Annotated in this window: 39 protein-coding genes, 1 other RNA gene, 1 pseudogene and 1 other annotated feature; of the genes and pseudogenes, 21 read left to right on the top strand and 20 right to left on the bottom strand. The window is 56.1% G+C overall.

Features of this window, described 5'->3' with window-relative positions:
• The first annotated feature begins 768 nt into the window (after positions 1–768).
• Positions 769–2,508 (top strand): carbon starvation CstA family protein, encoded by a 1,740-nt coding sequence (locus PG062_RS15095; protein WP_270752903.1) that lies wholly within the window; start codon positions 769–771, stop codon positions 2,506–2,508.
• Positions 2,509–3,117: 609 nt separating this feature from the next.
• On the opposite strand, the gene PG062_RS15090 is transcribed toward PG062_RS15095, so the two are convergent.
• The 7 genes from PG062_RS15090 to PG062_RS15060 all read right to left on the bottom strand — a co-directional run bounded on the left by PG062_RS15090 (position 3,118) and on the right by PG062_RS15060 (position 14,180).
• Positions 3,118–3,657: a DUF5662 family protein gene (locus PG062_RS15090; protein WP_270752902.1), complete on the bottom strand. Its 540-nt coding sequence runs from the start codon at positions 3,655–3,657 to the stop codon at positions 3,118–3,120.
• A gap of 97 nt (positions 3,658–3,754) precedes the next feature.
• On the bottom strand, positions 3,755–5,035 hold the full coding sequence (locus tag PG062_RS15085; protein ID WP_270752901.1) for a hypothetical protein: 1,281 nt from the start codon (positions 5,033–5,035) through the stop codon (positions 3,755–3,757).
• 104 nt (positions 5,036–5,139) lie between these two features.
• Complete coding sequence (locus PG062_RS15080) at positions 5,140–6,750, bottom strand: MBL fold metallo-hydrolase RNA specificity domain-containing protein (RefSeq protein ID WP_270752900.1); 1,611 nt, start codon at positions 6,748–6,750, stop codon at positions 5,140–5,142.
• Positions 6,751–6,757: 7 nt separating this feature from the next.
• A complete protein-coding gene (locus PG062_RS15075) occupies positions 6,758–9,415 on the bottom strand; it encodes a GH25 family lysozyme (protein WP_270752899.1) in 2,658 nt (885 codons plus the stop codon).
• A 259-nt stretch (positions 9,416–9,674) separates the two neighbouring features.
• Complete coding sequence (locus tag PG062_RS15070) at positions 9,675–10,547, bottom strand: aldose epimerase family protein (RefSeq protein ID WP_114001012.1); 873 nt, start codon at positions 10,545–10,547, stop codon at positions 9,675–9,677.
• A gap of 414 nt (positions 10,548–10,961) precedes the next feature.
• Positions 10,962–12,446 (bottom strand): UxaA family hydrolase, encoded by a 1,485-nt coding sequence (locus tag PG062_RS15065; RefSeq protein ID WP_270752898.1) that lies wholly within the window; start codon positions 12,444–12,446, stop codon positions 10,962–10,964.
• 234 nt (positions 12,447–12,680) lie between these two features.
• Positions 12,681–14,180, bottom strand: coding sequence for a tagaturonate reductase (locus PG062_RS15060; protein WP_114000989.1), 1,500 nt, complete (start codon positions 14,178–14,180; stop codon positions 12,681–12,683).
• A 365-nt stretch (positions 14,181–14,545) separates the two neighbouring features.
• Between PG062_RS15060 and uxaC the strand changes: the two genes are divergently transcribed.
• A complete protein-coding gene (gene uxaC / locus PG062_RS15055; protein WP_114000988.1) occupies positions 14,546–15,988 on the top strand; it encodes a glucuronate isomerase in 1,443 nt (480 codons plus the stop codon).
• A 599-nt stretch (positions 15,989–16,587) separates the two neighbouring features.
• On the opposite strand, the gene PG062_RS15050 is transcribed toward uxaC, so the two are convergent.
• The 3 genes from PG062_RS15050 to kduI form a co-directional block, all read right to left on the bottom strand.
• Positions 16,588–17,397 (bottom strand): gluconate 5-dehydrogenase, encoded by an 810-nt coding sequence (locus tag PG062_RS15050; protein WP_114000987.1) that lies wholly within the window; start codon positions 17,395–17,397, stop codon positions 16,588–16,590.
• A gap of 133 nt (positions 17,398–17,530) precedes the next feature.
• Complete coding sequence (locus tag PG062_RS15045; protein WP_270752897.1) at positions 17,531–17,899, bottom strand: four helix bundle protein; 369 nt, start codon at positions 17,897–17,899, stop codon at positions 17,531–17,533.
• 92 nt (positions 17,900–17,991) lie between these two features.
• Positions 17,992–18,837: a 5-dehydro-4-deoxy-D-glucuronate isomerase gene (gene kduI, locus PG062_RS15040; RefSeq protein WP_270752896.1), complete on the bottom strand. Its 846-nt coding sequence runs from the start codon at positions 18,835–18,837 to the stop codon at positions 17,992–17,994.
• 734 nt (positions 18,838–19,571) lie between these two features.
• On the opposite strand from kduI, the gene ilvA reads away from it, so the two are divergent.
• Positions 19,572–20,777 (top strand): threonine ammonia-lyase, encoded by a 1,206-nt coding sequence (ilvA, locus tag PG062_RS15035; RefSeq protein ID WP_114000985.1) that lies wholly within the window; start codon positions 19,572–19,574, stop codon positions 20,775–20,777.
• Positions 20,778–21,128: 351 nt separating this feature from the next.
• On the opposite strand, the gene PG062_RS15030 is transcribed toward ilvA, so the two are convergent.
• Positions 21,129–22,310 (bottom strand): ATP-binding protein, encoded by a 1,182-nt coding sequence (locus tag PG062_RS15030; RefSeq protein WP_114001295.1) that lies wholly within the window; start codon positions 22,308–22,310, stop codon positions 21,129–21,131.
• Positions 22,311–22,515: 205 nt separating this feature from the next.
• Positions 22,516–22,759: a binding site (T-box leader), on the top strand.
• 297 nt (positions 22,760–23,056) lie between these two features.
• Between PG062_RS15030 and ilvB the strand changes: the two genes are divergently transcribed.
• The 4 genes from ilvB to ilvD all read left to right on the top strand — a co-directional run bounded on the left by ilvB (position 23,057) and on the right by ilvD (position 29,107).
• Entirely contained in the window at positions 23,057–24,721 is a 1,665-nt protein-coding gene (gene ilvB / locus PG062_RS15025; protein ID WP_270752895.1) for a biosynthetic-type acetolactate synthase large subunit, read from the top strand.
• A gap of 14 nt (positions 24,722–24,735) precedes the next feature.
• Entirely contained in the window at positions 24,736–25,344 is a 609-nt protein-coding gene (gene ilvN / locus PG062_RS15020; protein ID WP_113999792.1) for an acetolactate synthase small subunit, read from the top strand.
• Positions 25,345–25,472: 128 nt separating this feature from the next.
• Positions 25,473–26,492 carry a ketol-acid reductoisomerase gene (gene ilvC, locus PG062_RS15015; protein ID WP_113999791.1) on the top strand — a complete coding sequence of 340 codons (1,020 nt, stop codon included), beginning with the start codon at positions 25,473–25,475 and terminating at the stop codon, positions 26,490–26,492.
• Between the two features lie 956 nt (positions 26,493–27,448).
• Entirely contained in the window at positions 27,449–29,107 is a 1,659-nt protein-coding gene (ilvD, locus tag PG062_RS15010; protein WP_270752894.1) for a dihydroxy-acid dehydratase, read from the top strand.
• Positions 29,108–29,190: 83 nt separating this feature from the next.
• On the opposite strand, the gene PG062_RS15005 is transcribed toward ilvD, so the two are convergent.
• The 3 genes from PG062_RS15005 to PG062_RS14995 all read right to left on the bottom strand — a co-directional run bounded on the left by PG062_RS15005 (position 29,191) and on the right by PG062_RS14995 (position 30,704).
• On the bottom strand, positions 29,191–29,904 hold the full coding sequence (locus tag PG062_RS15005) for a thioredoxin domain-containing protein (protein ID WP_113999789.1): 714 nt from the start codon (positions 29,902–29,904) through the stop codon (positions 29,191–29,193).
• A gap of 232 nt (positions 29,905–30,136) precedes the next feature.
• Positions 30,137–30,346: non-coding RNA, 6S RNA (gene ssrS / locus PG062_RS15000), on the bottom strand.
• Between the two features lie 19 nt (positions 30,347–30,365).
• On the bottom strand, positions 30,366–30,704 hold the full coding sequence (locus PG062_RS14995) for a DUF1292 domain-containing protein (RefSeq protein WP_113999788.1): 339 nt from the start codon (positions 30,702–30,704) through the stop codon (positions 30,366–30,368).
• 199 nt (positions 30,705–30,903) lie between these two features.
• Here PG062_RS14995 and PG062_RS14990 point away from each other — a divergent pair, with 199 nt between their 5' ends.
• A complete protein-coding gene (locus PG062_RS14990; RefSeq protein WP_270752893.1) occupies positions 30,904–31,710 on the top strand; it encodes a peptidylprolyl isomerase in 807 nt (268 codons plus the stop codon).
• A 79-nt stretch (positions 31,711–31,789) separates the two neighbouring features.
• Here the strand turns inward: PG062_RS14990 and uppS are convergent, their stop codons facing one another.
• From uppS to eda, 6 genes are all read right to left on the bottom strand, one after another.
• On the bottom strand, positions 31,790–32,515 hold the full coding sequence (uppS, locus tag PG062_RS14985) for a polyprenyl diphosphate synthase (protein WP_113999786.1): 726 nt from the start codon (positions 32,513–32,515) through the stop codon (positions 31,790–31,792).
• 15 nt (positions 32,516–32,530) lie between these two features.
• Positions 32,531–33,001, bottom strand: coding sequence for a Holliday junction resolvase RuvX (gene ruvX / locus PG062_RS14980; RefSeq protein ID WP_113999785.1), 471 nt, complete (start codon positions 32,999–33,001; stop codon positions 32,531–32,533).
• 141 nt (positions 33,002–33,142) lie between these two features.
• Positions 33,143–33,688 (bottom strand): biotin transporter BioY, encoded by a 546-nt coding sequence (locus PG062_RS14975; RefSeq protein WP_270752892.1) that lies wholly within the window; start codon positions 33,686–33,688, stop codon positions 33,143–33,145.
• Between the two features lie 203 nt (positions 33,689–33,891).
• The gene (locus PG062_RS14970; RefSeq protein WP_270752891.1) at positions 33,892–34,890 is read right to left on the bottom strand and encodes a biotin--[acetyl-CoA-carboxylase] ligase; all 999 of its coding nucleotides are present in this window, start codon (positions 34,888–34,890) and stop codon (positions 33,892–33,894) included.
• A gap of 495 nt (positions 34,891–35,385) precedes the next feature.
• Positions 35,386–36,411, bottom strand: a complete 1,026-nt coding sequence (locus PG062_RS14965; RefSeq protein WP_270752890.1) for a sugar kinase — start codon at positions 36,409–36,411, stop codon at positions 35,386–35,388.
• A gap of 72 nt (positions 36,412–36,483) precedes the next feature.
• Positions 36,484–37,446: a bifunctional 4-hydroxy-2-oxoglutarate aldolase/2-dehydro-3-deoxy-phosphogluconate aldolase gene (gene eda, locus PG062_RS14960; protein ID WP_113999781.1), complete on the bottom strand. Its 963-nt coding sequence runs from the start codon at positions 37,444–37,446 to the stop codon at positions 36,484–36,486.
• A 315-nt stretch (positions 37,447–37,761) separates the two neighbouring features.
• Between eda and PG062_RS14955 the strand changes: the two genes are divergently transcribed.
• The 13 genes and pseudogenes from PG062_RS14955 to PG062_RS14895 all read left to right on the top strand — a co-directional run.
• Positions 37,762–38,550, top strand: a complete 789-nt coding sequence (locus PG062_RS14955) for an IclR family transcriptional regulator (RefSeq protein WP_270752889.1) — start codon at positions 37,762–37,764, stop codon at positions 38,548–38,550.
• 6 nt (positions 38,551–38,556) lie between these two features.
• Entirely contained in the window at positions 38,557–38,787 is a 231-nt protein-coding gene (locus PG062_RS14950) for a hypothetical protein (RefSeq protein ID WP_270752888.1), read from the top strand.
• A gap of 24 nt (positions 38,788–38,811) precedes the next feature.
• The gene (locus PG062_RS14945) at positions 38,812–39,009 is read left to right on the top strand and encodes a hypothetical protein (protein ID WP_270752887.1); all 198 of its coding nucleotides are present in this window, start codon (positions 38,812–38,814) and stop codon (positions 39,007–39,009) included.
• A 66-nt stretch (positions 39,010–39,075) separates the two neighbouring features.
• Positions 39,076–39,456 carry a hypothetical protein gene (locus tag PG062_RS14940; RefSeq protein ID WP_117998218.1) on the top strand — a complete coding sequence of 127 codons (381 nt, stop codon included), beginning with the start codon at positions 39,076–39,078 and terminating at the stop codon, positions 39,454–39,456.
• A 154-nt stretch (positions 39,457–39,610) separates the two neighbouring features.
• Positions 39,611–40,546, top strand: coding sequence for a hypothetical protein (locus PG062_RS14935; protein ID WP_270752886.1), 936 nt, complete (start codon positions 39,611–39,613; stop codon positions 40,544–40,546).
• A 35-nt stretch (positions 40,547–40,581) separates the two neighbouring features.
• On the top strand, positions 40,582–41,559 hold the full coding sequence (locus tag PG062_RS14930) for an alpha/beta hydrolase (RefSeq protein WP_270752885.1): 978 nt from the start codon (positions 40,582–40,584) through the stop codon (positions 41,557–41,559).
• 33 nt (positions 41,560–41,592) lie between these two features.
• The gene (locus tag PG062_RS14925) at positions 41,593–42,849 is read left to right on the top strand and encodes a phthiocerol/phthiodiolone dimycocerosyl transferase family protein (RefSeq protein ID WP_270752884.1); all 1,257 of its coding nucleotides are present in this window, start codon (positions 41,593–41,595) and stop codon (positions 42,847–42,849) included.
• The gene (locus tag PG062_RS14920; protein ID WP_270752883.1) at positions 42,846–43,514 is read left to right on the top strand and encodes a DUF6320 domain-containing protein; all 669 of its coding nucleotides are present in this window, start codon (positions 42,846–42,848) and stop codon (positions 43,512–43,514) included. The genes PG062_RS14925 and PG062_RS14920 overlap by 4 nt, the downstream gene beginning before the upstream one ends.
• A 24-nt stretch (positions 43,515–43,538) precedes the next feature.
• Complete coding sequence (locus PG062_RS14915; protein WP_081733101.1) at positions 43,539–43,856, top strand: DUF2651 family protein; 318 nt, start codon at positions 43,539–43,541, stop codon at positions 43,854–43,856.
• Between the two features lie 43 nt (positions 43,857–43,899).
• On the top strand, positions 43,900–44,664 hold the full coding sequence (locus PG062_RS14910) for an ECF-type riboflavin transporter substrate-binding protein (RefSeq protein ID WP_514130912.1): 765 nt from the start codon (positions 43,900–43,902) through the stop codon (positions 44,662–44,664).
• A 113-nt stretch (positions 44,665–44,777) separates the two neighbouring features.
• On the top strand, positions 44,778–46,502 hold the full coding sequence (locus PG062_RS14905; RefSeq protein ID WP_270752881.1) for an ABC transporter ATP-binding protein: 1,725 nt from the start codon (positions 44,778–44,780) through the stop codon (positions 46,500–46,502).
• The gene (locus tag PG062_RS14900) at positions 46,492–47,322 is read left to right on the top strand and encodes an energy-coupling factor transporter transmembrane component T family protein (protein ID WP_270752880.1); all 831 of its coding nucleotides are present in this window, start codon (positions 46,492–46,494) and stop codon (positions 47,320–47,322) included. The genes PG062_RS14905 and PG062_RS14900 overlap by 11 nt, the downstream gene beginning before the upstream one ends.
• A gap of 111 nt (positions 47,323–47,433) precedes the next feature.
• Positions 47,434–47,595 (top strand): annotated as a pseudogene (locus PG062_RS14895) (IS3 family transposase); the annotation flags it as partial.
• Positions 47,596–47,925 lie beyond the last annotated feature (330 nt).

The raw sequence follows: 47,925 nt of genomic DNA, 5'->3' as shown, positions 1-47,925 counted from the left end.
GGCTTTCATTGCTTCACTTCGTTTCGCAAACGCGAACTTGTCGGGGCCTTGTTGTATATCTCATTATGGCATATACAGCGAAACCCCGGAACGGTCAAGACCGTTCCCTACAGCTTATTTTATATTGCGGTGCAAACATACAAATGATCTGTAGGGCGGGATGCCCTCATCCCGCCGCGGAAAAGCCTTGCTGATTGCGTCAAACCTTGCGAATTTGTTCAAATTTTGTTTACAATTTGTCCAAGAATAGCCGGTCGAAACTGCGTGAAATTTATCCGCATCACCAAAAATGAGTGAAGCACTTTGTACAGTGTTGACAAATGTGTGCCAAAAGGTTATTGTAATAGCAATTCATCAGCCAAATGCAATGAACAGGAAATGACCTATCCGTATCACCGCTTACAGAAAGCCGTTGGTTGTGCAAGACGGCAGCAAGGCGCGGTCTGGCCCTCACCTGCGAGCAGCTTGGGGGAAAGCGGGCAGAACCGCCCGCCGTGTAGTTCAAGCCGGGAACCCTCCGTTAATGGGGTGCGCAGTCCGGCACAGTGCGGTGTGGGGCTGCGGGTGAGCGGTCGGCATTGAGCCGGCAAAGCAAAGTGGTAACGCGGAAGTAAAAGTTGCAATGGTGCAGCGCATGATTGCAGTGTATGCCTTCGTCTTTGCGTTGGTCCAAATGGGCCAACAAAGAAAGACGAAGGCTTTTTTGTTTACCGCATTTGGCTGGATGGAGTGGAAAATTTTTTATTATTAACGGAGAGAAGGATTATCATGAACACACTCGTCATCGTGTTGATCGCTGCTGTGGTTCTTGTCTGTGCTTATGCGTTTTATGGGCGCTGGGTGGCAAAAACCTGGGGCATTAACCCGAACGCACAGACCCCTGCTGTTAAGTATAACGATGGTAAGGATTACGTTCCCACCAACGGCTGGACCGTTTTCAGCCATCAGTTTTCTTCCATTGCCGGTGCAGGCCCTGTTACCGGTGCAATCCAGGCTGCAGCCTTCGGCTGGCTGCCGGTTCTGCTGTGGGTGCTCATCGGCGGCGTTTTCTTTGGCGCTATTACCGACTTCGGCGCTTTGTATGCTTCCGTTAAGAACGACGGCAAGTCCATGGGCATGCTGATCGAAAAGTACATCGGCAAGCTGGGCCGCAAGCTGTTCCTGCTGTTCTGCTGGCTGTTCTGCGGCATCGTTATTGCAGCTTTTGCTGATATGGTTGCCGGTACTTTTAACGCTTACACCACGGTTGACGGCGTTACCAGCCTGGCTGATGCAGCTACCACCAACGGCGCAGCCGGCATGGTTTCCATCATGTTCATGCTGTTCGCTGTTGTGTTTGGCCTGATCCAGAAGAAGTTCAACTTCTCCGGCTGGAAAGAGGCTGTTCTGGGCATCGTGTTCATCGTGCTGTCCTTTGCTGTCGGCATGAAATTCCCCTTGATTTTTGACAAGGCTGCCTGGAGCTACATCACCTTTGTTTACATTTTCTTTGCTGCAGTTCTGCCCATGTGGCTGCTGAAGCAGCCCCGCGACTACATGACCACCTTCATGTTCATCTGCATGATTGCCGGTGCTGTTGTTGGCCTGCTGGTTGCACATCCCACCATGAACCTGCCCGTCTTTACCGGTTTCAATAACGAAAAGCTGGGCACCATGTTCCCCATTCTGTTCGTTACCGTGGCTTGCGGTGCTGTTTCCGGCTTCCACAGTCTGGTTTCCTCCGGTACTTCTTCCAAGACGGTTGAAAGCGAAAAGGATATGCTGAAGGTTGGTTACGGTGCTATGGTGCTGGAAAGCCTGCTGGCTGTTCTGGCCCTCTGCGTTGCCGGTGCAGCCGCTGCTGCTGACGGTACCCCCGCTGCTGGTACCCCGTTCCAGATCTTCAGCCGCGGCGTTGCTGGTTTCTTTGAGATGTTCGGCGTGCCCGTTTATGTTGCTACCGTCTTTATGACCATGTGCGTTTCCGCTCTGGCTCTGACCAGCCTGGATGCTGTTGCCCGTATCGGCCGTATGAGCTTCCAGGAACTGTTCAGCGTGGACGATATGGAGCATGCAGAAGGCTGGCGTAAGCTGTTCTGCAACACCTACTTCTCCACCATCATCACCTTGGCATTTGGCTTCCTGCTGACCCAGGTCGGCTATGCCAACATCTGGCCTCTGTTCGGTTCCGCCAACCAGCTGCTGAGCGCTCTGGTTCTGGTTACCCTGTGCGTCTTCCTGAAGGTCACCGGCCGCAACAACAAGATGCTGTTCCCGCCGCTGATCATCATGCTGTGCGTCACCTTCACTGCTTTGGTTCAGCGCCTGATTGCTATGGTCAAGGCCATCCAGACCGCAGCTTCCACCACCATCCCCGCTGGCGAAACCACTTGGGGTGCTGTGTTCATCGCAAACGGCCTGCAGTTGATCATCGCTATCTTGCTGATCGTTCTGGGCATCACCATCGTGGTCAACTCTTTCAAGAGCTATGCCAAGAGCGAAAAGAACAGCGAAAAGGCTTCTGCCTGATTTATCCCTGACAGTTACTACCTTCCATAAATAACAGCCACCCCCGCAGTGTCATGCCATGCTGTGGGGGTGGCTGCTTTTATATTTGTATGTATCTTATAAAGAGTAAAGGCAACACCGCACAATTCCCGCCTTGCGGCTTAAGCACCGCTCCGGCAGCTGCGGCACGGCATCTGCGTTGCCAAAATGCTCGATAATGTCGGGTTGCGGTACCCGCATCGTGCTTCGGGGGCAAAAGCCCCTCGCACTCTGCGACCGCTTCCCCTGCTTCGGTTCGCTGTTTCCGCCACTGGCGGCGCTCACCTTTGCAGCATCCAGTATTATCTGCGCTTTTGGCTTGGCATCTGCCGCACCTCGCTCGCCGTATCGGCACTTAGAATTATGCGGTATTGCCCTAATTATAAAGTGCTCTGTAGGGAACGGTCTTGACCGTTCCGAAACTTTGTGGTGGATGGTGTAACAAATTTATGAGAAATTTTGACTTCCCCTGAGGATAACTCCCCGCGCAGGGGCCGATGCTTGCATCGGCCCACAGGCAGAACATCTCGTAAAAATGGCAAGCGGGCGCACAATGTGCGCCCCTACGGGGTTGGTAGCGGTACCCCGTTTTTATTTTTTCTTCCCCAGCAACTGCGTGCGGATATACCGGAAACATTCGTCCTCGCCTTCATCCCGCAAAATCAACAGGCAGGTTTCCAGCTGTTTGCGGGTTTCGGGGTGCAGGATGTAGTGGTCACGGCTGTGTTCGTAATACTCCCACGCGGCGGCGTCTGTGTAGCTGGTGCCCTTGTAATTCTTGCTGGCGGCAATGCGGTCACACACCATTTCCGCCACATAGCGGTTGGGCATGCGCATCCCGGCCATGGCGTGGTCGCCGTTGGGGGCATAGTCAATCCAGTATTCCAGGTGGTGCTTGTTGCGCCCCTTGTGGTGCAGCCATGCGGCAGAGTAGCCTTCCGCCTTGCGCTGGGCGTTGTTGGGGCTGCAGGTGCCCTGCCAATATTTGGCACCGGCCCAGAATTCCACGGGGGACAGTTTGCTCAAATCATGGGTCAACCCCTGCCAGTACAGCCCGCAGCGGAAACACCCCTGCATGACCAGCATTTTGTGGTGATGGATGGTTTTATAATGTTTGATGGGATGCCACATGGCAGATTCCCCCTTTGCTACTCAATCAAAAACGCATTGCTGCCTTTGATTGTAATACAAACGCCGCCGGTGCGCAAGCCCGGCGGCGGGATTCCAATTATTCTTTTACCGCAGTGATGGCGGTTTTAACCAGCCACACCAGCAGCGCACAGCTGACCGGCACCAGTGCAAAATGCCACAGCATGGGCACCAGATGGACATGCACATAGGCGTGTGCTTTGGAAAGCACCATCCAGGATACCGGTGCCGCCAAGCTGAGCACCCACACCAGCGCAGGCCCGGCTAACACGACCAGCGGCTTTTTGCGCAGGGCCAGCACCGCAAGGCACAGGGCAAAGCTCAGCAGGGTAACGGCGATCAGCGGCTTTAAGGTGATGGTCAAGGGGCCGAATTGCAGCAGGGGTTCATCCACCTCCACAAAATAGCGGGTCAGAACCTGTGCAACGCTGACATCGCTCACCATATCATCCGTCAGGCTGACACGGCTGGTAACAGCCCCGGTCAGGTTCTGCCAGCTGCCTGCGGCACTGCCAAAATAGATGACCCCCTGAATAAACCAGGCCCCCAGCGCCGCTGCCACGCCGCCCACAGCAGCAAAGCCGGTGCATATCATGCGGCGCAGCCAGGCGCGGCGGTCCCCGCCGGCCCAACAGTAGACAAGCGGGGCTTCGCACAGGATCAAAAAGGTGGAAATAAACTCAAACCCGCACATGCAGCGCACCATGCAGGCGGCGAACACCAGCAGGTAACACCACCAGGGCGTTTTGCCGCGCCGCCGGGTAACGGCACAGAGCAGCAGCCCCGCCAAAGTGGGCAGCAACCAGGTCCACAGGCACCAGTACAGGTCTTTCATGCCGCGCTGCGGCCAGGGGGCAAACACCACGGCGCACAGCCACGCCAGCGCGGAAAGCGGCCCCCACGCCCGCCATACGGCCAGGCAGACCAGCAGAGTAGCCGCATAGAACAACATACTGTTGATGTTGTACAGTATGATTTCCCGCGCTTCGCCGCGGTCCTCAAAAACAGAGAGCACTTTGTTCAGCACGCCGAACGCCCAGCCCTGCAGCCCGGTCTGGTGGGTGTAAGCCTGAAAATCCTGCGGGGAAACGGGGGTGTTGTCCTGGTACCAGTAGCGGTTTTGTTCATCGCTCCAGTCCTGGGTATATACCCCCATAAAGCCGCCGGGGCTGGTCTGGTTCTGCTGCATCTGCAGCATGCGGCCGAACACGAGAGTCTGGGAGCCATTGTCCCAAAAGCCGGTCAGATAGGTGCTGCCGTTGTGCCGCCAAACGGTCAAAACAACCGCCAGCACCACAACCACCACCGCCGTTACAGCCACCTGCACCGCCGCAGGCAAGGATCGAAATTTTTGCTTCAAAATAATAAGTTCCTAACGTATAGAATCAATATCGTCTAAAAAGTTGAAAAAGCAGGAACAAAGAAAGGAAACCAGCGAGTTCTATGAGCCAAACTCCTACCTGCCTACCTGTCCCACTTATCGCACAAGCTGGCGATCTGGCTGGCAAATCGGGCAAGATCCTTGTTGGCACCGCCGCGGTTGTGCTCGATCACAACCAGCAGCCGCTTGCCCATGTTCAGCAGGCGTTCAAACGCCGGGCTGGTGCGCGGCTTGTCGGCAGGCTGGCTGGCCTTGGCCAGCGGCACCATGGTGCCCTGCCGCAGTAGGGCAACGGCCCCGCCGGTCAGCTCATACACGGCACCGTTGTACGGCGCTTCTGCCGGGATGCCCTCCGCCGTCAGGGTGCGGGCAAAGTGATCGGCAACCAAGTCCTCGCCGTGGTTCACAAACACATGTTTGGGCTTGGGATCAAAGTGGCGGATCCAGGTCAACAGGCCGTCCCGGTCCGCATGGCCGGACAAGCCGCTCATCTGGCGGATCTGCGCATTGACCTGCACCGTTTCGCCAAACAGCCGTACTTCATCGGCACCCTCGATCAGTGCGCGCCCCAGCGTGCCGGGGGACTGGAACCCCACAAACAGGATGGTGCATTCCCCGCGCCACAGGTTGTGCTTGAGGTGGTGGCGGATGCGCCCGGCATCACACATGCCGGAAGCGGAGATGATGACCTTGGGGGTGGAGTCCAGGTTGATGGCAACAGAATCCTCTTTGGTTTCACTGATCTGCAAACCGGGGAACGCCAGCGGGTTTTCGCCCTTCGTCACCAGGGCTAGGGCTTCGGCGTCATAACATTCACTGAAGTTTTCCCGGAAAATGGTGGTGGATTTGCTGGCCAGCGGGCTGTCCACAAACACGGGGAAGTTATCGTGCCCGTGGATGCGGTGCTCCTCTTTGATCTGGCGGATAAAATAGAGCATTTCCTGCGTGCGACCCACGGCGAAACTGGGAATGACCACATTGCCGCCGCGGTCGAACGTTTCCTGCAAAATCTGGGTCAGCTCGGCCACATAGTCCGGCTTGGGGCCATGGGTGCGGTCACCATAGGTGGATTCCATCACCACAAAATCCGCTTTGGTCAGGTACTGCGGGTTACGGATCAGCGGCTGGTCCAGGTTGCCGATATCGCCGGAGAACACAATGGTCTGGCTTTCGCCGTTCTCCGTTACCTGCAAGGTGATGGAAGCGCTGCCCAGCAGGTGGCCTACATCGGTAAAGGTGGCCGTAATGCCGGGGAACACTTCCAGCGGCTTGCCGTAGCTTTGCGGTACAAACTGCTTCATCACGGCCATGGCGTCTTCTACTGTGTAGTCCGGCTCTACCAGCTCATTGCCGCTGCGCTGGGCTTTGCGGTTTTTCCACTCGGCTTCCTGCTCCTGAATGTGGGCGGAATCTTCCAGCATGATTTCGCACAGGTCCATGGTGGCATCTGTGCTGTAAATGGGGCCGCGGAATCCGTTCTTGTACAGATAGGGGATGCGTCCCGAATGGTCAATGTGGGCGTGGGTCAAAAGGATGGCTTCAATCTCACCGGGGGCGCAGGGCAGGTCCGCATTGGGGTAAACGTCTTTGCCCTGCTCCATGCCGCAGTCCACCAAAAAGCGGTGGCCGCCTGCTTCAATCAGGGTGCAGCTGCCGGTCACTTCACGGGCAGCGCCCAAAAAGGTCAGCTTCATAACAGCCTCACTTTCTCCCGGCACCGCGCTGCGGTGCTTCGGGCAACGTAAACGGGTTTGCAAAGTTATTGGTTACATCATTGATATTCATGCGGATATCCCAAAAGACATCCCCATAATCACGCAGAATCGTATAACTGCCGCCTGCCTGCTCCAGAGCTTCCAGCGTGGCGGTATCGGTCACCACAAGGGCGTCGCCGTCCGTCGGCTCAAAGGCAGTCAGGCTTTCCTCATAGGTGCGGGTCACGGTACCGGTGTCGATCAGGGCACCGATGGCGGCGGAGGTCGTCCGCGCCAGCACCAGCCGCTGCCCGGCGGGAACGGCATCACACAGCGCCCCGCGGGTAACATCGCCAAAGTCAAGCTCGGTAATGCCGCCTGCCAGCGCGGTTACGGTCAGGTCGGCGGCATCCTGCGGGCAGTTGGCGCGGTCACCGTCGGCATAGGCCAGGTAAAGTGCGGCGGCATAGTTGGCAAAGCTGATGGTTTTATCCGCACTTTCGTTGGCTTCAAAGGTGAACAGCGTCTGGCTGCGCACATCCTCGTCGCCGTCTGCCAGGCTCTGCAGGCTGGTAAAGGCGGAATCATAGGCAGTCTGCTGGGCGGTGGTGTAGCTGCCGCGGGCGGATTTCAGGTCGGCGGCGCTCATGTTGGCGGGTTCGACTGTCATGCTGCCGTCCGCCGCAAAGGTCAGGTTCAGGCAGCCCACGCTGTCCCAGCCGGACCCGGCGGCAACAACGGCAATGCCGTTTGCCTTTGCGGTGCTGTTGGCTGTGGCGCCGGCATCCAAGACGGCGGTCACGCCAAGGTCTGCCAGGTCGGCATAAATGCCGCTGATGTCGGTATCCGGCCCGGCAATGCAAAGGATGGCGTCAGCCCCCTGGGCCTGCAAAGCAGCAACCTGTTCGGAAGCCGCCAGCGCCAGGTCCGCAGCGGTCAGTTCTTTCGTCTGGGCGGAATTGCCGATCGAGGCCAGCGAGAAGAAGCCGATCTTTTTGCCTGCTTCCTCCACAATGGTGTTCATGCCGTTGGAAATGCGGTTGCGGCTCCAGCTGGTGGAACGGGCCAGCAACGCTTCGTTTTCTGTCGTGTACAGGTTGGAAGCAATCGAAGGCCCAGTGGCGGTCATTACATCGCTGAGAAGGCGGTCAGTGCCATACGCCATATCGGAAGCATCAAAGGCCTGCAAATCATACCCGGCTGCGGCAAAGGCGCTGGTCATATCCATGCCGCCGGTCAGGCTGGCGCGGGCGGTGCCCTGCAAACTGCCGCCTGCATCCACCAGAATGGAGTCCTCGCTGCCCGCTTTCAGGGCAGCAATGTCCGCAAGGCCGACCTCTTCGCCATCGGTCAAGCCCTGCAGATTACCGGTAACGTAAACGGGAATGGTGAATGCCCCCACCCGCACCGTCACATCGGCGCTCATGCGGCCATCCGCCAGGGTGGCGGTGATGGTGCAGGTGCCGTCCGCCTTGGCTTTTACCTCGCCGTGCTTATTCACGGTGGCAACGTCTTCATTATCGCTGGACCAGAAGATTTTCTGCCCGCCCTCGCTTTCGCTGGGCTCATCGGTCAGCAGGGTGGCGGTGGCTTTCGCCTTGGGCAGCCACAGCTCGTTTTTGTAGGTGTCGTTGGTCAGCGAGGGCAGGATGTCCTTGCTGGTTGCTTTGATGCCGGTAAAGGTCAGCTCTTCCATCACAAAGTCAACATCCACCGTGTCGCTCTGCACGCCGTACTTTTCGCCCGGCTCCGTATAGGTGGCCTGCCAGATGGAATACGGCCCGGTGTAGCCCAACGCGGAATTGAACCGCGCGATCCAGAAATTATCGCGCCAGCGGTCAAACGCGGGGTCCGTCAGGCGGCCGCGGGTCCAGTTGATGGAGGCGTAAATGCCTTCCTCGCCCTTGTAGCCCAGTTCTTTCAGGCGGTCGAAAAATACTTCGGTCAGGTGGGCCATCTCGTCCGGGTACAGGCCGGTGATGGATTTATCCTCCAGGTCATAATAGACCGGGTAACTGAGCTGGTAGGGGGTGGCGGTGTAATCGTCCAGCCCCTCGTGCGGGGGTGCCACAAGGCCCAGCAGGCGGGCAACGTGTTCGGCTTCCGATTTGGCCTGTTCCTCGGTGGTGGCGTAAGAGTACAGATAGGTGCCAAAGGGGATGCCAAGGCGGGTGCATTCGTCCGCGTTGCGGCGCCACTGTTCATCGTCCTGGGCGTAATCGCCGGTGCCGTTCCACTCGCTGCCAAAGCCGCAGCGGATCATGGCAAAATCAATCCCGGCAGCCTGGGCTTTCTCCCAGTCCACTTCACCCTGATACTTGCTCACGTCAATGCCTTTTTTGGTGGCGGCCAGAATCGGCTCTCCGTCACTGTTAAAGTAGTACCCGGCATCGTTCTTGGCCCACGCTCCGGCACTGGTGCCGGGGTCAATGGTCAGGGGGGCTTTCTGCCCGCTGTTGCAGGCGACCAGCCCGATCACTACCAGCGCCACAACGGCAACCAGCACGCACGCGGCCAGCGCAAGACGCAGGTTGGGCTGCTGCTTCTTTTTGGGCTGTGGGCGGCGGCCCTGCGGGGACTTGGGCTGGGACTGTTTGCGGTAGGTCTGGCGGGGCTGTTGTTCCGGCTTGCGGGGCTGCCCCGACGGCTGTTTGTTTTGTTCCATCGGCGGTTTCCTCTATGATCGCAGCTGCCCGGTGGGCAGCGGAATGTTGGCGTTAAAACTTTTATATTTAACTTTTATATTTATAAGAATATGGTAACATTTTGTCAAACAAAATACAATCCGGTAAAGCAGGCAGATTGTGTAATTTTGGACAGGAAATTTTGGCAGCCGGGCAAAGCAAACTGCCCCCTGCAGTTTTCCACACAGCAGAGGGCAGTTGGTTAAAAATGTTCAGCAGATGCAGGGCAGGCGGTTAAGCTCAGCCGATGGTAATGCTCCAGGCAAAGGTCTTGCTTGCGCCGGGGGCCAGCTCAATGTGGCGGCCGGCTTCGTTCACGCTGTTGGCCCAGCCGTTCCAGGGCTCCATGCAGACGAACGTCTCGGCATCCTGCTGCCACAGCACGCCGTTGGTGAACACGCTTTCATCAAAGGCAACTTCCACCGTGTGGCCGCTGCCGGAATCGGTCAGGCGCATCGGGCTCTTTACGCCGGTCATCAGGCGGATGGAATCTGCGGAGCCTTCCTTGCGGGTCAAGGTGATGGTTTCCGGTGCGGCGGGCTGCTCGCCCTTGGCGTTCTCGGAGCAGGTGGCGGCGTTGATGTCAAAGTGGACGTTCTCCAGCTTGGAAGCTGCGAAATACGGGTGGAAACCGATGCTGAACGGCAGGGCTTTGTCGCTGGTGTTGTGCACGGTCAGTTCCAACCCGGCCTTGGCACCGGACAGGGTATAGCGCATTTCCAGCAGAAAATCAAAGGGGTAAACAAACTTGGTCAGGCCGTTGGGGGTCAGGGTCAGCACGATCTCATCATCCGCAGCGGTCTTGACCTGCCAGGGCAGCAAATCGGCAAAGCCGTGGACCTCAATGGGATAATCGGAGCCGTTAAAGTGGTGCACACCGCCGTCCGGCTTGCCGCAGCTGGGGAACAGGATGGGCACGCCGCAGCGGGGGCGGTCCGAGGATTCATAGTTCTTATCGCGCAGCCAGAGGTATTCCTCACCGCTTTTGGTGAAGGAGGTTGCCATGCCGCCCTTTTCCGGTGTAACGGTCAGGGCGTACTCCCCATCGGTCAGGGTAAGGGTGGAATATTTGGCATTGTACTTTTCGTAAGTACCGGCAGTCAGCTTGGACATTGTTACAGTCCCCTTTCTTCAGTTACAAAAACGGCCCGACCGCACCGGGATTCTTGGAGCAGCGCACAACGCCTTGATCCCAGAGCACCCGGAACGCCCGGAGCCGTTCCACTTTGTGCACCGCAGGCAGACACAGCTCCCGGCGGGCACTTCTTAAGGCAATACCGCATAATTCTAAGTGCCGATACGGCGAGCGAGGTGCGGCAGATGCTAAGCCAAAAGCGCAGATAATACTGGATGTCTTATCGAGCATTTTGGCAACGCAGATGCCGTGCCGCAGCCGCCGGAGCGGTGCTTAAGCCGTCAGGCGGGAATTGTGCGGCATTGCCTTGATTCTATTATACTCTCAAAATGTTCCCGGCTCTACCCTTTTGGGCAAAAAATGCGGCGGGAGCCAGAGCATCAGTGCAAAAATTACAGCACAACGCCATCCTTGAAGATGGAAATTTCGCGGAAGCCCTTCTTCTCGGCGCAGGTCTGCTTGCCGGAAGCAACGTCCAGCACCAGCTGGTACAGGTCAGCACCGGCTTCATCCAGCGTCTTTTCGCCGTCAGCAACAACACCGGCGTTAAAATCGATCCAGGTGGATTTTTTGGCAGCCAGCTGGCTGTTGGTAGCAATTTTCAGGGTGGGAGCGGGGGCACCGAACGGAGTGCCGCGGCCCGTGCTGAACAAGATCATGTGGGCGCCGGCGGCGGTCAGGGCGGTGGCGGAAACAAGATCGTTGCCGGGGCCGTACAGCATGTTCAGGCCCTTGGTGGTCACAGCATCGCCATAGCCGATAACGTCCATGATGGGGGCGCTGCCGCCCTTCTGCACACAGCCGCAGGATTTATCCTCCAGCGTGGTGATGCCGCCCTGCTTGTTGCCGGGGCTGGGGTTGTCGTACACAACTTCGTTGTGGCTGATGAAGTATTCCTTGAAGCCGTTGATCATATGCACGGCCTTCTCAAACACTTTTTCGTTCTGGCAGCGATCCATCAAAAAGCCCTCGGCACCGAACATTTCCGGCACTTCGGTCAGCACGGTGGAACCGCCGCGGGCGCACAGCATATCGCTGAAGCGGCCGATGGTGGGGTTGGCGGTAATGCCGGACAAACCGTCCGAACCGCCGCACTTCATGCCGACCACCAGCTCGCTGGAGGGAATCGGCTCGCGCTGGAACTGGGCAGCATAAGCGGCCAGTTCCTTCAGGATCTCACGCCCCGCAACCAGCTCATCGTCCACATCCTGGCAGGTCAGGAACTTGATGCGGTCATGGTCGTATTCGCCCAATTCGGTCAGAAACTGCTCATGGGTCAGGTTCTCGCAGCCAAGGGAGAGCACCAGCACGGCACCGGCGTTGGGATGGCGGGCCAGCGCAGCCAGCAGTTTGCGGGTCTGGGCGTGGTCATGGCCGGTCTGGGAGCAGCCGAACGGATGGGTGAAGGTGTACAGCCCGTCAATGCTGTCGGTCACAAGATCCTGATTGTCCCGCACAAGGGCTTTGGCGCAGTCGTTCACGCAGCCAACGGTGGGGATGATCCAAATCTCGTTGCGGGTGGCTGCACGGCCATCCTTGCGGCGGTAGCCCATAAAGGTTTCGGGAGCAACGGGGGCCAGCGGGTGCACATTGGGGTGGTAGCTGTACTCGATCTCGCCGGACAGGTTGGTTTTTACATTGTGGGTGTGCATCCAGGTGCCGGGCACGGCATCAGCGGTGGCATGGCCGATGGGGAACCCGTACTTGATGACGTTTTCGCCCGCATGGATGGGGGCAATGGCCATCTTGTGGCCCTGGGGGATATCTTCAACAGCGGTCACAGATGCACCGTCCACCGGCACAGCGGTGCCTTTGGCAATGGGATGCAGGGCAACCACAACATTATCCTTGGGGTTGATCTTGATTGCAAGAGGCATACAGAATCTCCTTACTACGATAAAAACAGGTAGGAGTTAGGAAGTAGAAGTTGGGAATTGTTAGCCCTGCTTTCAGGGCAATACCGCATAATTCTAAGTGCCGCGGCCGCCGGAGCGGTGCTTGAGCCGTTAGGCGGGAATTGTGCGGTATTGCCTTAGGGCTTTTTGCAGATAACCAAAGGCTCTGCGCTGCTCCCTAACTCCTAACTCCTCACTCCTACCTCCTAACTCAAATTACAGGCAGCTCTTATAAGCGGCCATTGCGCCCTGCTCACGGATCAGGGTCAGGTTCTTGACGGTGGCTTCCTCAAAACCGGCAACTTTGGTCAGATCCTGGCCCCACATCTGCTCGTTGGTCATAACAGCATGAACCAGGGTCGGAATGTCGTCATCCTTGTGGGCATTGTAGAATTCCAGCACATAGCGGTCATCGGAAATGGTGTACTCGTTGCCCTTGGCGCGCTTGCAGACCAGGCCCTTATCGTTCAGTTCCTGGATGTTGTTGGAATAGAATGCGATGTAAGCGGCAAAGCTCATGGTCAGGCAGGTGGGCAGCTTGCCGTTTTTCTCGATATATTCCAGGAAGGACGGCATGTTGCGGGCACGCCACTTGGAGGTGGAGTTCAGGGAGATGCTCATCAGCTCATGGTTGACGAACGGGTTGTTGAAGCGGTCTTCCACAGCGGCAGCAAATTTCTTGCAGTCGTCTTGGTCCAGCGGAAGAATGGGAACAACTTCCTGCAGCAGCATCTTGTTCATGTAGCCCAGGATGGTTTCGTCGTGCATGCAGTCACGCACAATGTCGAAGCCTGCCAGGTAAGCACCCAGAACAAAACCGGTGTGTGCGCCGTTCAGGATGCGGACCTTGCGCTTCTTATACGGGCTCATATCGGGGGTAACAAAGACGTGGTCTTCCAGACCAGCCTTGCGGAACGGCAGGATATCGTTCAGCTTGGTGTCGCCCTCAATGACCCACACGCCGAAAACCTCGCCAACGTCCAGCAGGGGGTCAGCGTAACCGTGCTTCTCTTCAAGCTCGGCAACTTCCTTCGGGTCGCGGATGCGACCCGGAACAATGCGGTCAACCAGAGAGCCGCAGAAGGTACAGTCCTCGTTGACATATTTCTTGAAGCCGTCTTCCAGGCCCCACTGGTCAATGTACTGGTTGACGCACTTCAGCAGCTCCTTGCCGTTGTTGTCAATCAGCTCGCAGGCCAGCATGATGATGCCCTTCTTGCCGGCCTTGTAGCGGTGGTACAGCACCTGGGTCAGCTTTGCGGGGAAGCTGGACGGCGGGCAGTCGTTCTGCTGGCAGGCGGGATCATAAACGATACCGGCCTCGGTGGTGTTGGAAACGATGATTTCCAGGTCGTCGCTGGCGGCAACGTCCATCATCTTTTCGTAATCAGCTTTTTCATACGGGTTCAGGCAGCGGGATACACTGGAGATCACGCGCTTGTCATCGACCTTCTGGCCGTTTTCGCTGCCGCGCAGGTACAGGGTGTACAGGCCCTCCTGTTCGTTGATCATCTTGGCCAGGCCGGGGGCGATGGGCTGAACCAGAACGCACTTGCCGTTCCAGTCAGCTTTTTCGTTGGCAAGGTCAAACCAGTAGTCAACAAAGGCACGCAGGAAGTTGCCCTCACCAAACTGCAAAACCTTTTCGGGGGCATTTTTCAGAATGTAGCCATCATAACCGGATTTTTCAAGGACCTGATAATTCAAAGTTTCCATTGGAAATTCTCCTTTGCAATGTGTGCAATTACGGCGGCGGTGTGCAGGGCCAGACAAAAACGCCCTGCGCTGCGTAAGCGCCTTGTTTAGCTTCATTGTATTTTTTTTTGCTTGCAACGTCAAGATTCTTTCGTGAAGAAGCGCACATATTTTGCGCTCCTTCTTTGACTTTTTTCCCTTTCCCTGTTTTGCACAAGCGGGATGCAATATTTTTAGTGCTTTTTACATCAAAAGGGCAAGATTTGCAACTTGTTCAAACCGCTGCAAGTATGTATAATAATATCAGCTTATGTTTTATTCTGCTGTTTGGAGGCAGCATGATTCGTTCTGTTGACCCGCAGCACACAACGAAGGAGCTTGCAATTATGAAAGCATTTATGGACAAGGATTTCCTGCTGGAAACCCCCACCGCGCAGCACCTGTATCATGATTATGCAGAAACGCTGCCTATCGTAGACTATCACTGCCACATTCCCCCGCAGGAGATCTACGAGGACCGCCGCTTTGAAAATATCGCTCAGGTATGGCTGGGCGGCCATCAGGTTCTGGCCGATGGCTCTGACTACTACTTCGGCGACCATTATAAGTGGCGCGTGATGCGTTCCAACGGTGTGCCCGAAGAGTACATCACCGGTGACAAGCCGGACCGCGAGCGCTTCCAGAAGTTTGCAGAAGCACTGGAAATGGCCATCGGCAACCCGATGTACACCTGGTGCCACCTGGAACTGAAAAAGTACTTTGGCTACAACGGCGTTCTGAACGGCGATACCGCTGAGGAAGTCTGGAACCTGTGCAACGATAAGCTGCAGCATGATCCCAAGATGACCGTGCGCGGCCTGATCGAGCAGAGCAACGTTGCCATGGTCGGCACCACCGATGACCCCATCGACAGCCTGGAATGGCACAAGAAGATCAAGGAAGACCCCACCATCAAGGTTGTTGTTGCACCTTCCTTCCGCCCGGACAAGGTCCTGAACATCCGCAAGGACGGCTTTGCGGATTACATCCATAAGCTGGAAGAAGTTGTTGGCCGCAAGTTCGCCTGCGCCAACTGTGTGGTCAACGCTCTGGAAGAGCGCCTGCAGTTCTTTGTTGAGATGGGCTGCCGCGCTTCTGACCACGGGCTGGATTATGTTCCTTACGTGGAGACCAACGCCGAAAAGGCAACCGCAGCTTTCAAAAAGGCTATGGCCGGTGAGCCGCTGACCCAGGAAGAGGGCGACGCATACACCACCTACCTGCTGATCAGCCTGGGCCGCCTGTACAAAAAGTATAACGTTGCCATGCAGATCCATTACAGCTGCCTGCGCAATGTCAACCAGAAGATGTACAAGAAGCTGGGCCCCGATACTGGCTTTGATATGATCGCTGTGACCGATGGCAGCGCCGCCATCAGCAGCCTGCTGAGCAAGCTGACCGAGACCGGCGAATGCCCGAAGGTGATCCTGTACAGCCTGAACCCCGCCGACTTTGACATGCTGGGCACCATCCTGGGTGCATTCCAGGATGACGAAGTTCCCGGCAAGATCCAGCTGGGCTCTGCCTGGTGGTTCTGCGATACCGACGACGGAATGTACCAGCAGATGAAGACCCTGGCTCGCCTGGGGCTGCTGGGCAACTTTATCGGCATGCTGACCGACAGCCGTAGCTTCCTGAGCTATACCCGCCACGAACTGTTCCGCCGCCTGATGTGCAACCTCATCGGCAACTGGGTCGAGAATGGCCAGTACCCCAGCGATGAGAAGACCCTGAAGAAGATCGTGGAAGGCATCAGCTACTACAACGCACAGCGTTACTTCCACCTGTAATTCTGCACAAATCAGGAAATAAAACATTGTAAAAATTGCCCTGCTGCCTGAAAGGCAGTAGGGCTTTTTCCATAGAATGAGAATCGTTTTCTTGTGCAAAAGGGCAAAAGAAGAGGGCAAAATCGGGGCGAAGAGAAAAAGTTGGGAGGTAGGAGGGAGGAACTATTTTAATTAGGAATGAGGAATGAGAAATTAGAAATTAGGAATTGGAGGTAGGGTGCGGCAGGAGGCGAAAACCTTACCTCACCGCCGTATCGGCACTTAGAATTATGCGGTATTGCCCTAAAACTTTACCTTTTTGCTCTATCTAAAAAATTAGAACCGCTTCGTAACAAAGCCAAATGGAGAAAGTCTCCAAATCATAAAAAGTAAAGTTTTAGAATTACCACACTAGTAGAGGCGCACATTGTGCGCCCGCGGACGAGCTGCGAAATATTCCGTAACTCAAATAATCCAACTGCTGGCCTATTAAAAAATGCCCATACATCAACATAAAAAACAAATCCCCCGTTCCGCAGCGGCATTTACGCCTGCTGCAAAACGGGGGAAAGTCTTTTATGATCAGGTCAGACCTTTATGGGAGACAAACCGACACCCAATCAGCCCGGCTGCTTGCCGATGTAGGCCAGGATGCCGCCGTCAACGTACAGAATCAGGCCGTTGACGAAATCGGAAGCTTCAGATGCCAGGAAGACAGCGGGGCCGCCCAGGTCCTCGGCGTTGCCCCAGCGTGCAGCGGGAGTCTTGGCAACGATGAACTGGTCAAACGGATGGCGGCTGCCGTCCGGCTGGATCTCACGCAGGGGCGCGGTCTGCGGGGTGGCGATGTAGCCGGGGCCAATGCCGTTGCACTGAATGTTGTACTGGCCGTACTCGGAAGCAATGTTTTTGGTCAGCATCTTCAGGCCGCCCTTGGCAGCAGCGTAAGCGGAAACAGTCTCACGGCCCAGTTCGCTCATCATGGAGCAGATGTTGATGATCTTGCCGCCGCCCTGCTCGATCATGTCGGGGATGATGGCCTTGGCAACGATAAAGGGAGCGTTCAGGTCAACATCGATGACCTGACGGAACTGTGCAGCGGTCATTTCGCACATGGGGATGCGCTTGATGATACCGGCGTTGTTGACCAGGATGTTGATGTGGCCGACTTCCTCGGTGATTTGCTTGACCATGGCGTTGACGGCGTCCTCGTTGGTAACATCGCAGACATAGCCATGGGCAGTGATGCCAGCCTCTTTGTAAGCGGCCAGACCTTTATCAACCAGTTCCTGCTTGATATCATTGAAAACGATGGTAGCGCCGCAGTTTGCCATAGCGGTGGCAATAGCAAAACCGATGCCGTAAGAAGCGCCGGTGATCAGGGCAACCTTGCCGGTCAGATCAAAAGATTTCGGGGTGCAGACAGACATATTTCTTACCTCCTGAAAGTGATGTTATGTAATTCAAAAGCCGCGCATAGAGCGGCAGGGAAACGGGATTGGAAATGAAGAAAGAATAAATAATAAAGAATAATGAAGGTGTGCCTTCGGCACGGATTAAATATTAGGTTGCAGGCGGTTCAGAAGTGGACTTTGAAGTTTTTAGAATGGCAATTAAAATGCGCTTGAGTTCAAGGCAGTCAGTAAGCAATGATTGGCTTTCGGCAGCTGTTAAGTACTGTGAAAGAGTCAGCAAACGCAGCCAATACTCCGTTTCAGCGGTTTCTTTTAAGGAAATATGGAGCTTAGAAATAAAATCCGCTTTACTTACTGCATAGACAGCTTCGTTAGCATTGGCACCGATTGAAGTTCCACTGCGCAGTAATTGTTGGGAAAGAACGGTTTCGTGCTGCTGCTCACTTAAATAGCGGTAAACTTTTACGATGCGCGCAGCAAAAGCCAGCGACTTTTCCAGTAGTACATTATTTTCCATAAAAACGAACCTGATTTTCTGAGCCGCGCTATGCGCGGCGGTCCACCATCATTTTTAATTATTCTTTATTCTTTTTTCTTTATAAAAAGGTTTTACCGAAGATCAGTCGTAGCAATGTTATCCATGTCATCGAATTCCATGTTTTCACCACCCATGGCCCAGATGAAGGTGTAGTTGGAGGTGCCAACGCCGCTGTGGATGCTCCAGGACGGGCTGATAACAGCATCATAGTTGTGCATCACAACATGGCGGGTTTCGGTCGGCTCGCCGCACATGTGGAATACGGCCTGGCCTTCGGGAATCTCGAAGTAGGTGTAGATCTCCATGCGGCGCTCGTGGGTGTGGCTGGGCATGGTGTTCCAGTTGCTGCCCGGCTCCAGAGCGGTCATGCCCATGGAAAGCTGGCAGGTTTTCAGCACGCTGGGGTGGATAAACTGGTTGATGGTGCGCTTGTTGCAGGTTTCCAGGGTGCCCAGCGGGCGCTTGGCAGCGTCAGCCAGGGTGATCAGCTTGGTTTCGTAACGGCAGTGGGCCGGAGCACTGACCATATAGAACTTGGCGGGCTTGGCGGCATCATCGCTGGCAAAGGTAACTTCCTTGGTGCCCTGGGTGATGTACAGGCAGTCCTTATAGCCCAGGTGATAGGCCACGCCGTCTGCGGTAATGGTACCGGCGCCATCACCAATGTTGAAAATGCCGATTTCGCGGCGCTCCAGGAAATAGTGGGTGCCAAAGTTTGCCCAAATGTCAATGCCCTTATCAATGGAAACGACCTCGTTGACCGGCATGCAGCCCAACGTGACCATGCGGTCAACATGGCTGTAAACGGCAACCATCTCATCTGCTTTGTACAGATCGGTAATCAGGAACTCGTTGCGGACTTCCTCGGTGGTATAGCGCTTGAAGTCACGCTGATTGCAGGAATAACGAATATCCATGGGGCGGAATCCTCCTGTTTTGCTTGCAGCGGCAGCGGACTGGCGGGGTGCCAACCGTTTCGCTGACCTTGTATACATACATTATAGCCGATTCTGCAGGCCGAAAAAAGTGTATACAAGCACAAGAATGCGGTGCATGTTTTGGCAGGTTTGACAGCAGAAAAACGAAAGCAGTTAGGAATTAGGAGTTAGGAGGGACGAGTTGAAGGAATAAATAAAGAATAGAGAACAATAAATAATAAATAAAGAATAGAGAATAATGAATAATGAATAATGAAGGTGGACCGCCGCGCGTGGCGCGGCTCAAAAAATGCGTAGAGAGCATGGCAAGAGTTTCGTGAAATTTGCGAATGGATAATATATATTAAAATATACAATCCGTATATTTCGACCGACCTTGTAACTTAATCTCTGAATGCTTTAATTTTATAATGCTTACTTACAGATGGCCAACGGCCTAATATCTTTTTGTCCGGTGCAGCGTACCGGGCTTCCACCTACTAAAACTCCTAACTCCTAACTCCTAACTCTATTTCTAACTCTCTCTTTACGAAAACTGTCCGTGACAGCCATACACATGAAAATGATTCACTTTACAAATTAAACATGCTCAACTATAATGATGCACAGACTTCAAAGGCGAAGCAGAGAACACGGCGGCTCCGCGGTATATACGGGGACCGCCGCTTGCATTGTCATTTATATGCAGGGCAGCAAAAAGAGAGGGAACATCAATGCTTACACTGGATAAGATCTACCATGCCGCGTTTGTTCTGCGTGACGTTGCACGCCGCACGGATCTGATTGCGGCATCGCGGCTGAACAGCGCGAGTGACCTGTACTTGAAAACCGAGAACCTGCAGGTGACCGGCAGCTTTAAGGTGCGTGGCGCTTATTACAAAATCAGCCAGCTGACCGCAGAGGAGCGCGCCAAAGGCGTGATCGCCTGCTCGGCGGGCAACCATGCACAGGGCGTGGCACTGGCCGCCACCAGCATGGGCATCAAGAGCGTTGTCTGCATGCCGGACGGCGCGCCGCTGATGAAGGTGGAAAGCACCAAACGCCTGGGCGCCCAGGTGGAGCTGGTCAAGGGCACTTACGATGACGCCCATGACCGCGCTGTGGAACTGCAGAAAGAAACAGGCATGACCTTCATCCACCCCTATGATGATGAGCTGGTCATTGCCGGTCAGGGTACCATTGGCCTGGAAATTCTGGATCAGCTGCCCGATGTGGAAGCTGTTGTGGTGCCCGTGGGCGGCGGCGGCCTGCTGGCCGGTGTGGCCTTTGCCATCAAGAGCCTGCGCCCCGATGTCAAGATTTACGGCGTTCAGGCTGCCGGTGCCGCCAGCATGTACAATGCGTACCGCGACCATACGTATGAAACGCTGGACCATGTGGATACCTTTGCGGACGGCATTGCGGTAAAGACCCCCGGCGAAACCACCTTTAAGATGATCGAACAGTATGTGGACGGCATCGTGACGGTCAGCGAGGATGAGATTGCTGCCGCCATCCTGGCCCTGATGGAAAACCAGAAGCTGGTGGCCGAAGGTGCCGGTGCCACGCCGGTTGCCGCCGCGCTGTTCGGCAAGCTGCCCATCGAGGGCAAAAAGACCGTCTGCCTGATCTCCGGCGGCAATATCGATGTAAACATCCTTTCCCGCGTGATCACCCGCGGCATGATCATGAGCGGCCGCAAGACCAATCTGATGATTGCCCTGGAGGATAAGCCCGGCCAACTGACCCGCGTGAGCGAGATCATCTCCGGCATGGGGGCCAACGTGGTCAGCGTGCAGTACGACCTGGCCGACCCCAACATGACCGTGACCAGCTGCTTCCTCAAGCTCGGCCTTGAAACCCGCGACCACACCCAAATCGAACAAATTAAAGCCAAACTGACCGAAGAAGGCTTTAAGCTGGTAAGCGAGAGAGCGTAATTTTGAGTTAGGAGGAAGGAGTTAGGAGTTAAGAAATAGGGGAAGGCACGCAGCTTAAGACTAAAGGCAACACCGCACAATTCCCGCCTTGCGGCTTAAGCACCGCTCCGGCAGCTGCGGCACGGCATCTGCGTTGCCAAAATGCTCGATAAGACATCCAGTATTATCTGCGCTTTTGGCTTAGCATCTGCCGCACCTCGCTTGCCGTATCGGCACTTAGAATTATGCGGTATTGCCTAAAGCATAGCTAAAATTAAAGAATGTATAACAAAATGCCCACGGCCTGATATCAAAATCATGCCGCAGGCATCCCAAAAACTCCTAACTTCTAATTCTTACTTCCTAACTCCCTTACAGTCTCACTCCTGCCGAAAGCAGCTCGATGAACTGGCGGGCAACACGGGGGCTGCGGCCGCCGGCACGGATGGCGAAGGCTTCGCCCTTGATGAACAGCTGATCAGACGGCATCTGCACGCCGTACTGCTTGGCAAGATCCAGCAGAATTTCTTCAAACCGAACTTTATCCGGCCGCTGGAAGGTGACCGTCAGGCCGAACCGGGCCGAAAGGCTCATCAATTCCTGGCGGGTATCTGCCTCGTGGATGTCATCACCGGAACGGTCGCTCAAGGTTTCCTTGATGAGATGGCGGCGGTTGGAGGTGGCGTACACCACAACATTCTGGCTGCGGCCGCCCACGCTACCTTCCAAAATGGCTTTCAGCGCGGCAAAGTTGTCGTCGTTGGCAGAAAAGCTCAGGTCGTCAATGAACAAAATGAACTTGAGTGGGTTCTGGGCCAGGCTATCCAGCAGGGCCGGAATCTGATACAGCTGGTTCTTTTTCACTTCCACAAGGCGCAGACCATCCGCCGCAAATTCATTGGCAATGGCTTTCACGCTGCTGGATTTGCCGGTGCCCGCATCGCCGTACAGCAAAACGTTCACGGCAGGCTTGCCGGACAGCAAAGCCTTGGTGTTGGCAATTACCTTTTCGCGCTCGTGCTCGTAACCGGGCAGCTCGCTTAAGCGCTGCGGATCCGGGAAGCGCACCGGGATCAGGCTGCCATCCTCAATGGTGAACATGTGGTGGCGGGCAAACATGCCGTAGCCCTTTTGACCAACTTCAGCCAGGCGCTCAGCGTAAGCGGCGGCAAAATCCACTTCCTCGGTTTCCCAGCGGGGCAGAAAGGCAAGGGATTCCTCGCCGCCGGTCAAATCAACCAGCGTAACGCGGCTGAGCTGCTGCAAAAATTCCAGCTCGCTGTCCATGCAGCGGGCAGCGGCCTGCCCGGCGCCGCCGCTGGCAGCTTTGCGGATGCAGATGTTCTCATCCTGCAAAACGGCATCCAGCAGCACGCGGGTCCAGCTGCCGCCGCGTTCAAACAGCTGGTTTTCAAAATCAGCTGCAGCGCTTACAAAATCCTCGCTTCCCGCAGCGGCCAGCATGGCGCGGAACGCAGGCACAATGTTGGCCTGCAAAATACCGCGGAAAATCACAAGGCCGTCCAGCCGGGTGCGCATGGTATTCAACTTCATCATTCCCAATTCCTCCAGGAGTGCAAAAATGCTTGCTCTGTTTACTCAGTATAGCTTTTTTGCCGCTGTGGTGCAAGTGACAAAATGACCTTGTATTTACGAAAGAACGCAGGACTTTAGCCTGCTAAATTCTATATTTGTGTAATTTGTTGTTTTTGTGTTGACAAAGGCAAAAAATTGCGGTACAATCAACCACATAGCTAAATCAAATGTGTCGAAGGAAAGTTAGTAACGGCTTTTGCCGCCCCCAGAGAGCTGCCGGTTGGTGCAAGGCAGCGGGCAGGTACGCCGCGAACTGGTTCCCGAGCAGTTCTGCCGAAAGCAAGGCGAATAGGCGGTTCCGGGGGTGCCCGTTACAGCACAGGGCTTTGTTGGAAGCCTGTTGAGTGGGTATAGTACTATACCAATAAGAGTGGTACCGCAGAGAGCTTTACGCCTTTGTCTCTTGTGAAAACGGAAGCCGTTTGGCATTCCGTGCTACAAGCGGCAGGGGCTTTTTTGTTACTCAAACGCGTTGGATAGAGGCTGCCGCATAGGGGTTGTTTTAAGGCAACACCGCACAATTCCCGCCTTGCGGCTTAAGCACCGCTCCGGCAGCTGCGGCACGGCATCTGCGTTGCCAAAATGCTCGATAAGACATCCAGTATTATCTGCGCTTTTGGCTTGGCATCTGCCGCACCTCGCTCGCCGTATCGGCACTTAGAATTATGCGGTATTGCCTTAAGAAACGGAAAGGAGTTTTTTCAATGATTCTGAATGGTTCGCAGATTTTTGTCGAAGTGCTCGCGGAGCAGGGGGTCGATACAATTTTTGGCTATCCCGGCGGCGCAGTTCTGAACCTGTACGACGAACTATATAAAAACTCTGACCGCATCCGCCATATCCTGACCGCCCACGAGCAGGGCGCTTCCCATGCGGCAGACGGTTACGCCCGCGCAACGGGCCGCACCGGTGTGGTGCTGGCCACCAGCGGTCCGGGAGCCACCAACCTGGTCACCGGCATCGCCACCGCTTATATGGACAGCGTGCCGATGGTTGCCTTTACCGGAAACGTTGCCACCAGCCTGCTGGGCCGGGACAGCTTCCAGGAAGCTTACATTGAGGGCATCACGATGCCCATCACCAAGCACAACTTCACCGTGCGCAAGGTCGAAGACCTGGCCGACACCATGCGGGCAGCCTTCCGCATTGCACAGTCCGGCCGTAAGGGCCCCGTGCTGGTGGATATTCCCAAAGATGTCACCGCGAACTCCTGCGAGTTCACCCACAAAGAGCCGGAGCTGATCCGAACCGTGACCCGCTATAATGAGGAAGAGGTCAAGGAAGCCGCACGGCTCATCAATGAATCGGAACGCCCGATCGTCTACTTTGGCGGCGGCGTGCGCAGCGCGGCGGGCTGCCAGCCCCTGCGTGACCTGCTGGAAAAGACCGGTATGCCCGCCACCCACACCCTGATGGCCGCCGGCGTGCTGGGCTATGGCGAGCCGCACAACCTGGGTATGCTGGGAATGCACGGCTGCTATGCCGCCAACAAGGCTATTTCGGAAGCTGATCTGGTCATTGCCGTCGGCGCCCGCTTCTCGGACCGTGTGGCGTTGAACCCGAATAAGTTTGCCAGCAAGGCAAAAATCATCCAGATCGATATTGACCCCAGTGAACTGGGCAAGAATGTGGATGTGGATCTGGCACTGGCAGGCGATGCTTCCTATATCCTGCAAGCCATCCTGCCGTATGTCGAAAAGACCGAACATAAGATCTGGATGGAGCAGATCCGTGAATGGCAGCGCGATGACTACCACCCGAAGGACAGCTTCACCGAGCTGAAACCCCACCAGATCATCAACGAGATCTGTGAGCAGGCCGGCCCCGAGGCCGTGTATGTAACGGATGTCGGCCAGCACCAGATGTGGGCTGCCCAGTACCTGCACCACACCAAGAGCCGCGGCTTTTTGACCAGCGGCGGCCTGGGCACCATGGGTTTTGGCTACGGCGCGGCCATTGGCGCACAGGTTGCCCTGGGCAAAGACCACCGCGTGGTCATGCTGACCGGCGACGGTTCCTTCCACATGAACCTGAACGAAGGCTGCACCGCCGTCAGCTATGAACTGCCCATCATCACCGTTATTTTTGATAACCAGGTGCTTGGCATGGTGCGCCAGTGGCAGACCAGCTTTTACGGCAAGCGCTATTCCAACACCGATCCCCAGCGCCGCACCGACTTTGTAAAGCTGGCTGAAGCGTTTGGCGCAAAGGGGTATCGTGCTACCAATATTGCCGAGTTCAAGGCAGCGTTCGCCGACGCCATGAAGCAGAAAGGTCCTTCCTGGATCGACTGCCGCATCGGCAAGGATGAAAAGGTTCTGCCGATGATCCCCGGCGGCGGCGATATCAACGATATCATCATGGAGTAAGGAGGCAGCACGCAATGCAGCAAAATCAAAATCCGAACAAAGTTGCCGCAACAACGGCACCCCGGCGGGTCATCAGTCTGCTGGTGGATAACCATAACGGTGTTTTGGCGCGCGTGTCCAGCCTGTTCTGCCGCCGCGGCTTCAACATTGACAGCCTGACGGTTTCCGCCACCAACGACCCGGCGGTCAGCCGCATTACCGTTACCCTGCATGGCGACGATGCCGCCATCAGCCAGCTGATTTTACAGACCGAGCGGCTGGAAGTGACTCGCCAGGTATTTGAACTGACCCCGGATAAGAGCCTGCAGCGGGAACTGCTGCTGCTGAAAGTGGCCTGCAACACCGCCGAGCGTGCCGAAATGCGGGAAATCGCTACGATCTATAAATCCAAGATCATTGATCTTTCGCCGGACTCTATGGTGTTTGAACTGACCGGCCGCCCGGAAAAGATCAACGCCTTCCTGAAAATGTTCAGCGGATACGATATCCTGGAACTGTGCCGCACCGGCATTACCGCGCTGGAGCGCGGCGGCAAGCATCCCCACATGCAAAAGCCCCCGCAGGAAGTACGCGCCGCTCAGCTGCCGCTGCCCGGCACCCACTGCCCGCAGGACGAAGAATAAAGCAGCTTTTGCGGTTCAACGAACTTGCATTTGGCCCGCAGCCCTTTCAGGAATCCCCGGCGGCGGGTTGAAGATAGATACGTTTTTATTTTTACAAACCATACAAACAAAACAAAGGAGAAATTATCATGGCAATCAAAAAGTATTATGATTCCGACTGCAACCTCGGCGTGCTTGACGGCAAGACCGTTGCTGTTATCGGCTTTGGCTCCCAGGGCCATGCCCATTCCGAAAACCTGGCTGAAAGCGGCGTGAACGTTGTTGTCGGCCTGCGCAAGGGCTCTGCCCACTGGGAAAAGGCATCCGAGTTTGCTGCAACCCATGAAAACTTTAAGGTGATGGAAGTTGAAGAGGCTGCCAAGGCCGGCGATGTTGTTATGATGCTGGTTCCCGATGAACTGTGCGCTGACATCTACAACAGCCAGGTTGCCCCCTACATGACCGAGGGCAAGGCACTGGCTTTTGCACACGGCTTCAACATCCATTTCAAGACCATTGTTGCCCCGAAAAATGTTGACGTTATCATGATCGCTCCCAAGGGCCCCGGCCACATTGTCCGCCGCCTGTACACTGAAGGCGAAGGCTGCCCGTCCCTGATCTGCGTAGAGCAGGATTACACCGGCAAGGCAAAGGAGATCGCCCTGGCATACGCTTCCGGCATCGGTGCCGGCCGTGCAGGCATCCTGGAGACCACCTTCAAGGAGGAAACCGAGACCGACCTGTTCGGCGAGCAGGCTGTGCTCTGTGGCGGCGTTTGCGAGCTGATCCATGCTGGCTTTGACACCCTGGTGGAAGCTGGCTACGCACCGGAAATGGCTTACTTCGAGACCTGCCACGAGATGAAGCTGATCGTTGACCTGATCAACGAGGGCGGCTTTGACAAGATGCGCTACTCCATCTCCAACACCGCTGAATACGGCGACTACCGCACCGGCAAGCGCCTGATCACCGAGGAAACCCGCAAGGAGATGAAGAAGGTCCTGACCGAGATCCAGGATGGCACCTTCGCTTCCGAGTTCCTGACCGAGATGAGCCCGAAGGGCGGCCGCAAGGTCCACTTCCTGGCACAGCGCCGTATGCAGTCCGAGCACCTGATCGAAAAGGTCGGCAAGGAACTGCGCGGCATGATGAGCTGGATGAAGAAGTAATCGAATTCCGGACATCTGACGTAATATTTAGCCTGCATCTGCGGGCATAAACATGGGGCGGCCAGCCCTCTGGCAGCCGGGAAACCGGATGTTCCGGGGCATGGCCGCCCTGTGTTTGTCTGGTGTGACTGTCATGTTAAGGCCGCGGGCGCACGATGTGCGCCCCCTACGGGGGCAGCTGCATACCATAAGCCCGATTTGCAGGGAACGGTCTTGACCGTTCCGAAACATGAATCTATTGCTAGTTTCAGGCTCTGCGCGGGGAACCACCCCTCAGTCTGCGTTGCAGACAGCTCCCCTCAAAGGGGAGCCAGGCACGACCTAAGGCAGGATATTGGCTCCCCTGGAGGGGAGCTGGACGCAAAGCGGCCTGAGGGGTGGTTCCTCGCGAGATAACTAAAATTTATTTATAGGGCAACACCGCACAATTCCCGCCTTGCGGCTTAAGCACCGCTCCGGCGGCTGCGGCACGGCATCTGCGTTGCCAAAATGCTCGATAAGAAATCCAGTATTATCTGCGCTTTTGGCTTGGCATCTGCCGCACCTCGCTCGCCGTATCGGCACTTAGAATTATGCGGTATTGCCATAGAGAACGGTCTATCTCCAGCCTAAGAGCCGGGGTGCTGCCCTGCGGGCCTCCGAAACGTGCCCGCGGGCGTAGCGACCGTTCCGGGACATGAATTTATTTGCTTGTTTCTGGTATTTGTGCGATACTATAAACAGCAAAGATTGCCCCTAAGGCAACACCGCACAATTCCCGCCTAGCGGCTTAAGCACCGCTTCGGCGGCTGCGGCACGGCATCTGCTTTGCCAAAATGCTCGATAAGACATCCAGTATTATCTGCGCTTTTGGCTTAGCAGCTGCCGCACCTCGCTCGCCGTATCGGCACTTAGAATTATGCGGTATTGCCCTAAAAAGAACCATGCCCTTTTTCCGCTGCAAAGGAGAGAAAAATATGAGAAGTGATAACGTTAAAAAAGGCCCGGAGCGCGCCCCAAACCGCAGCCTGTTCTATGCCCTGGGCTACACCCCGGAAGAGCTGGAACGCCCGCTGATCGGCGTGGTTTCGGCTTACAGTGAGATCGTTCCCGGCCATATGAACCTGGATAAGCTGGCCGATGCCGTCAAGGCAGGCATCCGCATGGCGGGCGGCACCCCGGTGCTGGTTCCGGCCATCGGTGTTTGCGATGGCATTGCCATGGGCCATATCGGCATGAAGTACTCCCTCGCCTCCCGCGAGCTGATCTGCGACAGTGTGGAGACCATGTTTATGGCCCACCAGCTGGACGGCCTGGTTCTGGTGCCCAACTGCGATAAGATCGTTCCCGGCATGGTCATGGCCGCTGTGCGCATGGATGTGCCCGCCATTGTCTGTTCCGGCGGCCCCATGCTGGCTGGCAGTTATGGCGGCGATGAAGTCAGCCTTTCCAAAATGTTTGAAGCTGTCGGCGCTTACAAGGCCGGCATGATCGATGACGCCCAGCTGGAAGATTGCACCTGCAACTGCTGCCCGTCCTGCGGTTCCTGCTCCGGCATGTACACCGCCAACAGCATGAACTGCCTGTGCGAGGCCATCGGCATTGCCCTGCCCGGCAACGGCACCATCCCGGCGGTTTACTCCAAGCGTTTGCAGCTGGGCAAAAAGGCCGGTATGGCCATCATGGATCTGGTCAAGAACAATGTGACCGCCCGCCAGATCATCAACGAACGCTCCATCCGCAACGCCCTGACCTGCGATATGGCCCTGGGCTGCTCCACCAACACGGTGCTGCACCTGCTGGCCATCGCTTACGAAGCCGGTGTGCCCATTGACCTGAAGCTCTTCAACGAGATCAGCGCTAAGACCCCGAACCTCTGCCACCTGGCTCCCGCAGGCCCCACCCACATGCCGGATCTGTACGCTGCTGGCGGCATTCCCGCTGTGCAGGCAGAGCTGGCTAAGGCCGGGCTGCTGGATCTGGATGTTCCCACCGTTACCGGCAAAACGCTGGGCGAGAACATCGCCGGTGCCCACATCATGAACGATAAGGCCATCCGCTCCATCGAGAATCCCTACAGTAAGACCGGCGGCCTGCAGATTTTGTGGGGCAATATTGCCCCGGACGGCTGTGTGGTCAAGCGCAGCGCCGTTGCACCGGAAATGCAGGTCCACTCCGGCCCGGCCCGCGTGTTTAACAGCGAGGAAACCGCCATCCAGGCCATCTATGACGGCAAGATTGTACCCGGCGATGTGGTGGTCATTCGTTACGAAGGCCCCAAGGGCGGCCCCGGTATGCGTGAGATGCTGAATCCCACCAGCGCACTGGCTGGCATGAAGCTGGACACCACCGTGGCCCTGATCACGGACGGCCGCTTCTCCGGCGCTTCCCGCGGAGCTGCTATCGGCCATGTCAGCCCGGAGGCTGCTTCCGGCGGCCCCATCGGCCTGATTGAAGAAGGAGATACCATCGAGATCAACATCCCCGAAGCATCCATCCATCTGGCCGTCAGCGATGAAGAGCTGGCACGCCGCAAGGCTGCTTACGTTCAGCCGGAGCCGAACGTCAAGTCCGGCTGGCTGGCCCGTTACGCCCGCATGGTGGCTTCCGCCAACCTGGGCGCAGTGATGCAGTAAACAACACCCTATAAAGCAATAAAAACCCGCGCCCCTGCCAGCTGTGGTACAACACAGCGGAAGGGGCGCGGGTTTTGTTTTGCTTACTCTTCGTCTTTATAGGCGTCGTCAAACACGCTGAACACGCCGGTTTCACCCAGGTTCGGCTGGGCGTATTCATGTACATGCGGAGTCAGGCCGGGAATATCCGGCGCTGCGCCGGGGTCCGCATAGATGGTCACATCGGCATCGTCCACATCTACCGGCTTGGCTACGTCCAGATCTTCCAACAAGGACTGGGCCGCACCGCAGTCCGCCGGAACATCGGTCAGGCTGGCACCGTAATGGCTGAACAGCACCGTGCCGTCCTTGTCCAGCACCAGGGTCAGCGGCAGCTGCTGCTGACCGTTGGCAGGCGAGTGATAGCCGCGGCGCTTGGCATCCCGCATGATCTGCCATGCTTCCAGGCTGTAGGTGCTCAGCGCTCCGCTGCGGGTGGGAATATCCAGCAGGTCATACAGAACGCCGTCCGCATCGCACAGCAGAGGATAAGGCAGGGTATCCGGCCCCACGCTGCGGGCCAGGCGGTCCGCGCGGGAACGCACCACCAGCGCCAGGCTGCCGCCGGTCAGCTCGTCATAGGTGGCGGCATACCGACCCACAAAGGTGCGGGTGATGGGGTGGCCGAAGTTGCTCATGAACACCAGTACCAGCGGTGCATGCTCCGCCAAAAGCTGGCGGAAACTGTTGGCCGCGCTGTACGGGGTATCGTATTTGAAAAACGGCAGCTTTTCGCCCGCTTTGATCTGCTTACCCAAAACGACAACAACCTTTCGATAAAATTAAGAAAGAATAGAGAATAAAGAATAATGCTGGTATGCGTGCCACGCACGCATATTAAAGATAGGCCCAAGCCGCATTTCTTGAGCCGAGCAACGCGAGGCGGTCCACCAACATTATTCTTTATTCATTATGAATTATTCATTTTCGCGCAGCGTAGCAGCGCGAAAAAAAAGGGGAAAGGCATTCCCTTCCCCTGTAAGGTGTACAAAAAATCCCGCGCGGCCGTCTGCAGCCAATCAAAACCTACCGTTATATGGCAGGTGGGTGCCCTGCACCCGCAATCACGCTCCCTTCTTCCGCTTGCCGTGTATACACGGGGCGGGAGGTCTGCGATCCGGCGGGGGACAAATCCGGGCTCCCAAAGATTGATTAGTAGGATTATATAAAGCTGCAACAAATCGAACCACGCAGGGTTTAGCTAAGTGCTGCGATGCGGTTAAGAGGGCTGGCCTTCCACATCGTCATCGTCGATGTCATACATGGCGCGCAGACGCTCTTCAAACACTTTGCCAACGGTCAAAAGTTCTTCGTCGTCATCCACAATGTCCATATATTCACCGGCCTCATCGGTGCCGATCCGCATCAGAATCAGTTCGGCCTCTTCGTCCAGGCTTTCGGGATCTTCCTGATAGGGGATCACGGCCAGGTAGCGGGTGCCGTTTACTTCGGTCGCGTCGATCACTTCAAAGGTGCATTCCTTGCCGTCTTCGTCCTCAAGGGTCAAAAGATCCGGCTGTGCTTCCTGAAGCATTTCAGGGGTCAGTTCATCTGCCATGGTCAGTTTCTCCTGTCATCAAAAAGGGGCATATTTTGTTGTTTCCCCTCGTTTTGTCTGTATCTAGTTTACCGTGTTTTTCCTCAAACGTCAAGCTATTCATTTCACCAAATCTGTGATATAATATTCTATATATTGAATAAATTCGCTGAGCCGTAAAAAGATTTATTGCAGTATTTTTGTCCAAGGGGGTATGCCCATGAAACGACTCATCCATACCGCGGTGCTGGCTGCGGCGCTGGCTTTTGCCCTGCTGCTGTGCGGCTGTTCCGGCGCGGAAACCAGCCATAAAGCCCCGCAGCGCGCCGCAGTGGAAAGCGGGGAACGCCAGTTTGCCCAGCCGTCTGACGGGGATTTTATCGCCATCTTTTCCACTTCCCTTGGCGAGGTGCGCGCTGTGCTTTACCCGGACGCTGCCCCCATGGCGGTACAGAATTTTGTGGGCCTGGCCCGCAGCGGCTACTATGATAATACGGTGATCTGGCGCGCCCAATACGGCTTTGCCGTGCAGGGCGGTGATGCAGGCGGAACGGGCAGCGGCGGCGCGACCATCTGGTCCAATAACCCCTACCCGCTGGAAGCGGACAGCAGCCTGCGCCACTATGCCGGTGCGCTCTGCGCGGCCTTTGCCCAGGGCGGCGAGGTGACGGGCGGCAACAGCCAGTTCTATTTTGTCACAGCCCTGCCAAACAGCGTGGATGAAACCATGCAGCAGCAACTGCGAGATAACGGCTATTCCGATGAGCAGGTCTCCGCCTATGCCGCGGCGGGCGGGCTGCCCTACCTGGATAACACCGATACCGTGTTTGGCCAGGTGTACGCGGGCATGGATGTGGTGGATCAGATTGCTTGTGTTCCTACGGTGAAGAATGAGGACGAAACCGATACCTACCACCCGCAGGAAGACAGCACCGTTACCATTTACAAGGTAACCATTGATAATTACCCCGGCCCCAGCGCCGATGATACCGCCGACAGTGCGGCTTCGGATTCCAGCGCCCAGTAATAGAATATGCAGCCCAATAAAAAATATCCCACAGGTTTCATGGCATATCAGCCAAAACCTGTGGGATATTTTTGTGTGATTATTTCTTTTTGGTGTTACCGCCCATCCGGCGGTCACGGTGGGCGTATTCGGCCAGGGCTTCATCAAAGCACTGCTTGGTGAAATCCGGGAAGAGCACCGGGGTAAAATAGAACTCCGCATAGGCGCACTGCCACAGCAGGAAGTTGGAGATGCGTTCCTCGCCGCTGGTGCGGATCATAAAGTCCACAGGGGGCAGCTGGCGGTACAGGTGGCTTTCAATCGTCTGCTCGTTGATGTCAGCCGGGGCCAGAGTGCCGTTCTGCACCTCACCGGCAATGGCGCGCATGGCATCGGTCAGCTCGGCGTGGGAACCATAGTTCAGGCAGAAGTTCACAATGCCGGTCTTGTTGTCCTTCGTCAGGTCCATCATGTAGTCCATAGCGTCCAGCACGCGCTGCTGCAGCCCTTCACGGCGGCCGCTGAACAGTACCTGACAGTCGCGCTCGTTCATTTCCTCGGCAATGGTGCGGAAGTTATTGGCAAATAGGTCCATCAGGTAGCCAACTTCCTTGGCATCGCGGGCAAAATTCTCGGTGGAAAAAACATACAGGCTCAGCACCTTGATGCCGCAGTCACCCACAGCATAGCGGGTAATCTCTTTCAGGCGGTCAAAACCGGCCTTGTGGCCAAAGCTGGCGGGCAGGCCGCGGTTCTTGGCCCAGCGGCGGTTGCCGTCCACAATAATGGCGGCATGGGTGGGGATGCGGGTAAGTGCTTCAGGCATGGGAAAACCTCCTTGTTATGCTTGCTCCGGGGCAGTGGGCGCGGCAACCTCCGGCGGTTCTTCGCCGGGGTGGGCTTTGCGCCATGCCAGAAAACTTTCCAAGATCACTGCGGCGGAAACCGAATCCAGCCGAGCTTTGCGGTCTGCGCCAAAGGTGCTGTTGGCCGAAAGAATGCCTGCCGCCGTTACCGTGGTGCGGCGTTCATCCCACAGCACAACGGGCACCCCGCAGGCAGTGGCAAGCCGCGCGGCAAAGCGGCGGCTTTTTACGCAGCGGGAACCCTCGGTGCCGTCCATGTTGCGGGGCAGGCCGCACACAACGCCCTCAGCCCCCTGGGCCAGCCGGGCAGCGGCGGCAGCCTCCGCTACTTTGTTCAGGCTTTTTTCCTCAATCTGCGGGGTAACAGGCGTAACGATCAGCTCCGAAGCATCACATACCGCCAGCCCCGTGCGGCGCTCCCCGTAATCAACAGCGATCCATTTCATTGGCGTACCTCGTGTTTTGTGTAGTGTAACCATTATACCATGTGCAGGAAGTGGGTGCAATAAAGCGCGGCAGGTAGGCAGCAAAAAAAGCGCACCCCCTTATCAGTAAGGGGTGCGCAGAAAACATGGGAGAAGATAAGCTCAGATCTTCGGCATGCGCTTGTCCAGCTGGATGGTCAGCAGGCTGGCCAGGACAATCTTGATCACATCGCCCGGCAGGTAGGGAATCACGCAGTAAGTCAGGCTGGTGGGCAGGTCAAGGCCGGTCAGCACCATAAACCAGATGGTGCCCAGCACATAGCAGGCGGCGCAGCCAACCACGCAGCCCAAGGCCAGCCAGCCGAACTTGCGGGGCAGCTTGGCGGCAAAGGCACCGGCAATCAGCGCGGCCAGCAGGTAGCCGATGGCATAGCCGCCGGTTTTGCCAAGCAGAACAGCGGGGCCGCCCTGCATACCGGCCATAACGGGAACACCCACAGCGGCCAGCAGCAGGTAAACCAGCTGGCTGGCGGCACCCCATACGGGGCCCAGCATGGTGCCCGCCATGTACACGGCAAACAGTGCCAGATTGATCGGCACGCCCCACGGCATAGGGATAGCCAGTTGGCTGCAAACAGCGGTCAGGGCGGCAAACAGGGCACAGCCCACCATCTTGTGCAGGCGGGCGTTGGAAGCAGTTGTATTCATGATAACTTTCCTCACTCTCTTAGGTGTATCTAAAAAGTCGAAAATTTAGCTTATTTCTACAAACACAGCCGGATTTTGCGTTAAAAAACCTTGGAATCCACAAAGGATTCCTGCGGCTCTTTGCCTTAAATCCTGCTTGTGTTTGCGAAATATCCGTCATTTTCTTTGTTTTCAGATACACCTTAATATGCAATGCCGGAACGTCAGGCAAGTGCGCCCAACTCTGGAATCACGCGGATCTCATCACTGCCGAATGCTGTGGGGGCAAGGTCGCCATCACAGCGCACCAGCAGGCGGCAGTCATCGTCAATGCCAAGCACCGTAGCCCCGCGCGGTTCGCTGCCGTTGGGGATCAGGGTCACATGGCGGCCCGTCAGGGCCTGGCGGCGGCGGTAATCATCCAGCCAGCTGCCGCGCAGGCCGGTGTGGTACAGCGCCCAGAACTCGTTCAAAAACGCTGCCGCCAGTGCCGCGCGGGCACCGGGGGCGGGGGCAGAATCAAACAGAGAACCCGCCACCGCGGCAAGCTCCTTGGGCCAGCCGCCGGACGGCTGAACCAGGTTGAAACCAAGCCCCAGCACGGCATAATCCAGCATGCCGGATTCCAGGTCTACGGCGGCTTCGGTCAGAATACCGCAGACCTTTTTGCCGTTCTTCCACAGGTCGTTCACCCATTTGATCTGGATGGGCGTGCCGCACAGCTGCTCCGCTGCACGGGCAGCGGCAACTGCGGCCAATGCGGTGATCTGCGGGGACTGGCGGGTGCTGAATGCCGGCCGCAGCAAAATGCTCAGGTACAGCCCGCCCGGCGGGGAGAAGAAGCTGTGCCCGCGCCGCCCGCGCCCAGCGGACTGGGCCTGGGCAATCAGCACAAGGCCCTCCGGCGCGCCGTTGGTGGCCTGGGTGCGCAGCGCCGCATTGGTGCCGGGCAGGCGGTCCACCACAGTGATCTGTACCGCCTGCGCAACGGCAGGGGCCAGCAGCGCTGTGATGGCGTCCGCGTTCAGCAGGTCTGCCCCGTGGGGCAGAGCATAGCCGCGGTTGGTAATGGCTTCAATGGGGGTGCCGTCCGCACGCAGGGCAGTGACGGCTTTCCAGATGGCGGCCCGGCTGACGCCGAGCTGGTCGGCAAGTTCCTGCCCGGAGATATACCGCCCGCGCGCTGCGTCCAGCGCGCTGAGGACCTGTGCTTTGACTGACATGCCGTAACCGCCTTTCCCCAAAAAGTTTGCGCAAACTGAAGTATAGTATACCGCGGGAAAAAATGAAATGTCAACGGAGAGGGCGGGTTGAGGTTTACAATAAGGCGCGTAGATGAGAGGGGGAAAGAGATTTGCGAGTTTTGGCGGTAGGAGATATGGCAGGACCCGGCGGGTGGGACGATGGCGAGCGTCGTCCCCTGCAGGTAATTTGCAGCGTTTGTTGTAAATGGTAATTCTCCGCGGCGAGATGAGGCATCCCGCCCTACAGATTGATTTATAATGCGCAATGGGCATTGAATACACATCCCACCCATAGGGGCGCACATTGTGCGCCCGCTGCCTGAAAAATTGCTGAAAAAATTGCTGAAATAAAAAACATCAAAACACCCCTCCCCCAAAAACAAAAACCACCCAAACAAAAAAAGAGATCCGCCAAAGCGAACCTCTTTTGTAGGAAGGTAAACCGTAAGATACGGGAAATTGTTGTGCGGAAAATTAGCGCTGGATACGGCCGGAACCGTCGCCGCCAGCCAGCTTCTCGACCTCAGCAACAGTAACCATGTTGTAGTCGCCTTCGATGGAATGCTTCAGAGCGGAAGCAGCAACAGCAAACTCAACAGCTTCCTGGGTGGTCTTGCCGTTCAGCAGGGCGTAGATCAGGCCGCCGCCGAAGGAGTCACCGCCGCCAACGCGGTCGATGATGCGCAGCTCGTACTTCTTGCTGAAGCAGTACTCGTTGGAAGCAACGTCGTACAGCATGGCGCTCCAGCCGTTGTCAGAAGCAGAATGGCTCTCACGCAGGGTGATAGCAACCTTCTCAAAGCCGAACTTGTCAGCCAGCTGCTTGGAAACGCTCTTGTAGCCTTCGCGGTTGATCTCGCCAGCGTAGATATCGGTGGCCTCAGCCTCGATGCCGAACACGTCCTTAGCATCTTCCTCGTTGGAGATGCAGACGTCAACGTACTGGCACAGGTCGGTCATAGCAGCGCGGGCTTCCTCACGGGTCCACAGCTTGCCGCGGTAGTTCAGGTCGCAGCTGATCTTAACGCCATGAGCCTTGGCAGCCTTGCAGGCTTCGCGGCAGATGTCAACAACATTGGGGCCCAGGGCCGGGGTGATGCCGGTGAAGTGGAACCAATCCACGCCCTCAAAGATGGAATCCCAATCGAAGTCAGCGGTGGAAGCTTCCTGGATGGCAGAGTGTGCACGGTCATAGATGCAGACAGAACCACGCTGAGAAGCGCCCTTCTCGTTGAAGTAGATGCCAACACGGTCGCCGCCGCGGACGATCTTGCTGGTGTCAACGCCGTAACGGCGCAGGCTATTGATAGCGGCCTGACCAATGGCGTGTGCGGGCAGCTTGGTCACATAGACAGCGTCCATGCCGTAGTTTGCCAGGGAAACAGCAACGTTAGCTTCGCCGCCGCCGAAAGTGAATTCCAGGTTGTTGGCCTGAACAAAGCGCTCGTAGTTGAACGGCTGCAGACGGATCATCAGTTCGCCAAAAGTAACGACTTTCATATTGAAACTCCTTGTATTTATTGTAAATATACCGCGCCGTCAGGCGCAAACCTGCTGCACAGTGGCAACAGATTATTTCTGAACCAGGTGGATGGCGAAGCCGGCAACTTCGTCAGCAAAGTAGATGGCGATGGTCTTGCCGTCCTTAACATTCTTGCTGTCCATATCGAACTTGACGCCGCGCTGGCTCAGGTGATAGATAGCGCGGTCAACATTGTTGGTCAGGATGGCGATGTGACCATGGGTGCCGCGGCCCGGCTTCTTCATGATCTCAAATTCCTTCTTGCCAACAAAGATGCTGGAGTTGCCCGGCTTAACAGCCATGCTCAGCAGGCTGCCGATGGTCTCGGCGGTCTTGGCAGCTTCGGCTTCGTCAGCGCAGTTGATGCCGATGTGGCCCAGTTCCAGGCCCAGCATTACGTTGACAGCCTCTTTGCTCATGGCGGTGATCTCATCCCATGCGCCGGCCTTGATCTTGTCGGACTTGCACATCCAGGTGCCGCCGACAGCAATAATCTGGTTGTAGCCCAGGTAGTTGTTCACGTTCTTGGCGTTGACGCCGCCGGTGCACATCCACTTGCAGGTCTTCAGGGCAGCGCCGATGTTCTTCAGCTTGTCCACGCCGCCGTTTGCTTCAGCGGGGAAGAACTTAACAACTTCGCAGCCCATGTTCATGGCCTGCTGCATCTCGCCGGAGGTGGCGGTGCCGGGCATCATGATACCGCCCTTGTCGATAACATGCTTGCAGACTTCGGGGTCGAAGCCGGGAGCAACGATGAAGGAAGCACCGGCAGCCATAGCACGGTCAGCCTGGTCAACGGTCAGCACAGTGCCGGCACCCAGCAGCATATTGGGCAGTTCTTCGTGAATCTTCTTGATGCACTCTTCAGCACATGCGGTGCGGAAGGTGACCTCAGCAGCCGGAAGGCCGCCATCCATCAAAGCCTTGCACAGAGGAATAGCCTCGTCCACGCTGTTGAAAGCGATAACGGGGATGATACCAATTTCGTAAACGCGCTCAAGGACAGAATTCATAACGCATTCTCCTTACATTAACAAAGTTTACATCAGTTGTGAAGCGGTTCCTTATGGTGGAACACCGTTCCGCAATTTGCTGAATTTATTATACAAATTTTGCGCCGCGCCGTCAATCGGTCAATTTTACCAGTCAGAGCGGAGCCTTTTTTGGCAATATTGAGGGGGTTCCGCCTTGTGGGATGCTACTTGCGAAAAACGCCGTTTGCTGGTATACTTAATTCCACAATGCGGAACAATTCCGGCCCGATGGGAGCAGAACCGGGCAAAGCTATAAATTATGAATTTTTTGTTAATTTTTGCGGAGGATGCGTTATGGAGGATCAAACCGTAAAAAATCCTGATAAGGGCGGCGTGCAGAGCGTTGCGCGCATTTTTGAGCTGATCGAAGTGCTGGCCGCCCACCCGGCCGGAGCCAGTTTGCAGCGCCTGGCGGAAGACGCTCACCTGGCCAAAAGCACAACCCACCGCCTGTTGGGCAGCCTGGTCAGCCTGGGATATGCCGCACAGGACGGCGAAACCGGCAAGTACCGCCTGACCTTAAAGATGTTTGAAATTTCTTCCGGCATCGTCAACAGCATGGATGTGATGAGCGTTGCCAAGGTACACCTGGAACGCCTGGCCCAGCGCACCGGCGAAGCGGTGCACCTGGTCATCCGCGATGCACAGGATATCGTGTACATATATAAAACGGAAAGCGGCCCCATGCGGATGTCCAGCCGGGTGGGGCTGCGCAGCCCGCTGTACTGTACCGGTGTGGGCAAAGCCATCCTGGCTACCCTGACCGAAGAAGAGGTGGAGGATGTGTGGCGGCACAGCAACCCGCAAAAGCTGACGGGCCGCACTGTGACCGATTTGCCTGCTTTGTGCGCCCAGCTGAACGAGGTGCGCGCCTGCGGCTATGCCATTGACGATGAGGAAAACGAGCTTGGCATCCGCTGCGTGGCGCTGGCCATACCCGGCCCCGGTGGCAAGGCGGACAGCGCGTTCTCTATCAGCGGCCTTGCCCCCTACATGACGCCGGAGCGCATCCGGCGCATTGCTTCCCTTGCGCTGGAAACCCGCGCCGACATCCTGCGCGACCTTGGAGTGCAGGGTGTGTGAAGAAACATGAAGATAAAAGAATACACAGAATTCCAAAAAGACGAAATCTGGCAGCTCTACACACAGGTGGGCTGGACCGCATACACGGAAAATATGACGGTGCTGGAACGGTATGCGGATGTCCGGCAAATCCAACTGGTAACGGATAATACACCCAAAACCGTGGCGTTTTATCAATCGCTGGGATTTGTGGAGCTTGAAAAGTTGGGCTGCTGCGGGTTTATGCGGGCACGATAATTGGGATTCCGAGGTGATAAGTGTATGGAGAAGAAATCAAGACGCTCAGGAACAGACCCCGTAGTTGCCTTGACTTTGATTTTTGTTGTGCTAAAAGCAATGGGTTTGATTTCATGGTCATGGTTATGGGTACTAAGTCCAATCTGGCTTGCGTTCCTGTTTTTCGCCGCTATTTTTTCTGTCATTTTGGTCGGCGGACGAATTGCCAAAGGGAAATGGTAAGTTCGCGTTTGTGAAATGGCGGAGTTTCACTCCGACAACTTCGGATTTGTAAAGGAGATATACAACATGAAGAAAGTCTGCTTAGCGGTTTTGCCAGCTTTAACAATAGTGTTAGAATTATTACCCTTGGGAGCAGTTTGTATTTTTGCAACATCTCCAACAGAAAGAGTAAAAGAAACATTCTCATACTTTAGCCTTACACCGTTTGGCTATGCAAATTTTGCTCCACTTATTACAGCCACACTTACTGTTGCCATCTTCTTACTTTCATTGTTTTCATTGAAGAAGAAAGGTGTTCTCAAAGCATTGTTTGTCCTTTCCATTATTACGGTAGTTATTTCTCTTTTGCCATTGATGTATGGCTTAAACTACTATACCCTTGTAGGAGCCTTTATAACAGTAACACTTGTAATAGAAAGTATTTTGGCTAAGATACAACAAAAGTAAAGCGATAACTTCCAGTTTGTAGACCAATGCTTAACAAATGTACAACAATAATAGACAAGCCTTGCGTACAGGACTATAATAAAATAATAGGAAAAGATGACAACAAGGGAATGCGGTAAGGCGGCCGGAACTTCCCGGAAAAGTGGGGAATGGAATGAACCTGATCTTTACAGCCTTTGCCACACTGGAGGGCTACCGCGAGGGCAGCAATGCCAACCTGGGCAGCGAGGTATTCTACCGCTGCATTGTGGTCAGCCTTGTCAGCGCAAAACAGAAAAACCAGAACTGCGATGCAGCCCTTGTGACCAACACCGCTGTGCCGGAACCCTATGCTGCGCAGCTGTCCCAGGCGGGCATCCGTGTAATCGCCTGTCCGTTTGACAACTACCGCTTTGAAGCGGATTTAGACTGGTCCCTGGCGTATTACAAGCTGTGCGCCATGCAGTATCTGCTCGAAACCGAGCATTACGAAAACTACCTGATGCTGGATTCCGATACCTTTACCCAGCGCGGCTATCAGGATATCTGGCACGAAGCCGCGGAAGCGGTGCTGCTGTATCAGGTGCCCCATGCGGCCAGCCAGCCCATGACGGCCCGCATCTCCCACACCTATGATGAACTTTGGCCGGAGGGCGCTCCCCATGTGCTGACCCACTTTGGCGGCGAGTTCGTGGCGGGCAGCACGGCCCGGCTGCAGGATTTTATGGCCGAATGCCGCAATGTGTTTGACCGGATGCAGCAGACCGGCGTGCGCAGCCAGGACGGCGACGAAGCTATTTTGGATGCTGCGGCCTACCGCAGCCAGCTGGCGGGCAAGCCCGTGCGGGCCGCCAACGCGTATGTGTTCCGGTACTGGCTGGGCGGGCATTTTTATTATGTTTCCACGAACTACTGCTGCGACCCCGTCTGCGTGCTGCACCTGCCCGGCAAGGCGAAAATGCGCCAGCTGACGGTGCTCTACCACAAATACACCCGCAGCGGCCGCATGCCGGAAAACCGAACTGTGTGGCGGCTCTGCTGCCTGCCTGCCGCCCGCCCGCCGCTGCTGCGCAGCCTGTGGGTGCGCCTGCGGGCCAAAATCGGCATTTGAATCCACCCACTGACCCCCAAGGAAAGGAACGCTCTATGCAGGAGAAAAAACGTATTCCCCTGAAACGTCTGCACCGCCTGCGCAACGCCCGCAAACAGGCCGCGGAGACAGATGACCTGACCCCCATGATGAAAGCCATCAAGGCGGTGCACAGCGTGACCAGCACCGGCTCTACCCAGCCGGAGGACCTGGAACGCCAGCGTGCCGCCCAGGAGCTGTTTGGCCGTTTGGTTACCCCCAACCTGTTGATCAACACCACGCCCATCACCGTCAACAATGTTTCGGCGGAGTGGGTGCGGATGAACCAGGGGCATGACCGCCGCCATGTGGTGCTATACTGCCATGGCGGCGGCTACACCTGCGGCCAGCTGGGCTATGCCCGCGTGCTGGCCAGCAAACTGGCGCTTTCCACCGGGTGCGATGTACTCAGCTTTGAATACCGCCTTGCCCCCGAAGCACCGTATCCTTCCGCCATTGACGATGCCCTGCGCGTCTGGGACTACCTGATGTATATGGGCATCGGCGCGCGGGATGTGATCGTGGCCGGGGATTCGGCGGGCGGCAACCTGGCGCTGGAACTGGCCCTTGCCGTAAAGGCCCAGGGCCGCAGCCAGCCGTGTGCCCTGGTGCTGATGAGCCCCTGGACCGATATGACGATGCAGGGGGCATCCTATCAGAAATGTGCCGCGCTGGACCCCATGCTGACACACGACTATATTGATTCCTGCCGCACCGCTTACCGCGGAGCAAACAGCACCCTGGAATGGGAGGACCCCAGCCTTTCGCCGCTGTTTGCGGATTTAAGGGGGCTGCCGCCCACTTTGATCCAGGTGGGAACGAACGAAATATTGAAATCCGATTCTATCAACCTTGCCAAAGCCATGACGGAACAGGAAGTATACGCCGTGCTGGAGGTATACCCCGAATGCTGGCATGTGTTCCAGCAGATGCCGATCCCCCATGCCGCACAGGCCATGGAAAGCGTTGGCCGCTTTGTGCAGAAAATTTTGTAACGGCGGAACCCCGCCGGATAGGAGGGCTGCCATTTGCCCGAAACCTGGTATAAAGTCGATAATGTCGCCAAAGTATTTCTGGCGTCCATCAACCGGCGGGACCCGCGGGTGTTCCGCGTCAGCTGCACCCTGAACGAGGATGTGGACCCCGACCGCCTGAATCAGGCCCTGGAACAGACCGCACGGGAAAACCCGCAGTTCCAGGTCACGCTGCACCGTGGGCTGTTCTGGCATTATTTTGAATCCACCAACCTGAAACCGCAGGCGGTGCCGGAAACGCTGGCCCCCTGTGCCATGCTGTACGGCCCGCAGATCAAAAACGAACTGCTGTACCGCGTCAGCTATTACGGCGCGCGCATCAATGTGGAAATGTTCCACGCCATCAGCGATGGCAACGGCGGGATGGTGTTCCTGAAAACGCTGGTGCACAATTATTTGCAGCTGAAAAATCCCGAACTGGCCAATGTTCCCGGAGAAGAGCGCGCCAGCAAGGGCGAATCGGCCCAGGATGCGTTCCGCAAGTACTATACGGCGTCCAAAGCGGCGGAGGAAGACCCGCTGAACCGCAAAAAGTCTTTCCACCTGCATGGCCGCAAACTGCCGTATGACCAGTCCCAGTTTTTTGAAGCCCACCTTTCTACCGCCCAGGTGCTGGCCAAGACCCGCGCCATGGGGGTAACGATGACCAGCTACCTGGCCGCTGCCCAGATGCTGGCGGCTTATCAGGAAATGCCGGCGCTGGAACGCGGCAAGGTCATCTCGGTCAGCCTGCCGGTCAACCTGCGCAGCTATTACGGAACCGAGACCGCCCGCAACTTTTTCAACTCCATCCGCATCAGCTGGGTATTCCGGGGGGACGAAACGCTGGAAACCCTGGCCAAAGGCTTTGACGCCAAACTGCGGGAAGCCCTGAAGGACGAGCGGGTCAAGGCCCGCATGGACGGTTTTGAAAAGCTGGAACAGATGCCCGGTATCAAACTGGTGCCGCTCTTTATCAAAAACGCGGTGGTCAACCTGTTCAATACGCTGGAAGCCAAAAAAGTTACCCTGACCATCTCCAACATGGGGCGCATCCCACTGCAAAAAGAGCTGCAGCCCTATATCAAAGGATTTACGGCGTTCTGCAGTTCGACTACCGCGTTCACCACGGTCTGTTCCTATGGGGATGATTTGGTTTTGGGCACCACCTGGGCGTTCCGCAGCACCGAGATGCTGAAAAACTTTTACCGCCGCCTTTCTGCCGAAGGGTTGGATATTACACTGTATGCAACGGAGGTGGATGGAGAATGAAAACCTGCCCCCATTGCCATATCCAGGTTGGCGGCAGCGCACAGTACTGCCCGCTGTGCCAGAACCCCCTTGTCGGCACGCCGGAACCGGACCGCTACCCCAAGGTGGTGCCGCCTGCGCGGCAGGCATCGCTGTTTTACCGCATCGCTGCCTTTGTGCTGCTGGGGGCGGCGGTCATCTGCGGCGTGGTGGATTACATCATGATCGAAGGCAGGCATATGCACTGGAGCCTGCTGGTGCTGATCGGCGCGGTGGGGGGGGTGCTGCTGCTGCGCGCACTGCTGCGCCAGGGCCGCAACGCCCCGAAGCTGCTGTTCCAGATTTTGATCGGCACTTCGCTGATCGTGACCTTTGCGGATTATTACGCCGGGTGGAACGGCATTGCCATTGACGCCATTGTGCCGATCTTGTGCAGCGTTACCCTGGTGCTGAACTTCATTTTTGCCTTTGTCAACCGCCGCTTTACCGAGAACGGCCTGGTTTACCTGCTGCTGAACATTGTGGTGGGCGTGGTGCCGTATATCGGCTTAACGCTGCGCCACAGCGTGCGCCCGCCGCTGGCCTGGGTCATCTGCCTGGTCATCAGCATGATCACCTTTTTGGGGCTGGTCATCTTCAAGGGCCGCAGTCTGCTGGCAGAGTTTGAAAAACGCCTGCACCTGTAAATCGGAATTTGAAAGGATGATGATATGATGGATAAATTAAAAAAGAACATGGTTTTCTACCTACTGTTGCTGATAGATTTTTATATCGTTCCTTGGTTTATAAAAAACACAGGAAGTGCAATGATTGTTATGTTAGTAATTATTCCTCTAATATGTTTAATAACCTCTGTTTTTTATGGGATTAGGAATGGTTTTAACTTCTGGTATATTTTGATTGTAGCAATAATGTTTGCGCCATCTATATTTATATTTTATAACTCAAGTGCATGGGTTTATGTAGTTGGATATGCTGTTATTGCATTATTGGGAAATTTAATAGCATTGCCATTAGGAAAAAGATAACTTCGCATTTGCCAAACTGCCCACGCAAACTTGTGTTTGCAAAATGATACCCCGCTTTGCCCCGGCAAAACGGGGCTTTTTGCTGCCGGTTGTGCGCCCAAATTGCCGCAGGCAGGGTCCAAATAGCGCAAACTGCGGTTTTTGCCCATTGACAAGCGGTTTTAACCGGGCGTATACTTACCATATCTTTGGGCCATGCCGTTTTGCGGCAGGTTCCAAGGGGATCGTTTGTAATATTATAAAGGAGTGCGGAATTATGAAAAACAACAATAGCATCAAGGCCGTTGTCGCCGTTGGTATCGGCGCAGCACTGTTCTTTGTGCTGGGGCGTTTTGTGGCAATCCCCAGCCCGGTGCCTAACACCAACATCAGCCTGCAGTATGCAGTGCTGGCCCTGCTGGCCGCTATGTACGGCCCGGTTGCCGGCGGCCTGATCGGCTTCATCGGCCATGCTCTGATCGACCTGTCCTGGGGCGGCATCCCATGGTGGAGCTGGGTCATCACCTCCGCTTTTGTCGGCGTTGTGGTGGGCCTGTTCACCAAAAAGCTGCATGTTGAGGAAGGCGACTTTAACAAAAAGAAGGTTGGCGTGTTTGCGCTGGCCAACGTGATCGCCAACATGATCGGCTGGATCGTGGTTGCTCCCGTGCTGGACATCCTGATTTATGCGGAGCCTGTCAAAAAGGTGTTTGCACAGGGCGTGTTTGCCGGTATCTCCAACAGCGTTACTGCTGTGGTCGTGGGCGGCCTGCTGGTGCTGGCTTACACCAAGACCATTGCCAAGAAAGGCTCTTTGGATAAAGAATAATTGCTATCGCAAAGCCTTCCCGTGGCCTTTGGTTTGCGGAAAGGCTTTTTTGTTTGCTGCTTTGCCGTTGGGAAAGGCGGCACCGGAATATCTTGCTTTGAGGTACCATGCCCATGTCTGAACAGACAAACCCCATTATTTCATTCAAAAACTTCTCCTTCCAGTATCGTGCGCAGAAAAAGCCGACGCTGCATGATATCAACCTTGATATCTACCCCGGTGAGCGTGTGCTGATCGCCGGGCCTTCCGGCAGCGGCAAAAGCACGCTGGCGGCCTGCATCAACGGGCTGAACCCGTTTTCTAACCCCGGCGAATGCACCGGCAGCCTGACGGTAGACGGCGTGGATGCGCCCAACAGCAGCATTTTTGAGCTTTCGGCCCATGTGGGCACTGTGCTGCAGGACCCGGACGGCCAGTTTATCGGCCTGACGGTGGGCGAGGACATTGCCTTTGCGCTGGAAAACAGCTGTGTTCCCCAAAAGGAAATGCACGAGATCACCCGCCATGCCGCAGAGCTGGTGGGTATTGAAAAACGCCTGGACCATGCCCCGCATGAGCTTTCCGGCGGGCAGAAGCAGCGCGTCAGCCTGGCGGGCGTTATGGTGGATCAGGTTAAAATTTTGATGTTTGATGAACCCCTTGCCAGCCTGGACCCTGCCACCGGCAAGCAAGCCATTGAGCTGATCGATGAGATCCAGCACAAGACCGATACCACCGTGCTGATCATTGAGCACCGGCTGGAGGATGTGCTGTGGCGCAATGTGGACCGCATCATCCTGGTCAATGAGGGTACTATTTTGGCTGACCTGCGCCCGGACGAGCTGCTGGCCACCCATATGCTGGCCGAAAACGGCATCCGGGAGCCGTTGTACCTGACGGCCATGCGCTATGCGGGCATTGCCATCACACCGGAAAAGCGCCCTGCCCATGTGGACACCGTGGTGCTGGATGATGCCGATACCGCCCGCCTGCACAAGTGGTTCCACGCCCTGCCGCTGCCGGAACCCGGCCCCGCACCGGAGCGCCTGCTGGAAGTGCGCGGCCTTGGCTTTGGCTATACCAAGGGGCAGAGCACCCTGCATGACATCAGCTTTTCCATCGGCAAAGGTGAGATGGTCAGCATTGTGGGGCGCAACGGCGCGGGCAAATCTACCCTGGCAAAGCTGATCTGCGGGTTCGAGACCCCGGAGCAGGGCCAGGTGCTGCTGAATGGCCGTGACCTGGCGCAGGATAACATCCGCCGCCGCGCCCAGCACATTGGCTATGTGATGCAGAACCCCAACCAGATGATCTCCAAAACCATGATCTTTGAGGAAGTTGCGCTGGCCTTGCAGGGCAGCGATATGACCCAGGAACAGATCCGCCAGCGGGTGGAGGATACTCTGAAGGTTTGCGGGCTGTACCCCTTCCGCAACTGGCCCATTTCCGCACTGAGCTTTGGCCAGAAAAAGCGTGTAACCATTGCCAGCGTGCTGGTGCAGCAGCCGGAACTGATCATTCTGGACGAACCCACCGCGGGGCAGGACTTCCGCCATTATACCGACATTATGGAGTTTCTGCGCGGGCTGAACGAGCAGGGCGTGACCGTGGTGATGATCACCCACGATATGCACCTGATGCTGGAATACACCCCGCGCGCATTGGTGTTCTGTGATGGCCAGCTGATTGCCGACCGCAGCGCTGCTGCCGTGCTGTGTGACCCTGAACTCATCGAGCAGGCTGCGCTGAAAGAAACCAGCCTGTTTACCCTTGCCAACCGCTGCGGCATTGCCCCGGCGGAAGATTTTGTAGAACGCTTTATCCATGAAGACAGGGAGGTGCGCACACATGGCTGCTAATACCGTGCTCAATTACCTGCCGCGCCAAAGCGTTGTTCACAAAATGACCGGCACCACCAAGCTGGCATTCTTTTTGCTGTTTACCTTTGCCAGCATGATCACCTATAACACTTGGGTGCTGCTGGGGCTGATGGCCGTCAGCTTTGCAGCGTTCAAGCTCAGCCACATCAAACTGCGCGAAGTGCGGTTTATGCTGATCTTTATGCTGGTATTCCTGCTGCTGAATAACCTGTTCATCTTTTTGTTTGACCCCAACCAGGGCACCACGCTGTACGGCACGCGGCATGTGCTGTTCCATCTGTTCTGGCGGTATGATGTAACGGCGGAGCAGCTGTTCTACATGGTCAATATCTCGCTCAAATACTTTGTGGCACTGCCGGTGGCTATCTTGTTTATTTCCGCCACTAACCCCAGCGAGTTTGCCGCAAGCCTGAACAGCATCGGCATCTCCTATAAGGTTGGCTACTCGGTTGCCATTGCGCTGCGCTATATCCCGGATATTCAGCGCGACTACCACAGCATCAGCCAGGCCCAGCAGGCCCGCGGCGTGGAGCTGGGCAAAAGCGAACCGTTCTTTGCACGGCTCAAGAATTCGGTCAGTATTCTGCTGCCGCTGATTCTGACCAGCCTGAACCGCATTGATACCATCAGCAACGCCATGGAGCTGCGTGGCTTTGGCAAAAATGGCAAGCGCACCTGGTACACCCAGCGCCCCTTTGCCAAGCGGGATTTTGCCGCCCTGGCTTTTGGCGCAGCGCTGCTGTTGGTCAGCCTGTTTGTTACCATCCGGTACGGCCGGTTCTATAACCCGTTCGTATGATCCATAAATAAAACCATAAAAGCCCCGTCTGCCAATTGAACTGCACCCCATTTGTTAGACAGTATGGTATTACTGTCTAACAAATGGGGTGTTTTGGTATGCCAAGAGGAAGGCATTACGCAGAGCATGTCTCGAAAAGGAACTTGTCTGGATAACGCTGTTGCTGAGAATTTTGAAAAGACGATTGCCGATTGCATCGACCGCCGAATTCAATTAAAACGAAACGGCCTGAACCCTGTGCAATACAGGATTCAGACCGTTCAGGTTACTTAATTCTTGTCTTTGTCTAAGGCAACACCGCACAATTCCCGCCTTACGGCTTAAGCACCGCTCCGGCGGCTGCGGCACGGCATCTGCGTTGCCAAAATGCTCGATAATACACAAAGTATTATCTGCGCTTTTGGCTTAGCAGCTGCCGCACCTCGCTCGCCGTATCGGCACTTAGAATTATGCGGTATTGCCCTAATTTTTTTGGGGCCCTTCAAACCTGCTCAACGGGCAAAAGGGTTATCTGCGCCCGGCACCGCCGCCGCGGGTGGAACCGCCGCCGGCACGGAAGCCGCCGCCCCCACCGCGCGGGGCGCTGAACCCGCCGCTGCGCCC

It is taken from the genome of Gemmiger qucibialis, from assembly GCF_027689445.1.
Taxonomy (GTDB): domain Bacteria; phylum Bacillota; class Clostridia; order Oscillospirales; family Ruminococcaceae; genus Gemmiger; species Gemmiger qucibialis.
This window is presented reverse-complemented; position numbering and strand designations above follow the sequence as displayed.

What these genes read in the sequence shown, in the direction of transcription:
- PG062_RS15095 (WP_270752903.1), top strand. Translation starts at nt 769, where the DNA reads ATGAACACACTCGTCATCGTGTTGATCGCTGCTGTGGTTCTTGTCTGT.
- PG062_RS15090 (WP_270752902.1), bottom strand. Translation starts at nt 3,657, where the DNA reads ATGTGGCATCCCATCAAACATTATAAAACCATCCATCACCACAAAATG.
- PG062_RS15080 (WP_270752900.1), bottom strand. Translation starts at nt 6,750, where the DNA reads ATGAAGCTGACCTTTTTGGGCGCTGCCCGTGAAGTGACCGGCAGCTGC.
- PG062_RS15075 (WP_270752899.1), bottom strand. Translation starts at nt 9,415, where the DNA reads ATGGAACAAAACAAACAGCCGTCGGGGCAGCCCCGCAAGCCGGAACAA.
- PG062_RS15070 (WP_114001012.1), bottom strand. Translation starts at nt 10,547, where the DNA reads ATGTCCAAGCTGACTGCCGGTACTTACGAAAAGTACAATGCCAAATAT.
- PG062_RS15065 (WP_270752898.1), bottom strand. Translation starts at nt 12,446, where the DNA reads ATGCCTCTTGCAATCAAGATCAACCCCAAGGATAATGTTGTGGTTGCC.
- PG062_RS15060 (WP_114000989.1), bottom strand. Translation starts at nt 14,180, where the DNA reads ATGGAAACTTTGAATTATCAGGTCCTTGAAAAATCCGGTTATGATGGC.
- uxaC (WP_114000988.1), top strand. Translation starts at nt 14,546, where the DNA reads ATGAAAGCATTTATGGACAAGGATTTCCTGCTGGAAACCCCCACCGCG.
- PG062_RS15050 (WP_114000987.1), bottom strand. Translation starts at nt 17,397, where the DNA reads ATGTCTGTCTGCACCCCGAAATCTTTTGATCTGACCGGCAAGGTTGCC.
- PG062_RS15045 (WP_270752897.1), bottom strand. Translation starts at nt 17,899, where the DNA reads ATGGAAAATAATGTACTACTGGAAAAGTCGCTGGCTTTTGCTGCGCGC.
- kduI (WP_270752896.1), bottom strand. Translation starts at nt 18,837, where the DNA reads ATGGATATTCGTTATTCCTGCAATCAGCGTGACTTCAAGCGCTATACC.
- ilvA (WP_114000985.1), top strand. Translation starts at nt 19,572, where the DNA reads ATGCTTACACTGGATAAGATCTACCATGCCGCGTTTGTTCTGCGTGAC.
- PG062_RS15030 (WP_114001295.1), bottom strand. Translation starts at nt 22,310, where the DNA reads ATGAAGTTGAATACCATGCGCACCCGGCTGGACGGCCTTGTGATTTTC.
- ilvB (WP_270752895.1), top strand. Translation starts at nt 23,057, where the DNA reads ATGATTCTGAATGGTTCGCAGATTTTTGTCGAAGTGCTCGCGGAGCAG.
- ilvN (WP_113999792.1), top strand. Translation starts at nt 24,736, where the DNA reads ATGCAGCAAAATCAAAATCCGAACAAAGTTGCCGCAACAACGGCACCC.
- ilvC (WP_113999791.1), top strand. Translation starts at nt 25,473, where the DNA reads ATGGCAATCAAAAAGTATTATGATTCCGACTGCAACCTCGGCGTGCTT.
- ilvD (WP_270752894.1), top strand. Translation starts at nt 27,449, where the DNA reads ATGAGAAGTGATAACGTTAAAAAAGGCCCGGAGCGCGCCCCAAACCGC.
- PG062_RS14995 (WP_113999788.1), bottom strand. Translation starts at nt 30,704, where the DNA reads ATGGCAGATGAACTGACCCCTGAAATGCTTCAGGAAGCACAGCCGGAT.
- PG062_RS14990 (WP_270752893.1), top strand. Translation starts at nt 30,904, where the DNA reads ATGAAACGACTCATCCATACCGCGGTGCTGGCTGCGGCGCTGGCTTTT.
- uppS (WP_113999786.1), bottom strand. Translation starts at nt 32,515, where the DNA reads ATGCCTGAAGCACTTACCCGCATCCCCACCCATGCCGCCATTATTGTG.
- ruvX (WP_113999785.1), bottom strand. Translation starts at nt 33,001, where the DNA reads ATGAAATGGATCGCTGTTGATTACGGGGAGCGCCGCACGGGGCTGGCG.
- PG062_RS14975 (WP_270752892.1), bottom strand. Translation starts at nt 33,688, where the DNA reads ATGAATACAACTGCTTCCAACGCCCGCCTGCACAAGATGGTGGGCTGT.
- PG062_RS14970 (WP_270752891.1), bottom strand. Translation starts at nt 34,890, where the DNA reads ATGTCAGTCAAAGCACAGGTCCTCAGCGCGCTGGACGCAGCGCGCGGG.
- PG062_RS14965 (WP_270752890.1), bottom strand. Translation starts at nt 36,411, where the DNA reads ATGAAAGTCGTTACTTTTGGCGAACTGATGATCCGTCTGCAGCCGTTC.
- eda (WP_113999781.1), bottom strand. Translation starts at nt 37,446, where the DNA reads ATGAATTCTGTCCTTGAGCGCGTTTACGAAATTGGTATCATCCCCGTT.
- PG062_RS14955 (WP_270752889.1), top strand. Translation starts at nt 37,762, where the DNA reads ATGGAGGATCAAACCGTAAAAAATCCTGATAAGGGCGGCGTGCAGAGC.
- PG062_RS14950 (WP_270752888.1), top strand. Translation starts at nt 38,557, where the DNA reads ATGAAGATAAAAGAATACACAGAATTCCAAAAAGACGAAATCTGGCAG.
- PG062_RS14945 (WP_270752887.1), top strand. Translation starts at nt 38,812, where the DNA reads ATGGAGAAGAAATCAAGACGCTCAGGAACAGACCCCGTAGTTGCCTTG.
- PG062_RS14940 (WP_117998218.1), top strand. Translation starts at nt 39,076, where the DNA reads ATGAAGAAAGTCTGCTTAGCGGTTTTGCCAGCTTTAACAATAGTGTTA.
- PG062_RS14935 (WP_270752886.1), top strand. Translation starts at nt 39,611, where the DNA reads ATGAACCTGATCTTTACAGCCTTTGCCACACTGGAGGGCTACCGCGAG.
- PG062_RS14930 (WP_270752885.1), top strand. Translation starts at nt 40,582, where the DNA reads ATGCAGGAGAAAAAACGTATTCCCCTGAAACGTCTGCACCGCCTGCGC.
- PG062_RS14920 (WP_270752883.1), top strand. Translation starts at nt 42,846, where the DNA reads ATGAAAACCTGCCCCCATTGCCATATCCAGGTTGGCGGCAGCGCACAG.
- PG062_RS14915 (WP_081733101.1), top strand. Translation starts at nt 43,539, where the DNA reads ATGATGGATAAATTAAAAAAGAACATGGTTTTCTACCTACTGTTGCTG.
- PG062_RS14910 (WP_514130912.1), top strand. Translation starts at nt 43,900, where the DNA reads ATGATACCCCGCTTTGCCCCGGCAAAACGGGGCTTTTTGCTGCCGGTT.
- PG062_RS14905 (WP_270752881.1), top strand. Translation starts at nt 44,778, where the DNA reads ATGTCTGAACAGACAAACCCCATTATTTCATTCAAAAACTTCTCCTTC.
- PG062_RS14900 (WP_270752880.1), top strand. Translation starts at nt 46,492, where the DNA reads ATGGCTGCTAATACCGTGCTCAATTACCTGCCGCGCCAAAGCGTTGTT.